This is a genomic window from Granulicella aggregans (genome assembly GCF_025685565.1).
Classification (GTDB): Bacteria; Acidobacteriota; Terriglobia; order Terriglobales; family Acidobacteriaceae; genus Edaphobacter; species Edaphobacter aggregans_B.
Genome location: NZ_JAGSYE010000001.1, coordinates 919,547 through 977,217 on the forward strand (window position 1 = coordinate 919,547; position 57,671 = coordinate 977,217).

Genomic DNA, 57,671 nt, shown 5'->3' on the forward strand with positions numbered 1-57,671 from the left:
GCAGAAGGCCGACCTCGCAAAGGCGAAGCTGCAGCGCGCAGAGGACTACCAGGTACAGCCTTATATCGAAGAGGTTCGTTACCGGGTGGTTGTGCCGGAGGGATTCGTGCCGCGGGCTCTGCCGGAGGACCAGACGGTACATATGGGGCCGGCGGTGATGACTCGCCATTATGCGGAGGAGACCGTCGCGGGTAAGAAGGTGGTGACGGCGGTGATGCGCTTCGATACGGTGAAGCCGCGCTACACCGTGGATGAGGCGTTGGCGCTGAAGAAGGCGGCTGTGGAGCAGAACAAGCTGCAGTACATCCTGTTGCAGTTTGACCAGGTGGGGGCGAAGGCGATTGCCGAGGGTAAGGTACGGGACGGGCTGTCCGCGGACCGGGCATTGATCGCCGCGCATCCGGACGATGCCATGCATCATGTGCAGTTGTCCGCGGCGCTCTTGGGTGTGGGGCTTGGGGATGAGGCGAAGACCGAGGCGCGGCGGGCGACTGAGCTTGATCCGAAGCTGCAGATTGCGTGGCTGCAGCTGGGGGTGTCGCTCGAGCACAACAATATCGGGGTGCGGTTTGCGAAGGGGTTCGATCGCAAGGGAGCGCTGGAGGCGTACCGGAAGGCGGAGACGCTGGACACGGAGAACATTGTGCCGGTGGTGGACCTGGCAGTGTTGTCTGAGTACAACGATGAGGGCGAGCGGTATGCGGCAGGCTCGAATCTTGCGGACGCGGTGAAGGCGTATCGGTCGCTGAAGACGATCGATCCGAACTCTGGCGATGCTTATGAGGACAGCTTGCTGTTTGCGTTACTGTACGACAAGAAGTATCTGGACGTGCTCGCCGAGCTCAAGACGCTGCCGATGAATGCGACGCGGGACGCGATGGCGGTGACGGCGGCGGTGGCTGCTGGCAACAACGGCGAGGGCGATGTGGCGGCGGGGTTGAAGCGGGCTGACCTGGTGGCGGGCGGAGATCAACAGAAGTCGGCTGCGCTAAGGTTGGCGGGGCTGGAGTTGATCCGGCTGGAGCGGTATGCGCTGGCGGCCGAGATGCTGAAGGCGGCGACAGCGGGGCAGACGGATTCGGCGCAGATGGCGCAGCAGATTACGATCTTCGCCACTCTGAAGCATGCGGACACAACACCTCTGCCGGCGACGGACCCGAAGGCCCCGGTGCGGCTGATGTTTGTGTCCGTGATGACGGGAACGATGGAGAAGGAGGAGGCAAACTTCCTAGACCGCAATGCGTATGCGACAGAGAAGGAGTGGCAGGCGAACGTGAAGCACAATAGCGATGCTTCAGGGGTGATGCGAACGATGGCCGCGCAGGCGCAGCTGCCGATGGCGGTGATGCGCGACATCGTGCTGGGCAATGCAAAGCTGACCGCTACGGGCGACGATACGAAGGGATACCGGACGACGATGACCTCGCTGGGGGCGCCGACGCAAAGCTTGTTTGTGACGAAGGACGACGGCAGGTATCGGATTGTGGCAGAGGGAAAGGACGCCGCAGAGGTTGGCAACTATGCGCTGTATCTGCTGGCGCATGGTCGCGAGGCGGAGGCGCGGAACCTGCTGGACTGGAAGCGGGAGCTGGTGCATAAGGGCGGAGGGGATGACCCGCTTGAGGGGATGTTGTTTCCGAGGTTCTGGACGACGGGAAGTGCGAGCACGGCAAATGCGGGAGCGGATGCGATCCGGATTGCGGCCTTGGCACTGACGCTGACCAAACCGTCGAGCCAGACGCCGATTGAGCCGGCGCTGGCGGCGTTGAAGACCGCTAGTGGGGCTGCGGCCACGGATCTGGAGTTGCTCCTGGCGGGCGCGTACATCAACAGGGAGGATTACAAGACGGCGGAGGTGTACTCGGACAAGCTGCTGAAGGAGTATCCGGACTCGGTTACAGCGATCCAGACGGCGGGGAGGATCTACCTGGGGACGGGCGAGTTCAAGGCGTGGAGCGAGATGCTGAAGACGCGGCTGGAGACGAAGCCGGGAGACCGTGATCTGCTGGGACAGGCAGCGGAAGAGGCCGAGGCGGAGCAGGACTTCGGCCGAGCAAGGGCGGACCTGCAGCAGATTGTGGATGCGGGCAAGGCGACGAGCAGCGATTACAACTCTTATGGGTGGCTGGGGCTGTTTGATAACCACCTGGACCAGAAGACTACCGAGGCGGCGCAGCAGGCGAACCAGTTGACGAAGAGTTCGAACTTCAGCGTCATGCATACGCTGGCGTGCGTGTACGCGGCGGAGGGGAAGACGACGGAGGCACGGCAGCTTCTGCTGGCGGCGATGGCGACTCGGAACGAGTCGGAGCCGAGCGAGGAGGTGTGGTTCGGGCTGGGGCTGACTTATGAGCAGTTCGGAGCGAAGGAGGCGGCGATCGCGGCTTACAAGCGGGTGGAGAAGCCGGAGGGGAGATTGGACAGCCCGGTGAGTACTTATCTGCTGGCGCAGAAGCATTTGAAGGGGCTGGGGGCGTAAGGAGTTGGTTGGGGTTTTTGGGTGGGACCCCAGTATTTGCGACTGGTGAGAGTAAAGACGAAATGCGGGGTCTCTCCACTGCGCGACGGACGATGGTGCTGTCCGTCGCTTCGGTCGAGATGACAATTACGTGTTTGCGGGTTTTGGCTCTGCGTCGGCTTCGACGAGGGGCGGTACGGGGGTGTCCGGCGTTAGGGTGGGCTTGCGTTTGTGCCAGTCGGTGGCTTGCTGGAAGGCGTAGGCCAGGGCCAGGACCTTGCCCTCGGAGAAGTGGGGGCCGGCGATCATGAGGCCTACGGGAAGACCGCTCTTCGAGAAGCCGCAGGGGAGCGTCAGGGCAGGGACTCCGTAGACGTCGAAGGGGGCGGTGTTGTAGCAGCCGGAGGTGGGGTCGAAGAAGTCGTAGGCCTTGGTGGGCTTGCGGTCGCTCATCTCGACCTTCAAGGAGTCTCTGAGGGGCTTGGGCAGGCTGGTGGTGGTGGGCATGACGACGAGGTCGATCTCCTTGAAGGCGGCGTCGATGTGGCGACGGATCATGGCGAGCGTGAGGTGCGCGTTGGAGCTGTCGGACGCGGTGGCTGGGGTGAGGATGGACTTCATGTCCTGAAGCGTGGGCGGCATGTAGTCCATGCCGGATTGCTTGATGAGGGGTTCGTGATAGGCGGCGGTGTCGCCGATGGCGTTGAAGAAGTTTTCGCCCTCCGGCATCGCGGGCAGCGGAGCGTGTGAGGTGACCCCACGAGTGAGTTTGGTGAGGACGACGATAGCGGCGGCGACGATCTCAGCGACTTCTGGTTCAAGGTGGTCGTAGTACTCGACGGGTGCGCCTAGCTTGAAGCTGGAGACGGGCTGCTTCATCAGCTTGAAGTAGTCCTGCTTTGGGGCTTCGACGCTGAAGGGGTCCTGGTTGTCGTAGCCGGTTAGTTCGGTAAGCATGAGGGCGACGTCTTCTACGGTGCGGGCCATGGGGCCGCAGTGATCGAGCGAGGCGAGGCAGGGGATGATGCCGCTAACGGAGACCAGGCCGGTGGTGGGCTTGATGCCGACGATGCCGCACCAGGACGAGGGCACGCGGATGCTGCCGCCGGTGTCGGTACCGAGCGCGCCGTAGCAGAGGTCGGCGGCAACGGCCGCGCCTGAGCCGGAGGAGCTGCCGCCGGTGATCAGAGCGAGGTTCCAGGGATTGCGGGCAGGGCCGAAGTAGGAGACATCGCCGGTGCAGCCCAGGGCGAACTCGTGGAGATTGACCTTGCCGAGGATGACTGCGCCGGAGGCGACTAGCTTCGTGACGACTTCGGCATCTTCGGTAGGAACACGCGTCCGGAACATGGGGCTGGCGGCGGTGGTGCGGGTGCCGGCGGTGTCGATGTTGTCCTTGAGGGCGATGGGGATGCCGTGGAGCGGGCTGCGGAACTTCCCGGCTTTGGCTTCTTCGTCCAGCTGCGCGGCTTGCTTCAGGGCCTCGGTGGCCATGAGGGTGACGTAGGCATTCACCTTGGGGTCGTAGATGGCGATGCGGGCGAGAAGCGCTTTGGTGAGCTGCATCGAGGTGACGGTGCGATTGCGGATGCGGGTCGAGGCTTCTAGGAGGGTGAGGCTGGTGAGATCCTCGCTAGGTATGTCGGATGCGGAGAGGGGGCTTGAGGAGAACAGGGCTCCCGCGGCGAGGGTGCTGCCGCATAGGGTGGTGAAGTCGCGTCGAGAGAGCTTTTTCATGGCCGCCTTTGAGTGGGTGATGACTTAGAGTCTCTGCTTTGTGAGGGTTGCGCAAGAGGAAATGCGGGATGGTCGTGCGTTGTACGATCCCACCCATCGCGATGACGCTGCGATGGATGGGGCACCCCGGGCGTTTGTGGCGATGGGAACTGCTAAAGGCAAAAGCAGATCCCCTTCGGGGATGACAAACGAAGGTCGGGCTGGATGGCAAACAAGAGGAGTAGGGGATGACAAACTAATGAGGAGGATTCTTTATGCAGATTGGGATTGATAGTTTTGCGGCGGTGATCTCGGAGCCGGGTGGGGTGGCGATCTCCGCGGAGCAGAGGATTGCGAATCTGCTGGAGGAGATCGAGCTGGCCGACCAGGTGGGGCTGGATACGTTTGGGATTGGGGAGCATCATCGGGAGGAGTTTCTGGACTCGGCGCCGGTGGTGCTGCTGGCGGCGGCGGCGGCGAGGACGAAGCAGATTCGGCTGACAAGTGCGGTGACGGTGCTGAGCGCGGCCGATCCGGTGCGGGTGTTTCAGGAGTTTGCGACGCTTGACCTGGTGTCGAAGGGGCGGGCGGAGATGGTGGTGGGGCGCGGGTCGTTTGGCGAGGCTTATCCGCTTTTTGGCATGAAGTTCGAGGATTATGACTCGCTGTTTGAGGAGAAGCTCGACCTGCTGCTGGAGGTTCGCGACAACGTGCATGTGGAGTGGGCGGGCAAGCATCGGGCGGCGCTGACCGGACAAGGGGTTTATCCCAGGCCGGTGCAGGAGAAGCTGCCGATCTGGGTTGGGGTGGGTGGGACGCCGGCCTCGTTCGCGCGCGCGGGAGCGCTAGGGCTTCCGCTGATGGTGGCGATTATTGGCGGGGAACCGCATCGGTTCGGGCCGTTGATCGAGCTTTATCGCGAGGCGGGGCGGCGGGCTGGGGTTCCGGCGAGTGAGTTGAAGGTGGGGCTGCACCAGTTTGGGTTTGTGGGAGAGACATCGCAGGGAGCTTCGGATGAGTTCTGGCCCGGGCATCAGCGGATGTTCACGCATATCGGGAAGGAGCGTGGGTGGCCGCCCACGACGCGGGAGCAGTTTGAGGCTACGCGGGGTCGCACGGGGGCTTACTTGATTGGGACGGCGGAGGAGATTGTCGAGAAGATTCTGCGGGAGAATGAGGTTTTGGGTGGGTTGGCAAGGATCACGTTCCAGATGACGAATGTGGCTCTGGAGCATAAGCAGATGTTGAAGTCGATTGAGATGCTGGGGACGAAGGTGGCACCGGTGGTGAGGGAGGCGTTGGGGTAGGATCTCTAAGGACCGCAGGGATGAGGTTTACGTCCCACCCATGACGATAAAACCGTCATGGATGGGGCACCCGGCCGGTTCGTGGTGCGTCTCGGAGAAGATGCGGGGATTCTTCCCTTTCGCTTCGCTCGAGGGTCAGAATGACGGCTTTCGGGGTCGTCGGGCGTTGGCTACCAGGTGATGTAGACGCCTTTTTTTATCCATTGCGGGTTGGTTAGCTGGAGCATCATGAAGTCGGCTACGTCGGAGCGGGAGATGCGGGCGCCGTTGCGGGGGAGAGCGTCGGCGTCGATTCGGTAGTGGCCTCGCGCGGGACCGTCGGTGAGCATGGGGGGCATGACCATGGTCCAGTCGAGATTGCTGGCGGAGAGGACGCGGTACTGGTCGATCTGGGAGGCGACCGGATACTTGAGGAAGACGTTGTAGACGATGGTCTGGACGATCCAGCGACGCCAGGCGGGCTGTTTGTCGAGCGAGGTGGGGAGAGCTCCCGCCGAACCCAGCGCGATGAGGCGGCGAGGGCCGTATCGCTCCATCCCGGCGGTGATGAGGGGCATAGCTCGCTCGAGGACGTCTTCTTTCTTGACGGGCGAGTGGGCTCCGAGGGCGGAGAAGACGGCGTCGGTGTGGCGGAGAGTATCGGCGATGGCGGCGGGATCGAAGACGCTGCCTTCGACGACGCGGGTGCGACCGGCGTAGGGGAAGTTCTTTGGCTGACGGACTAGAGCGGTGACCGTGTGGCCGGCGGCGAGGGCGCGTCCGGTTAGAAGAGAGCCAGTACGGCCATTGGCTCCGAAGATGGCGATGTTCATTGGAGGCTCCTCAGAGTGCGCTGTGAGGTTCGATGCTGATTATCCACCGGGCACGCGGTTAGCTGTTCAAAAAAGAGGCGCTGTAAGGCATTCATTCTTCAAAGGGTTGGGGAAAATTCCCACTCTGCGAACGTTTCTTCTACGGGGCTGTGAAAAGCGCGTTGTGCGGAAGTGGGATAAGCGAGAACGGATGGGGGATTGGCGGCCGGGAATTCCAATGTTTGCGATTGCGATCAACCGGATTTGTAAAACGGGGCCGGGGCGGATCTTATTGATTTGGTGGGGCGTGGGATGGGTATCCACATTTCCAGCGTGAACGACTACGGCTACTGGTATTTGTCTTTCTTTTATCTAGTTTCTTAGAAGCAGTCGCCGGGGTGGAGTTTGTGGTGGGGTCAGCTGTCGCCGGGACGAGGTTTACGTCCCACCCATCGCGAAAAACAAAGGCGCGATGGATGGGGCACCCGTGCTTCGGTGCGGCTTCGGGCATGTCGGACGCGGGGTACACAGACGGGCATGGGATTTGCACAAAGTTTGTTGTCGCTTCCGGAGGGTGCTAAACCCTAGAATCAAGAGGATAGGCGCGGGATCAAACGCTGCATCAAAGAGAGTGCACGGTGCGGCCTCTTCGGTGTAGAGTTTTCCCAAGCGGCCATAGCACGAACGAGTTACGCGAGAGATGGAATTGGAGACAGAGACCGTGATAGAAGCTACCGAGGATGTTGCCAAGGATTCTGGTAAGGAGACTGGGATGACGACTGCCGCGGCACCGACCGGCAACCTTGAGATCACTGTTTCGCGGGCGGAACTGCTGCGGGAGTTGACGGCGGCGCAGAGTGTGGTCGAGCGGAAGACGACGATCCCGATCCTGTCGAACTTTTTATTTGAAGCAACAGCCGGCGAAGGGGATTCGGCCGGGCGGCTGACGATTACTGCCACCGATCTCGACCAGAGCCTGAAGACGAGCTGCGCGGCGAAGGTGAAGAAGCCCGGTGCCTGCACGATTCCTGCGCGCAAGCTGTACGACTACATCAAGTTGCTGCCCGAGGGCGATATCTCGATCAAGCTGATGGACAACCACTGGGTGCAGATCCGGGCTGGTCGGTCGAACACAAAGATGGTCGGAATGGCGCGGGCGAACTTCCCGCAGGTTCCGGAGTTTCCGACTTCAGGAGCGTACAAGATCACGGTGCCGTCGCTGAAGAACATGGTGTCGAAGACGATCTTTGCGATCTCGAACGAAGAGAGCCGGTATACGCTGAACGGCGCGCTGCTGGTGCTGAAGGCGGAGTCGATGGCGATGGTGGCGACGGATGGCCACCGGCTGGCGCATATTGAGAAGACGGGCGAGACGCTGGACGGGATCTCGGGTGAGAAGAAGACGCTGATTCCGCGGAAGGCGCTGGCTGAGATCGCTTCCCTGCTGGGTTCAACCGATGCGGAGACGCTGGACTTTGCGGATGACGATCAGACGCTGTTCTTCAAGATCGGCGGCCGGGTGCTGACCAGCCGCAAGTTGACAGGCCAGTTCCCGAACTATGAGGCGGTCCTGCCTCGCGAGAACACGAAGTTCGTGATCGTGCGGTCGGAAGATCTAATGGCGGCGATTCAGCGTGTGGCGCAGTTCGCCGATGAGCGCTCGGGTGCGATCAAGATCCGGCTGGAACAGAACGAGCTGAAGCTGTCCAGTTCTTCTACAGACGCCGGCGAATCAGAAGACACGATTGAGACGCCTTATAACTACGATCCTCTGGTGGTTGGGTTCAACAGCCAGTATCTGATCGACTTTCTGAAGGCGATTGGGACGCAGGGCGAGGTTCGGCTGGAGTTCAAGGACGCTCAAAGTGCGGGGCAGATGCGACCGGAAGATGGGAATGAGGATGTGAAGTATCGGTACATTTTGATGCCGATGCGTATTTGAGTTAGAAGACGTTTTTAGGGGCGGGCCAACACTCAGTGTTGGCCCGCTCTTGTTTTGAGTCCAGATACTGAACACACCTGTAGAGTGTCAAGATGACGACCGAGCTTCTGATGTACATTAGGCAACGATCTGGTGATGGACTCTTCAGCCTCTTCTATTTCGGTGGACTGCTGGCATTGATCGTCGCATGGACGCAATGGGATCGCCGCTATCGCAGAAAGTGGCTTGAGTACCGATCACGGAATTGGACCCGGGTGAAGGGGCAATTCGATGAGGGTGAAGTTGTCATAATGAGAAAGGGAAGATCAAAGGAAATCAGTGGTTATGAAGTGTGGCTGGCCTATGACTATTCCGTGGATGGGGAACAATTTGGGGTATTTCAGCTTTCCGAAAGACCTAGAAGAGATGAGGCGGAGGCAGCCTTGAAAATACTGGCGAATCGAGAGATCACCGTGCGCGTGAACCCTCGTAATTCAAAGAAAAGCTTCGTGTCGGATGAAGATCTCGAGGCGATTGGAGCTGTTATGGGGCGGAAAGAAAGTTGAGGCCAGGTAGACACCGCAGGGCGAGGAAAGAAGGGCGTACCTCAGCGGCTGAAGCCGCTTGGCGGTGGGGAATTTTGGCACGGCTGAAGCCGTGCCCTTAACACGGCGGTTCGCGCTTCGCGCGAATTTCCCACTCATCGCGAAAGACAAGAACGCGATGAGTGGGGCACAGGTTGACGGGTCGTGGATGTGGTGAAACGAGTGCGTTGGATGGAGCACTACGAGAGAATCCTGTTGCGTCATTCAGTTCGGCGTGGGATTATGGCCCACTCCAAGATTAACCGGGCCTGCTGTAGCGGAAGTTGATTCTCTATCGTCCAAATCCAATCCCCTTGAAGGCGCTCGTCATGCTGCATGAACATCCTGAATACGCATTCTGGGTTGCGGGGCTGCTGACCCTCGCGCTTACCGTTGTCCTGCTGCTTCTGGCGAGCACGCTCGACCCGAAGTGCGCGTTCAGCACCACGCATATCGGCCTCTTCAAGGGCATTGCGCGCTGGGTGCGCGAACATCTCGCGTGCTGCTGGAACCAGGTGACGAAGCTGATCATCGAGGGTGACACGCAGAGCTACAGCCTGTCGAAGCTGCAGTTCCTGCTGTGGACGATCGCTACCGTGTACGGGTACACGTACCTGTACATCGCACATACGTGGGTGCAGGGGCTGGCCGGGCTGCCGGATGTGACGGGCAAGTTTCCTTGGGAGACGGTGCTTGCGGGCGGGACGGCGGTGGCGTCGCAGATCTCGAAACAGGCGTTCGGGACCAAGGGTGGTGGGCCGCTGAAGCCGCAGCTTTCGGATCTGATCTCGGCTGGTGGCGTGATTGCTACGGGGAGGATTCAGTTTCTCTCGTGGACGTTGGTGGCGATTGCGGCTTACCTGTCGAGCATCTTTGCGAGCGATCCCTCGACGATTCATCTGCTGCCGGAGATCCCGGTGAGGCTGCTGGAGATCAGCGGCATCAGCGCGGGGACATATCTGGCGGCGCGGAGCGTCTCGCCGGCGGGCCCGCTGCTGACCAGCGCGGTCTTTACCTACGCTGTTCCGGGAGCTACGCCTGTGACGGCGCCGCCTGCTGATCCGTGCGCTTCGACGGGTAAGGTTTATGGGACGTTGTGCATCATTGGCGACCAGCTCTCGAAGAACTCGGTGCTGCAGGCCTTCCAGGCGACTCATGTTGCGGCTGCCGCGGCGGATCTGGTGAAGCAGAAGGCCGAAGCTGCGGCGTCCGGCGTGAGCGTTTCGGGTGTCGACCTGGGGAAGATCGAAGAGGTGACCGGGCTGGCGAGCGACGCGGTGAGCGGCGTCGATGGGGTGCCGATTAAGGGGTTCAAGTACGATCCGGCGAGCTTTGTGGCGTCCGAGAAGTATGCGGTTCCGGGAAGTCCGGGGATGTATACACGCCTGACGGTGACGCTGCTGGGTGGGCCGCTGCCGGATACGTGGACGCTGCGGCTGCAGAATGCGGACGGGAAGTATGCGGAGGTGCAGGTAGCGATGGACTCGCCGCCGCCAACGCCGCCGAACGCGGAGCCGGCGACGCCGCCTGAGGCGGGTACGGATGGGGATGCTCAGGCGGCGGGGTGAGGATCGTGGCTGGAGGCGGCTTACGTCCCACCCATCGCGAAGAACGCGATGGATGGGGCACCCGGAGGTTCGTGGCTGGGAGGCGAGAAGGCTTATCTCGGCGGCTGAAGCCGGTGCTCCCTTTCCCTTGATGTCAGCGTCTACTTGAGTAGAGGTTTTTATGCTCAAGCACCTTGCATTCGTCTCCGTCCTCGTTACTGCCGCTGCATCAGCGTCTGCACAGACTGCTGATGCGACGGGCTCCACGGCCACCCAGGCACCGGCTCCTGTGGTTCGTGCGTACCAGGCCAATCCTGCCCTGCCACCCCCGCCTACGGCTCCGGATGCGAACCAGGGGTCTTACTCACAGTCGGGTCAGGGGGCTAATCAGGGTCCATGGGACAGCCGCGGGCCGATGGCGCGGCGGTGGCGGCAGAACCGTCAGGATGATGGGCAGGAGGCGATGCAGCGTCCGGCTCCGATTGTGGACACGCAGCCGGTTGCGGGAGTTTGGCTGCGTTCGCGGTCGACAGCCGTGGTGAGGACGATCTCGGCTACGCCGCAGGGGACGGAGGTGCGGCTGGAGAAGGGTGTGCTGAATGTGAACGTGCATCATCCGTCGCAGCACATCGAGATCCTGGTCGACCTGCCGGGCGGGCAGACTTCCCTGCTGAAGGATGGGCTGTATACGTTCAACGCGGACACGAACACGGTTCGCGTGCTGCGGGGAGAGGCTGCGGCGTTTCCGAATGGGTTGAAGACGGTCGCCGCGGATGCTAAGGGCCGTGAGAAGGGCATCAAGGTGAAGGAAGACCATCAGCTCTCGTTTGTGGCTTCGACGGTGCCGGGGGCGGACCGGATCAAGGCTGTGGATGCTTATCCGTATGAGCTGGCGACAGACCTGCTGCCGGCAGGTGGAGAGGGGCGGCAGTATGCGGACGTCTCCGGGGAGGATGGGCCTTATGGGTATCCGTACTATGCGGGTGTCTATCCGTATGGCTACTATCCGGGCTTTTATCCGGGGTACTGGGGATATGGGTATCCGTATGGGTATGGGATCGGGATTGCGTACTACGGTGGATTTGGTGGATATCGGGGCGGGTACTACCGGGGTGGGTTCCGGCGGTAAGTAGAACGTTCGTGCTTCGAACGAATGCCCCACCTTCACGACGGCATCATCGTCGCGAAGGTGGGGCATACTTGTTGGCGTTTTACGTCCCACCCATCGCGAGAGACAAAGGCGCGATGGATGGGGCACCCGAACTTGGGCGGGAGCCAATGCGGGGGTCTCTCCACTGCGCTTCGCTTCGGTCGAGATGACGCTTCTTGGGGGTGGCTGTGCGGCGGCGATAGACTGGAGGGATGAATTTTCCAGTTACGCGGTTGAGGCGGTTGAGGAAGACGGAGGCGATGCGGTCGCTGGTGAGGGAGACGCATCTGCGGCCGGAGATGCTGATCTATCCGCTGTTCGTGTGCCCGGGTGAGGGTGTACGGAAGCCGATCTCGTCGATGCCGGGGGTCTTCAATCTCTCGGTGGACGAGGCGGTGAAGGAGGCGGCGGAGTGTGCGGCTCTGGGGATTGGTGGGGTGCTGCTGTTCGGTCTGCCCGACGCTAAGGACGAGCAGGGCTCGGGTGCTTGGGACGCGGATGGAATTACGCAGCGGGCGCTTCGCGCCATGAAGGCGGATCGGCGGCTGGACTCGCTGGTGCTGATTGCGGATGTCTGTCTGTGTGAGTACACGTCGCATGGGCACTGTGGGTTGATTGCCAGAGACGGCGAGCATTATGCGATTGAGAATGATTCGAGTGTGGCGCTGATTGCCAAGGCGGCGGCTTCGCTGGCGGTGGCAGGGGCGGACATTGTTGCTCCTTCGGACATGATGGATGGCCGGGTTGAGGCGATCCGGGCGGCGCTCGATGCGGCGGGCAGGCAGGACACGCCGATCATGAGCTATGCGGCGAAGTTCGCTTCGGCGTTCTATGGGCCATTTCGTGAAGCAGCGGATTCGGCGCCGCAGTTTGGAGACCGCAAGACGTACCAGATGGATGGGGCGAATATCCGCGAGGCGATGCGCGAGATCGACCAGGATGTGGCTGAGGGGGCGGACATGCTGCTGATGAAGCCGGCTATGCCGTATCTGGATGTGGTGAGGGCGGCTAGGGAGCGGTTTGATCTGCCGATGGGGGCCTATCAGGTCTCGGGGGAGTACTCGATGCTGCATGCGGCGTTTGAGCGGGGGTGGCTGGAACGGGAGCGGGCGATGATGGAGTCGCTGCTGAGTATACGGAGGGCTGGAGCGGACTTTATCGTGACCTATTTTGCTACGGATGCGGCGAAGGTGCTGGGGTGAGGTTGCTTTGCAGCCCACCCATGGCGAAAGGCGAGCCATGGGTGGGGCACCCAGATCAGTGGCTGAAAGGTTCGGGCGGTATGGGTGATTTGAAGTCGCTCGGGGTCCTTCGCTTCGCTCAGGATGACGGCAAGAACAAAAGCAATGGCAAAAGCGAAATGCGGGGGTCTCTCCACTCCGCTTCGCTCCGGTCGAGATGACGATCTCTTACAGATTAATTTGCGCAGTGGTGGCGGGCTCGCTCTTCAGTGCGGCGCTGATGCTGGGACAAGGCGCGCAGCGCGGGGCTGCGTCTGATCCTTACGCGGCGAAGCAAATGCATGATGCGATTGCGGCGGCGCAGGGTGGGGATGAGGCTCGGGCGATTGAGATCGTGCGGGGGCTGGTAGCGGCTCGGCCTCGGTTTGGGCCCGGGCTGAAGCTTGAGGGGATGCTGCTTGAGGATTCGGGCCAGGCGGGTGAGGCTGCGGAGGCGTACGAGGCGGCGCTGAAGCTGGCGCCGAATGACGCGGAGTTGCTGCTGAAGGCTGGGTCGATGGAACTGGTCGCGGGTAAGGTGCAGCGGGCGGCGGAGTTGCTGAGGCGTCGGCTAAGGTTGGTGCCGGGCGATGAGGATGGCAGCTACTACCTGGCGCAGGCGCTGCATCTTGAAGGAGACAATGACGGCGCGGTCGCGGTGCTGAAGGCGGCGCTGAAGAAGGGTGCGGGGCATCCTGCGTCGTGGCAGAAGCTGGGGGAGCTGCTGTGCAGCGCGGGGCAGTATACCGAGGCGCTGACGTGGCTTGAGAAGGCGCAGAAGGCTGATGGTTCGCTGGCTCGGTTGCCGTTCGATCTGGCAGTGGCGCATTTTGGCTTGCAGAATCTGAAGGAGGCTGAGGCCGCTGCGGGTGAAGAGGCTCGGGCGCAGCCGGGGGATGTTGAGGACTTGATGCTGCTGGCGACGGTGCGGATCAAGCTGGGGGAGTATGCGGCTGCTGCTGAGGTGCTGCAGGGAGTGGTGAGTGCTCGGCCGAACGATGCGGCGGCGCTGGTGGCGTTGGGGCATTGCCAGGTGGAGCTGAAGGAGTTTCCGGCTGCGATCGATACGCTGGGGCGGGCGTTGCAGGTCGATCCTACGCAGACTTTGAGCCACTTCTTTTTGTCGCGGGCTTATGCGGGGGTGGGTAAGACCGATGAGTCGCAGCATGAGATCGCGGTGTATCGCGAACTGCAGCAGCATCTGGCGTTTGCGCCGGGGGCGGCGGAGGCGAAGCGGAACGATCTGCTGCTGGCGCAGGCTCGGGGACTGATTGAGCAGGGGGATGAGGCCGGGGCGTTTCGGGTGTTCCAAGACGATGCGCGGGGGGTGACGGGGACTGTGGGGAGTCCGTGGGTGCTGGTGGGGTCGGTGTATCTGTCGATGGGGCGGGTTGAGGATGCGCAGCGGGTGTTTTTGAAGGCGCTGCAGGTGGACGCGAAGACGCCGGACGCGAATGCTTATCTGGGGAATATGGCTTTGGAAGCCGGGGATCTCTCGCGGGCTGAGGGGTACTTCAACGCCGAGCGGGAGCGGGATGCCAACCATGTGTTCGCGACGGCGGGGCTGGGTGCGGTGCGGTATCGGCAGGGGAAGTGGCAGGAGGCGGCGGATCTGATCGCTCGGTCGAAGACTACCGATGCGACGCTTTTGTATTTGGAGTGCGATGCTTTGTTCCGACTGGGGTTGCGGGAAAAGGCTGTGTTGGTGGCGGAGGCGGTGGCTACGTATGGGCGTGGGAACGAGGCGGTGGGGCGGGCGCTGGACGGGTTGCTGCGACGGAATGGGGAAGAGACATTGGCGGTGCGGTTGGGGCGGTGAGTTTATGGCAGACCCACGCATCGCGATGAGGCCGCGATGCATGGGGCACGGATTTGTCTACTCCGCGCGGAGGGCCTTTACGGGGTTGATGGAGGCTGCGCGCTGAGCGGGGATAATGCTGGCTAAGAAGGCGCAGAGGCTCAGGGCCAGGATGGAGCCGCAGAGGACTAGCGGGTCCCAGCCTTTGACTTGGTAGAGCTGGGCGGAGATGAGCTTTGCGCAGCCGATCGAGGCGGGGATCCCAATGGCGAGGCCGATGAGAATCTGCAGGAAGACTCCGCGCAGGACGAGGCGAACGATGTTCATGCGGTCCGCCCCGAGGGCCATGCGGACGCCGATCTCGCTGGTGCGGCGTTCGACGGTGTAGGCGGCTACGCCATATAACCCGACGGCGGCGAGGACGAGAGCGAGGATGCCCAGTAGGCCGACCATCTGGGCTACTGCGCGTTGCTGGTCGAAGTTGGAGTCGACCTGCTCTTCGAGCGACTGAACGCTTAGGAGGGTGAAGTTGGGATCGACGTCGGCGAGGACGCGGCGGACCTGGGGTTCGAGGCCTTCCATGCTGCCGTGAATCTTGAGGACTGCGCCTTCGATGAAGTGGGTGCTGTCATCGATGGACTGCATGAGGGGATGGTCGTAGGTGACGCGCTGTGCCAGCGGCACGAAGAACATCGGGCGGACGGGATCGGTGCCGGCTAGGTCCTGGTACTTGGCGTCGCGGACGACGCCGATGATCTGGTAGGTCGCGCTGTACTTCGGCAGGTCGAGGCCGTAGAGAGCGCCTAGCGGCTCTTCGCCGGGCTTGAAGAAGCGCTTCACGAAGGCCTCGTTGACGACGGCGACTTTTTGGGTGGAGGCGGTGTCCTGATCGGTGATGGAGCGGCCGCGAAGGATCTTCTGGCCCAGGGCCTCGAAGTAGCCGGCGTTGACGTGGTCCCATGAAGAGCCGACGGGATCGTTCATGTTGGGCATGCCGTGGCCCTGGCGGATGACGATCTCGCCCCAGTTGTCCTGCGTAGGCGTGTACTGCGCGAGGGCGGCTCGTTCGACGCCGGGAAGATGCGAGAGGCGGTCCTGCAGGTCGCGGTACATGGCGTCGAGTTTGGGTTGCGGGTAGGAGTTGTAGGGGGCGCTGAGGCTGATGGTGACGCGGTGATCGGTCTCGTAGCCGAAGTCCTGATGCTGGAGCTTCTGCAGGCTGCGGGTGAGCAGGCCTGCGCCGGTGAGAAGGACGACGGAGAGCGTGGCTTGCAGGATGACGAGAGACTTCTGCGAGAGCGATGAGGAGTCTTTGGTGCTGCGGTTTGCGCCGCGCAGGGCTTCGGCGGGGTTGACGTGCGTGGCTAGCCACGCTGGAGCTGTGCCGAAGAGGACGCCGGTCAGAAGTGACAGCAGGAAGGCGAAGCCAAGGACGGGCAGCGACGGGGTGGCGTCGATGGGGACGTAGTGGGCTCCGCGGAAGGCGAGGGCTACGATGACTTTCACGCCGAGGAAGGCCACGGCGAGGCCGAGCAGGCCGCCCATGATGGAGAGCACGAGGCTCTCGGTCAAAGACTGGCGGACGAGGCGTTGGCGCGAGCCTCCTAGTGCGAGGCGGACGGAGGTTTGTGTCCGGCGCGAGGCTCCGCGTGCGAGCAGGAGGTTGGCGATGTTGGCGCAGGCGATGAGCAGGACGAGGCTGCAGACGGCGAGAAGGATATTCAGGCTGGCTGCGTAGTTGGCCTTCATCACGCCTACGCCTGCGCCGGCGGGGACGACGTTGATCTTCTGCTTGGGGAGCTGCTGCTTGACGCCTTCCATCCACTCGGCGGGGAAGCCGCTTTCGTTGACGAGCCATCCGCGCAGGAGGTTGGTGAGCTTGTCGGGTAGGGCTGCAGGACTTGCGCCGGGTTTCAACCGGCCGATGACGCGGACCCAGGCCTGGAAGCGGTGGAGGATGGAGTTGCTGCCGGTGATGACGGGCTCCTGGTTGAGGGGGACCCAGAGGGATGGTGGATCGCTGCGGAGGGTCTCGCCGAAGAAGCCGGGTGGGGTGATGCCGACGATGGTGAAGGGGTGGTCGTTGAGGATGAAGGTGGAGCCGAGGATGTGGGGGTCGGAGCCGTACTCCTGCTGCCAGGTGCGGTAGCTGAGCATGGCTACGGGCGCGGAGTTGGGCTGGTCGTCGGTGGCGGTGATGGTGCGACCGGTGAAGGCGCTGACGCCGAAGGTGGAGAAGTAGTTGCCGGAGACGTACTCGCCGCGCAGGGGCTTGGCGATGTGGTCGCTCTCGCCACGGCGGGCGCTGAACTGGGCTCCGCCGGCCTGGAAGGCTGCGAGCTCTTCGAACTCGGGCGTGTTCTGCTGCATGCGGAGATAGAAGGGGTAGGAGAACATGCCCCAGTTGTCCTGTGGGCTGCCTTCGACGCAGCAGTCCTGGCCGTCGCCGACGCGGTAGAGGCGCGCGGGGTCGACGCCGGGCAGGGACTTCAGCATGACGGTGTGGATGAGCGAGAAGATGGCCGTGGTCGCACCGATGCCGAGGGCCAGGGTGAGCATGGCGGTGAGGGTGAAGACGGGAGAGAGACGCATTTGGCGGATCGCGTAGGCGATGTCCTGGCGCAGGGTTTGCATGGGTGGCCCTCTGCGAGGATCTACGGCGGGAGGGCGGGGATTGTTCCCTGGGGAATTAGAAATGTTCTGCTTACTTGAGGAGTGTGCGGATGGGTGTCTTCGTTCCATCGGTGCCGATGGGCGCGCTTCTCAGAACTCAGCCTGCGTGGCAGAGCGTCTTTGGTCGTATTGCGCTATCGAACTCGCCCGAAATCTCCGTCGTTAGTACGTTCTTCAATTCCTGTCAGTAAATTCCATGACTGAGGAAACCGGATCGAGGATCCCGTCTAAAAAGGCATAAGTGGAGCCAATTTCTAATGTAGTGAGCGAATCCGGGTCACCTTGTGACCGAACGGGGCATTACCGATTGACATGGTCTCTCTCAGTTGTCCGGCTAAAATAGCCGGAGCGGTGTGGATTTGCCGCCGCCGCGCATGCAAAGGTATATCATCAGCGAATCGCGAGAGTCTGGAATCACAGCTTTTTGCTTAGCGCAGACATCAGTTCCTTCAACAGGTCGAGTGACTGCTTAGAGGAATCATCCCCCTCACTAGTCGCCGCAGTTGCAGCTACGGGGCTGGCTGTTCCACTCATAAAGGTCGTTAGAACTGCTTTCCGCTGCTCATCATTTACTAGCGAACTCTTGAACGCGACATAGAATTTGCGGACCATGAATTCGTCCGTTTGGGCCACGAGCACCTGTTCATAGCGAGCCTTGTATAGGCTCCCCAGATATCTAAGAAGGGCAAGGAAAAACGTCGAGACGACGATACCTAAGCCTAGCCGCTTAATGAGCTCGGCTGTCCGGTTGGTCGGCTCTTGAATCGATTTCTGCGCTGAATCGATCAACGGTTTCATGTCGCTCAGGATCGCCTTGAGCTGATTTTGTGTCCCAACTTGATTTTCGATAAGGGACGAAAGACTTCTCTGAACGTCAATGAGGTGGTCTCTATAGCTAATTTCCTGCTTCCCCCCGGACTTGATTGCCCTTGAAGCTGTTTCTAGCGCGTCCATTACCGACTGCAGAGGAGCGTCATTCGCCACTGCCGTCGTGAGATCGTTGTCGAGAACCTTCTTGATGTCAGAATTATCAGGACCGGCGTCGGTAGCTTCGAGTTGCTTGATTATGGGCAGAATGTTCTTCTCAAATCGAGGATTGCTGACGCGCATGTCTAGCAGGAAAAGATCCTGTGTGAGTTGGCTCGTGTCTTGACGTATGTCTGCCAGTATCTTAGCGGACCCGGCGGACGACTCATTCACAAGAATGTAGCCGAAATAAACAACTGCTGATGAAAAGAAAAGGGCCGCCACCACCGTTGCACCGAGGAAATAACGTGCTTCCACCTCAACCCGATGCCTGCGCTGATCAATTGCCTGGAGAAGGAAAGGTATGTAGTCCAATCCAAATTTCTCGTCTTCATCTCCCTTAGGCAAAACCGTTGAGAGGCTAGTCAGGAATTTCTCAGAATTAAAGATTGCAAGGACACCCGCTTGAATCTCTTCGTCTTCGATCGGCTTGACTTCCAGAGGATTAAACAAGTTCGGCAGGAAAACACTTGCAAGAACAAGGCCCACGAGGGTCTCGATTATTCCGGAGATAAAGCCGAGGGGAAGAAGTCCCTGACTAAATATGGCAACAGCTTGAATCACCAACATCCAACGCGTGAGTCGAGTTGCCAATCGAATCCGTGAGCTGTCGAAGCGCTTCGGAATCAGCCGAGGGAGAAGCATCGCGATGACAAGGAGAACTATGGCCGAGACGAGATTAACGAGTCTGTAATTCACATAGAACATCTCGTACCACGGCACGAATGCCAGGGCGAAAAAGGACACAGAATTATGAGGCGTCAGCACGTTTATCGCTCCCTCAAAACCAGAAGAATTCGAGCAACATCGCTGCTGCTCAATGGAACCTCTTAGCATCTGGATGTGTTCGATCTTAGCGCACATCACCGTGGTCAGGCAGGCGGTGGAGAAGAAGGGCCCGGAGATCGGCGGCGCGGCTTTAAGCCGAGACCTCGCGCTTCATTGTACGAAAGCACTCGACGGAGAATGCAAAGGTGCGCTGTATGAGCGTGCGAGCCGATTTGCGAGAGTGCCAAGGAGGTCTATTGCAAACATTGGCCCTGGGATGCCCGCGGGGTGTCCGAGACAGCTAAACTTTGGCTATACGAAACGGCGCTGGATAGATTCCCATAGGTCGTTTCACTTTATCTCGAAATTCAACTGGACGAGGCCCAAACACTCGGCGGAGTTAATATGCGAGCTTCTATTCTGGCCCGGTTGTAGCGTGCGCGGGCTTGCCTAGTAGATCGATCTGGCCGGTCATTACGTGGGCGTGGAGGCGATACTCGCCGGCTGTGTCTTGCTTGCGAAACTCGCGGAAGAATCCGCCCTTGCTTGCGCCGTAGACCTGAGCGTTTACCTGGCCGATTGCAACGGAGACATCTACCTTCCTGTAGTTCCAGGTGTGGGTTGAAGAGATCGTGATCTGGCCGGCTTTGAGTTCGATGTTCTTGTCGCCTACGATGTCCTCCACGGTGACTTGTCCGGCGGGCATCTGAAGGTCGAGGTTGACCTTGCGTGGGACCTCGATACGGACCTGCACGCCGTTGTGTTCGAGGCGGAGGCCGGTGATGGTGAGGGTGGCGTGAGAGGGCGTGCCGGAGAGTTGGAGATGGGTGTGCAGGGCGGTTTCGGCGTCTTGATCTTTGGAGGCGGCCTTGCAGGTGATGTGGATGGCCTCCTGATCGGTGGCGACGATCTCGACGCCTGCGGGGCGGGAGTCGATGGTCAGGTCCGCGCCGGAGTGGAGGGCGGCGTCGAGCGGCTGGCCGCAGGGGACGTTCGGCTGGGAGAAGCAGACGCTGGTAGCTGCGAAGAGGGCAACGCCTGCGGCGATCCGGAGAGACTTCATGGCTCTGCTTACGGGGCGGCGCGAGGAAATGTTCCCGGACTGATTTGGAGGGCGGGCGGGTCGTTCTGGATGACAGCAAAGATAACAGCGAAATGCGGGGGTCTCTCCACTCCCGTTGGTCGGTCGAGATGACGGTTCTTTGGGGGAGAAGAACGGTTCGCGCGGGGCGCGAATGATCCCACCCATCGCAAAAGACAACGGCGCGATGGATGGCGCACCCGGCGTGGTGACGAGGATTCTATGTTCGGGGTGGATGGTGACATCGGTTGGGGTTGGGGTGATACTCAAGGAAATCTAACTTGAGGGTGCGGCATGGCGAAGCGGTTTGCGGGATTGCGGTGGGTGGCGGTCTGTCTGTTGGTGGTGATGGGGCGGGTGGGGTTTGGGTTGGAGTCGGTGCCGAAGGCGGAGTATCGCGAGCGGCGGGTGAAGCTGGGGGCGATGCTGAAGGGCGGAGCGGCGGTGGTTTTTGCGGCGCATGAGCCGGCGATGGAGTACCAGGACTACAGGCAGGATGAGGACTTCTACTACTTGACGGGATCGAATGAGCCGGCGGGAGCGTTGGTGGTGATTGGGGCTGGACCGGCTACGGTGACTCGGCTGGGGACGCCGGTGCCGGCGCATGCTTATCGAGAGATTCTGTTTCTGCCGATGCGCAACCCGGTGCTCGAAAAGTACACGGGCGAGAAGCTGGATGCGGCGTCGGCGGGAGCGGCGGAGAAGCTCGGTGTGGATGCGGTGATGCCCCTGTCGCAGCTGCCCGACGTTCTAGGCGCATTCATACAGCAAGATCCGCGGCGGGTGAGGACGGTTTGGACGCAGCCGAATGACGAGGCTCGGGCGGCGATGAAGTTTGTGGCGAATGTGCTCGGGGCGGATGAGCTACAGGTGTCGCCGCAGGATGTGACGGCGCTGACGACTACGTTGCGGATGGTGAAGTCGGCGGCGGAGATTGAGTTGATCCGGAAGGCGACCGATGCGTCGATTGCGTCCCAGCTGGCGGGGATGCGGGCGATCAAGCCTGGGGTGCGGGAGCGGACGATTGCGGGTATCGAAGTCGCGAAGATGATGGAGGGCGGGTGCGAGCGGGTGAGCTATCCGTCGATTGTGGGGTCGGGATTCAATTCGACGGTGCTGCATTACTCGACCAACGAACGGGTGATGGAGAAGGGCGATGTGGTGGTGATCGATGCGGCCGGGGAGTACTCGATGTATGCGAGCGACCTGACGCGGACGATGCCGGTGGGAGGGAAGTTTACGGCGCGGCAGCGGGAGATCTACGACATTGTGCTGGGGGCGCAGAATGCTGCGCGGGCAGCATTCGTGGCGGGTAAGTCGAAGATGGGCGGAGTCGCGATGCGTGGGGCGGATGCTCCTGCGGATTTGTTGGATAAGGTCGCTTACGACTACATCAATACGCATGGCAAGGACCTGCATGGCGAGCCGCTGGGGAAGTACTTCGTGCATGGGCTGGGGCATGGGGTGGGGATCGATGTGCATGACCCGGCGGACTACAACAAGGCGTTCGATGTGGGATCGGTGTTCACGATCGAGCCGGGGATCTATATCCCCGAGGAGAAGATCGGGGTGAGGATTGAGGACACTTTTTATGTGGATGCGAGCGGGAAGCTGATTGATTTTGCGGAGAAGCTGCCGCATACGGCAGATGAGGTTGAGGCGGCTATGCGGTAGGGGGCGGCCGTAATCCCATATCTGGCGATGAAGCCGCCAGATATGGGGCATCCACATTTTGGGTCTAGGGTTGGTCGAAGTTGGTGGAGCGGGTGACGTTCTCCCAGCTTGAGAATTCGGCGCGGAGGGCGTCGAGCTCTTTTGAGACGTAGTCAAAGGCATCGGGGCCTAGCAGAAGATGAGCCGGTGGGTTGGCCGACTCGATGAGTTGCACGATGGCGCGTCCAGCTTTGGCGGGATCGCCGGGTTGGCTTCCGTTGCGTGAGGCTCGCGCGGCGCGGATGGGGTTGAAGATGGCGTCGTAGTCGGGGATGCGTCTTTCGGAGCGGACCAGGGATCGGCCGGCCCAGTCGGTGCGAAACATTCCGGGCTCGACGGCTGTGACAAAGATGCCGAAGCTCTTGACCTCTTTGCCGAGCGATGATGTCAGGCCTTCGAGTGCGAACTTGCTGGCGTGGTAGTAAGAGATGCCGGGCATGGTCATCAGGCCGCCCATGGAGGTGATGTTGAGGATGCGTCCCGCACGGCGCTGCCTCATGTTGGGGAGGACAGCTTTGATCATCGCGACGGCCCCGAAGAAGTTGACTTCGAACTGGTGGCGAAGCTCTTCTATGGGTGACTCTTCGAGCGTACCTTCGTGGCCGTAGCCGGCGTTGTTGATGAGGGCGTAGATCGGGCCGATTTGCGATTCGACTTCGGCGACCGTGCGGGTGATCGTCTTGCCGTCGGTGACGTCGAGAATTCGCGCGAAGGCTGAGCCGGCGGCGAGGGCTTCGAAGGTCTGGGCTGCCTCTTGATTGCGGACGGTGCCTACGACCTTGAATCCGGCGTGGAGCAGGGCCTCGGCGAAGGCGCGGCCTAGTCCGGTGCTGGCGCCAGTGATCAGAACGATTCTCTTTTCCATACCAAGCCTCCAAATACGATAACGTCGGTATCGTTAATTGCTTGGTATACGATACTGCAAGTATCGATTAGGATGCAAACGATCTCTGGAGGTAAGCAAGGATGGCGGTGATGTCCGGGAATACGAAGAAAGGCAGGCCCAGGAGCGAAGCGGCGTACGACGCCATCCTGCGGTCAACGCTGAAGCTTGTGTCGTCGGAAGGGTTTCGCGCGATCACGATGGACCGCATTTCAAATGAGGCCGGGGTTGGCAAGATGACGATCTACCGGCGATGGCCGAACAAGGCATCTGTGGTGATGGAGTCGCTGCTGCAGCTGATTGGCCCGGAGACGGATTTTCCCGTCGCGCCTTCGGCGCTTGAGCGTCTGAGAAAGCAATTGGAGCTGCAAGCCAGGTTCTTTCGTGGACCGTCGGGCAGACTGATTCGCTCGCTGCTTGCGGAGGCGCAATCCGACAAGGACCTTGCGATGGCGTTCCGCGATCTTTGGATCAGGCCGCGAAGAGCGGGGGTGCTCGAAGTGCTGCGGCAGGCGGTGGAAGAAGGCGCACTGAGAAGGGACCTGAATCTTGAGGTGGCGACCGATCAACTTTACGGGCCGATCTATTACCGGATGCTGATTGGTTCAGGGAAGATCGACAGTGCGTTTCTGCGGACGCTGTTTGAGCACTTTCTGGCTGGCTGCGGCACGAAATGAACCTCTTGCCGATTCCTATTGCTTTCCCATAGAGGGTGTGGTTTTATTCCTATGGTTAGGCAATAGGAGGCGCGATGGGCAGCAAGGCGGATGTTTGGCAGGGGACGCTGGCGCTGATGGTGTTGAAGACCATCGAGGCGATGGGGCCGCTGCATGGGTATGGGATCGCTCGACGGATTGAGCAGACGAGCGGCGGCGTGCTGGAGCTGAACTATGGGACGCTTTATCCCGCTCTGCTGAAGCTGGAGCAGGAGGGCGCGATCGCGGCGGAGTGGGGCGTCTCGGAGAACAATCGCAAGGCGAAATTTTATTCGCTGACTCGCGCGGGGCGGAAGCAGTTGGCTCGCGAGGAGAAGAACTGGGAGCAGACTACGGCGATCCTGGCGCGGTTTCTTGCTCCGGATGAGGCGGTATGAGTGGCCCGGGAAAGTTTGTACATCCCACCCATCGCAGAAGGCGCAATGGATGGGGCACCCGGAGTTTGCGGGTGTGGGCGCGAAGGCTCATGGGACTGGTGGCGAGTGGGCGGCGGGAGCGGGAGCTGCGCGCGGAGATAGAGAGCCATCTTGAGATGCACATCGAGGACAACTTGCGGGCGGGGATGGATGCGCGTGAGGCGCGGCGGCAGGCGATCTTGAAGCTCGGAGGAGTTGAGATGACCAAGCAGGCTTATCGCGAACAGAGCACCATTCCGTTCCTTGAGACGCTGATGCAGGACCTGCGGTTGGCGACGCGGCAGTTGCGGAAGAGCCCGGGGTTCGTGGCGACGGCGGTGTTGACGCTGGCGGTTGGGATTGGGGCGACGACGACGATCTTTACCATCCTCGATGCGGCCATGCTGCGGTCGCTGCCGGTGCGCAAGCCCTCGGAGCTGGTGAGCTTCGGGGTGCATAGCCTGATGCCCGGGCCTCCTATGGACGGCCTTCCGATGCGTATGGCGGACTACCTTCACAGCCACGCGCGGAGCTATGCAGATCTCTCCGGCTGGGGCGGCACGATGGTTGCCGTGCGTGACCCCGAAGGCGCGCTGCGATCTGTCTTCGCATGGATGGTGACGGGTAATGCGTTGCCGATGCTGGGAGTGAGGCCCTATCTGGGTCGCCTGATCGAGCCGGCCGACGATGTCCCTGGCGGGCCGGTGGGTGGATGGCCGGTGGTGCTGAACTACGACTACTGGGCTTCGAACTTCAATGGCGATCCGAACGTTATCGGAAGACGGATCGAAGTCTCTGGACATGCGGGCGTGGTCGTTGGCGTCACGCCGCGCGAGTTTCAGGGCATCCTCGTGGGTTCTCCGAACAAGGTCTTTCTGCCGGCGCACTTTGCCAGCGTGGTTGCGGACTCGCCGCAGCAGGACCCTTATCAGCATCCCGAGACTGCCTTCACGATGGCGCTTGCGCGGCTTGCGCCGGGAGTCACGCTGGAGACTGCGAACGCAGAGCTTGCGGCGAACTTTACTTCGGTGTGGCGCGAGATGTTACCTCCGCGCACGAGGGAACTGCCTTCGCTGAAGGGAGCTACGCTGGTGGCGCACTCGGCGAGTCGGGGATTCTCGGCGCTGGAGATGCGCTATCGCCCGGCGCTGTTGATGCTTCAGGGTGTTGTGCTGCTGGTGCTGTTGTTGTGCTGCGTGAACCTTGGCGGACTGCAGATGGCGCGGGTGCAGCGGCATCGGCACGAGTTTGCGATTCGCAATGCGCTGGGTGCGGGATGGGCGAGGATTCTGCGGCAGTGTTTGACGGAGTCGTTGCTGCTGGCGCTGGTGGGGTCGGCGATTGCGGCTGCGGTTGCGTGGTTCAGCGTGCCGGTGCTGGCGGCGTTTCTGACGCCGGCGGGCTCGGGTGAGAGCAGCCTGGTGCGGCCGGACATGCGGGTGTTTGCGTTCACGACGATGATGTCGGTGGTGACGACGATTCTGTTTGGGCTGGTGCCGGCGATGCGGGCGAGCAAGGCGGCTCCGGCGGAAGTGTTGAAGGGGCAAGGGCCGAACCGGCGTGTGGGCGGACTTCGAAGGAATGCCATGATCTCTGGTCAGTTCGCGCTGGCGCTGGTGCTGGTGTTCGGTGCGGGGCTGTTCACGCGGACGCTGGTGAAGCTGCGCAGCAACCATGCGGGGTTTGAGCCGTCGCATGTGCTGGAGGTGTGTGCGCAGTTTCAGACGATGCATAAGACGCCACAGGAGATCGCGTCGATCTATCACCTGATGACGGAGAAGCTGCGGACCTCGCCGGGGATCGAAGCGGCATCGTTTACGTGGGTGACGCCGCTGACCGGGTTTGCGCCGAAGCTAAATGTGCATAGCCTGGCGCGACCTCAGGATGAGTATTCGATGGCGTTCAACGAGGTGGGGGATGGATACTTCGCAACGGTAGGGACGCGGCTGCTGGCGGGGCGAGAGTTCAACCCCGACGATGCGGACCGGTCGGTGTGCGTGCTGAACCAGGCGGCCGGCCGGCAGCTCTTTCCGGGCGGGGCGGCGCTTGGCGAGACGGTGAAGAGCGAGTTCACGCGAGACAAATGGACGGCGGTGTGCCGGGTGGTGGGGATCGTGGCGGATGCGCGGTATTCGAGCCTGCGCGATCCTGCTCCGGCGACGATTTATTTTGCGGCGGGAGCTCCGGCGCTGCGAGATGGCGGGTTCGCGAACAACTTCGTGTTCTTCATTCGGGCGGCGAACGATGCAAATTCGATGAGCGCGTATCGCGCGGCGTTGAACGAGTATGCGGCGGGGACGGCGTATATGGCGTTTCTTCCGTTGAAGGAGCAGGTGGACCAGTCGCTAGGAAGCGAGCGGTTGATCTCGCTGCTGAGTTCGGCGTTTGCGGGCGTGGCGCTGCTGCTCAGCGGGATTGGGATCTTTGCGCTACTTGCGCTGCGGGTGCAGCAACGGAGGCAGGAGATTGGGGTGCGGATGGCGATTGGAGCCGACCGGAGCGATGTGCTGCGGATGATTCTGGGCGAGGCGGTGGGGATCATCGGCGCGGGGACGCTGGTGGGCGTGGCGCTAGCGGCCGCGTGCGGGGCGCTGGTGCGACGGTTTCTGTATGGGGTGACGGCGAGCGATCCGTGGGTCGCGGCGGGATCGGTTGGAGTGCTGCTGATGGTGGGGTTGGTGGCGGCGGGGTTGCCGGCGAGAAGGGCGGCTTCGGTGAATCCGGTGGAGGCTTTGCGGGCGGAGTGAAGGCAGGGTGTAGGGGATAGGGTGGAGGTGTAGAAAGCGATACGGCGCAAGAGTCCTATAGGCCTCTTGCGCCGTATCGCGGATTGCGATATAAATATTGCGATTCGTAATATGAGGTCATGGCGCGTTGAAGTTGGCGGACAAGATTCGGTACTTGAGAGAAGTTGAGGGGTCGTTGCGCGGGTTGGAGCGGGCGATGACGCAGCAGGAGTTGGTCAAGGCGATTGCGGCGGAGACGAAGGGTAAGGGGTTGTCGCAGTCTTATCTTTCGCAACTGGAGTCGGGGGCGCGGCCGCATTTGACCAATACGACTAGGCTGCTGCTGGCGAAGTTCTTCAAGGTGCATCCGGGATATCTAGTCGAGGACCCGGAGGACTTTCAGGCGGAGCTGCGGACGGCGGAGATTCTTGAGGACAAGCTGGATCTGTGGCTGGTCGGCGGGGCGGAGCGGTTTGGGAGAAGAGACCCGGAGCTTTGCAGGGCTCTGCTGGCGGTGTCCCAGCACTCGGATTCGCGAAGGTGCCTGTTGCTGCTGGAGGCGGTGTTGAAGACTCCGGCGCTGGTGGAGAGGCTGGGGGCTGCTTTGGGGCTTGAGGGGGTTGCGGTTGAGACTGCGGATGCTTCGGAGAAGAAAAAGGGCGGGAAGAAGAAGGGGTTGAAGAAGCATCGTTGACGGGCTTGTGATGTATGCGCGGTGAGAGATGAAATGCGTGGGTCTCTCCACTGCGCGACGGACGATGAAGATGTCCATCGCTCCGGTAGAGATGACATTTTTTGGTTGAAAGAGGCTGGGGGACGTTTTACGTCCCACCCATCGCGAGAGACAAAGGCGCGATGGATGGGGCACCCGATGTGGTGGTGTGATGTGGTGGTTGAGGGATTGAGATGACGACGGTCTATCTGGTGTGCTTTGTGTTGGGGCTGGTGATGAGTGTTCTGGCGATGTTTACCGGGCTGGGACGGGTGCATTTCGGGCATATCCACTTTGGGCATGGGCATGTTCATGCGCATACGCACGGGGCTGGAAATGGGTCGGGCAATGTCTCGGTGCTGAATGGGTTTACGCTGCCTGCGTTTCTTTGCTGGTTTGGTGGGGTGGGGTATCTGCTGCGGTCGCATACCGGGTTGTTTGGAGTGCTGGTGATGTTGATTGCGGCTGTGTCTGGGATTGGCGGAGCTGCGGTGATCTATGGCGTGCTGTTCAAGGTGCTGCTGCCTCGGGAGCGGGTGTTGACGGCGGAAGAGACGCGGATGGATGGCGTGGTGGCTCGGGTGTCGGATGAGATACGCGCGGATGGCGGGCTGGGGGAGATTCTGTTCTCGCAGACGGGCGCGCGAAGGAGTGCGGCGGCGCGGAGTGAGACGGGAGAGGCGATCGAGCGGGGGGCCGAGGTGGTGGTGTTGGGGTATGCGAAGGGAGTGGCCACGGTGAGCCGGTTGGATGATGTTTGAGGTTTGTGGATCCCACCCGTGCGATAAGGCCGCACGGATGGGGCACCCGGCAGATTTCCTTCTGGAATGACAAGCAAGAAATATAGATGGAACTAGAAGTACAGGTAGAGAGAGGACTAAGGGAGTTTTATGGAGACGTCGGTGATGACAACGGTGATTGTGGTTGGGTTGGTGGTTGCGCTTTTGGCTTTGTTGATTGCGCTGGCGCGAATGTTTCGTAAGGCGGGGCCGAATCAGGCCATTATCGTTTACGGATTTCGTGCGCCTCGGGTGATCAAGTCGGGCGGTGCAGTGATCTTTCCAGTGGTCGAGACCTATAAGGAGTTGACGCTGGAGCTGATGAGCTTCGACGTGGCTCCGCAGCAGGACCTCTATACGAAGCAGGGTGTGGCGGTCACGGTTGAGGCCGTTGCGCAGATCAAGGTGCGGAGCGATAACGAATCGATTCTTACGGCGGCAGAGCAGTTTCTTTCGAAGTCGCCGGACCAGCGGGAGGGTTTGATTCGGCTGGTGATGGAAGGGCATCTGCGCGGGATCATCGGGCAACTCACGGTCGAGCAGATTGTGAAGGAGCCGGAGATGGTCGCAGAGAGGATGCGGGCGACCTGCATGGATGACATGTCGAAGATGGGGCTTGAGGTGGTGAGCTTCACGATTCGCGAGGTGCGCGACAAGAACGAGTACATCACCAACATGGGACGGCCGGACGTGGCGCGGATCAAGCGTGACGCGGAGATTGCGGCGGCTGAGGCGGAGCGCGATACGGCGATTCGTCGCGCGAATGCTCTGCGCGAGGCGGCGATTGCGAAGGCGGCTTCGGACCAGGATCGCGTGATTGCGGAGACGGCTTCGCTGGGTAAGCAGGCGGAGGCGCAGAGGGACCTTGCGATCCAGAAGGCGCAGTACACCGAGCAGTCGCGGCGGCAGGAGGCGAATGCGGACAAGGCTTATGAGCTGCAGACGAATGTGATGCAGCAGCAGGTTGTGGCCGAGCAGGTGAAGATCCTGCAGATCGAGAAGGAGCAGCAGATCAAGGTGCAGGACGCTGAGATTCTGCGGCACGAGAAGGAGCTGATCTCGACGGTATTGAAGGGGTCGGAGATTGAGTCGCGGCGGATCCAGAATATCGCTGCCGCGGAGAAGGCTCGGTTGACGATTGAGGCGGAGGGACGCGCGGCGGCTGCGAAGGTGCAGGGCGAGACGCAGGCTGCGTTGACCAGGCTGCAGGGCTCGGCAGAGGCGGACATCATCTTCAGCAAGGGCGAGGCCGAGGCCAAGGCGATGAATGTGAAGGCCGAGGCTTACCAGGAGTGGTCGCAGGCTGCTGTGGTGGACAAGATCATCTCGAACATGGCGGAAGTTGTGCGCGCGATGGCCGAGCCGCTGAAGAACGTGGACAAGATCACGATCGTGTCTACGGGCGGCGATGGTGGCGGGACCGGCATGGACAAGGTCACGGGCGATATGACGAAGATCGCGGCGCAGGTGCCGGCTTTGTTTGAGGCGCTGAGCGGGATGAAGATGTCGGAGCTGATGAAGAACGTGAAACCGATGAAGGAGCGGGAGGAGAAGTAGTGGCGGTCCCACCCATGGCCAAGTGCGAGCCATGGGTGGGCACCCGGCGCACTTGGAATAGAAGCAAAATGCGGGGGTCTCTCCACTCCGCCGTGCGATCGAGCCGCACGGCTTCGGTCGAGATGACGATTCTTCTGATTGGCAAGGCTGGAGGTGTTGAGATGGCGCTATTGGAACGGGTTTCGACTTTGATACGGGCAAATCTGAATGATCTGCTGAGTAAGGCGGAGGATCCGGCGAAGCTGGGAAAGCAGTTGGTGCTGGATATGGAGAACCAGTTGATGCAGGTGAAGACGCAGGTGGCGATTGCGATTGCCGATCAGCATCTGCTGAAGAAGAAGCGGGCGGAGCAGGAGGAGCTTGAGGCGACGTGGTCGCGGAAGGCGGAGGCCGCGGTCGCGAAGGGGCAGGATGAGATGGCTCGGGGGGCGCTGGAAAGGGCGATCTCGCACCGGAAGATGGCGGCTGGGTTTGGGCAGCAGTATGACGACCAGGCGGCGGAGGCGGAGACCTTACGGGCGGCTTATGGAAGGCTGGAACGGAAGCTGGTGGAGACTCGGGGACGGGTGGAGCTGCTGGTGGCTCAGCACCGGAGGAATGTGGCGGCGAAGCGGGCTGGGGTGGCGTTGACCAGCGGGGCCGGGACGGCGGTGCGGATGGGGAGGATCTCGGCGGCTGTGGGTGATGCGAGGGTGGACGCCGGGGTGGCTCGAGCGATGGTGGAGGTGGACTCGCTGGACGACCGGTTCGAGGCTTTGGAGAGGAATGATGAGGTGGAGGCGCTGTTGCTGGAGTTGAAGGAGAGGCAGTTGAGGTTGGGGTAGAGCAGGGTTTAGGGGGTAGGTGTAGTTGGTGACCGGCCTGTGTGGATGGGCGCGCAGGATGCGGCTGGTTGAAAGAGGCTGGGATAACTTTTACGTCCCACCCATCGCAAACGACAGAGGCGCGATGGATGGGGCACCCGTTTATCCGGGGCTGAAGACCCTCGTCCTGATGGCGTTTTTCCCGTGGGCTGAGCCCCCTGCTACTCCCGGTCCCTATTCCTATTCCCTACACCCTGCTTCTGGGTGGGCAAGAGCGGGCAGAACGGGACTTTCGGGCGGAGGTTACCAGAATTCAGGCTCGACCCGTGCTATCTCGAAGTATTCTCTGAGGTATACGAACACAACGGGCCGAGGTGGGCATGGAGAGCGCGGTTCTTGAGCACGCGAGCGCGGACAAGATTACACGGGCGATCTTCGAGCACGCGACGCGGATCGGGCGGGAGACGCAGACCGACGAGCTGGTGCGGCTGAATGCGGACTTTGCGCGGGACCTGGTGGGAGCAGACCGGTGCAGTCTTTGGCTGATCGACAAGGTGGCGGGCGAGCTTTGGACGAAGCTGGCCCATGGGGTTGACGAGATACGGATTCCGCTGGGTAAGGGCGTTGTAGGGGCGTGTATCGAAGAAGACGCGCCGATGCTGGTGAACGATACGCGGAACGAGCCTCGGCTGCTGCGGCGGGTGGATGAGTCGAGCGGATACAAGACGGAGTCGATCTTGTGCGTTCCTCTGCGTTCTGAGGGACGGGTGATTGGGGCCTTCCAATTGCTAAACAAGCCGGGTGGCTTCCATGACGGCGATGTTGGGCTGCTGGGGTTGCTGGCGCACTTTGCGGCGGAGGCGATCGAGGGCGAGCGGCTGCGGCGCGAGGCTCTGGGCGCGAAGCTGATGCGGCATGAGCTGAAGCTGGCGCACGATGTGCAGGACCGGCTGCTGCCGGAGAATCCGAAAGGCATTGAAGGTCTGGAGTGCGTGGGGTGCTGCCGGCCGGCGCGCTTGATTGGCGGGGATTACTACGACCTGCTGCCGCTGCGGCAGGGCGGGTTCGCGGTGACGCTGGGGGATGTCTCGGGCAAGGGGATTCCGGCGGCGGTGATGATGGCGAGCATCCAGACGCTGCTGCGGAGCCTGCTGCAGCGGGGTGACGATCTTTCGACGCTGCTAAGCGATTTGAACCGGACACTGTATAGCTGCTCGACGGCGGAACGGTATTCGACGTTGTTTTGCGGGGTGATCTCGGAGGACCGGAGGTCGCTGACGTATGTGAATGCAGGGCATGTGCAGCCGCTGCTGCTTCATGCGGATGGCGAGCTGGAACGGCTGCCGGGGGATGGGCTGCCGATCGCGCTGTTGCCGGAGGCGGTGTACGAGCAGACGACCGTCGCTCTGCGGCCGGGGGACCTGCTGGTGGTGGTGTCGGACGGGATCGTCGAGGCTTGCAATGCGGAGGGTGACTTCTGGGCTGAGGAAGAGGTCGAGCGGGTGGTGCTGGAGCATGTGGAGTGCGCGGTGCATGGAGTTCCCGGGGCGTTGTGTACGGCGGTGGATGAATTCGCGGGTGAGGCGGAGCAGTACGACGATATGACGGTGGTGGCGGTACGAGTTTTGTAGGAGCAGGGAAAAGGGAATAGGGAGAAGAAATGCGGGGGTCTCTCCACTGCGCTGCGCTCCGGTCGAGATGACGTTTTTCTGGACTTCCCGGAGAAGGGGTGTGGGATCCCACATCTGGCGATGGGGCCGCCAGATATAGGGCACCCCGCGGTTTGCGGCGGTCCCACTCATTCACGATGAGACTGCGAATCAATAGGGCACAGCGCTGTGCTCGGCGTGTGTTCGGGTTCCGGCGGCCATCATTTAGAAGCTCGGGGTGAAGCGGGAGCGTCTAAAGAAGATGCCGATCGCAAGACGAACCTGTTTGCGAGCCGGCTCCGATTCCAGAAGGTTGCAGGCCTCATGGCCATTCGCGTCCGGCGGGAAACATCCCCGTCTGATAGCAGCGCCTCAAAAGAGGGGCATTTATACTTGTTTAGCGTGTTTTCCTCCCTCAAAAAAGCCGGGTTTCTGCTTTCGATTCTGCTGCCGATGTCTCTAAGCATCTCGGGTTGTTACAAGACGACCCGTATTGTCGAGAAGAATGTCGCTCCTTCGGTGGTGAAGGATGCGACGGTCGGCGATCTTGTAAAGCAGTTGAACGGCAACTACGACGCGATCAAGAGCTTCAGCGCGTCGGTGACGATTGCGGCGAGCACGGGTGGCGGACGCACGGGCAAGGTGACGGATTACACCTCGTTCAAGGGCTACATCCTGATGCGCAAGCCGCGCGATCTGTATGTGGTACTGCAGATCCCGGTGTTTGGCTCGGTGGCGATGGAGATGGTCTCTGACGGGACTAACTTCAAGCTGTTGATTCCATCACAGAACAAGGCGCGAGTGGGGACGGATGAGGTGAAGACGCCGTCGAAGAACTCGCTGGAGAACTTGAGGCCGGGGATCTTTTTTGATTCGATCCTGCTGCGGAGCGTGGGCGCGGACGAGTTTGTGACGGTGACGGAGAGCGAACGGACACTGCCGGCGGATCCGAAGACGCACACGGTCGTGGTGGAACCGGACTACGACCTGGTGATCCTGGGGCGGCCGAAGGATGCGGCGGCGGACAAGCAGACGATGACGACGCGGAGGGTGATTCACTATAGCCGCGAGACGCTGCTGCCGTACAAGCAGGACATCTACGACGAGGCCGGGCGGGTGGTGACGACGGTGAACTACAGCAAGTATCAGAAGTATGGGGAGATCGAGTTTCCGGGGGAGATCGATATAACGCGGCCGTTCGACGAGTATGCGTTGAAGATCGCGATTGTGAAGCTGACGCCGAATCAGCCGCTGGATGATGAGCAGTTCAAGCTGGAGATTCCGGCGGGGATGACCGTTCAGCGGATGGATTGAAGTGTATCCCTGGGGTACAGTTTGGGCTTGATTTTGCCGCTTCGAAGATCCAATCATTGCCAGGCGTGAATTGATGGCAGCGCATGGTTCTAACGCCTAACTTAGAAGTCCTGTTTATGGTCGCATCAGTCAGCTGGGTGGGCGGCTGGGGATTCCTCATGTACCGCTACCCCGGCGCGTTCGCGAGACTCAACGCCCGACTTGGGCTGACGGTGTTCTCATCTCCCAAGTACATTGCCTTTACAAAGAAACTCGGTGTTGTCGAGATGGTCCTCGCGGCCCTCGCTGTAATCAATGTCTTGATCACGCGGGCGTTTGGAATCAAGTGGTGAGACGGCATCCTGACGCATAACTCGCCTTTGGCCGGTAGCAGGCACTCCGGTGGAATGGTAAAGGCGAAATGCGGGGGTCTCTCCACTTCGCTGCGCTCCGGTCGGGATGACGTGTTCCTGGGCCGACAAAGACAAAAGCAGATTTCCTTCGGGAATGACAAACAAAAACAAGGGCTTGCGCTACAGGCCGGCGCGTTTTGCGTGGGCTTCGATGGCCGTGGTGATTTCGAGGGCGAGGGCGAGGGCTGCGGTGGCGTCCTTTGCGGAGACGATGGGGGTCTCGCGGTTGCGGACGGCTTGGAGGAAGGATTCGATCTCCAGGCGGAGAGGTTCGCCCTTAGGGACGTCGATGTTGCGCAGGCCGAGGCCCGGGGATGGGTGATCGCCGGACTTTGCTGCCGCTAGCAGGGCGGCTAGCTGGGATGGGTCGAGGGCGGCCAGGGCGGAGACGTCGGGAGCGTCGATGATGAGCAGATCCTGGCGGGCGAAGTCGAGCGAGAGGTACTGGCGGGGCTGGAAGAAGCGGAGCTTGCGGACGCGTTCGGTGCTGACGCGGCTGGCGGTGAAGTTGGCGATGCAGCCGTTTTCGAACTCGACGCGGACGTTGGCGATGTCGACCTTTTGCGAGAGGACGGGCAGGCCGACGGCGCGGACCTCGCGGACGGGCGAGGCGACGAGCGAGAGGACGATGTCCAGGTCGTGGATCATCAGGTCCAGGACTACGTCTACGTCCAGGGAACGCGGGGTGAAGATGCTGAGCCGGTGGGACTCGAAGAACATGGGGCGGTTGAGGTGGGCGCGGGCGGCGGCGACGGCGGGGTTGAAGCGCTCGAGATGGCCGACCTGGACGATGCGATTCAGCGTCGCGGCTAGCGAGAGGATGCGGTTGGCTTCGGCTTCGGTGGCGGCGATGGGCTTTTCGATGAGGACATCGACGCCCGCCCGCATGAGCTCTTCGGCGGCGGCGGCGTGGTGGATGGTGGGGACGCAGACGCTGGCGGCGTCGAGCGAGAGGTTCGCCGTGAGGGCTTCGGCGAGGGTGGCGAAGCCGGGGATGGCATAGAGCTCAGCTGCAGCGGCCAGGGTGGCGGGGTCGCGGTCGATGACGGCGGTCAGCTGGATCTGGCCCGCGGCTTCGAGTTCCTTGTAGACGCGCAGGTGGTTCTTGCCGAAGGCTCCTGCCCCGGCTACCGCGACACGGAGTGGGCGGGTGCTCTTCGGCGTCTCATCGGTCAACTTAGGCTTCCTTAGTCTTCGAGGGGGGCTTCTACGGCCTGGCGGCACTTGGCGTAGAGCTCGAGCAGGCTGGTGACCTGGTCTTCGGGCTTGGCCGAGGTGGGGATGCCGAAGCCGGTGGTAGAGCCGGTAGACTTGCCGCCAACATTTGCCGTTGCCGCGACGAACTTGAGGAGGTCGAGGGCGATGTCTTCGGTGCGGCGGGCAGTTTGATTCTGATCCATTGGAGCTTTCCTCGTTTCTTTCTTCCTGTTGATGTTAATGCCTGACGGGGGTGTGCGCCAGTGTGGGCGCTGTGAGGGTATAGTCTGGGCTAAGGCGCGGACGGGTTTGCGGCAGCCCGTCGAAGTGATCCTGCATCGAAAAAGTAGATCAGCTAGCTTCGCCGAAGGCGGAGCGACGGCGGCAGAGAGACGAAGGCTCTGCAAGTGTGTACGACTTTTGGCCCGGTAGTCGATTGCGCGGGTAGTCACTCAAGTTTGGAGTCGTGCCGGTCGAATACTTTTTCAGGGGGCCGCAATGGCAAGTTCAACGACAGTTCAGGCCGAGCTATTGCCGAACGAGGAAGACCTTCCCAAGATGGAGGCGGCAGACCAGCCGGTGGCCGTCGGGATTTTGATTCATGATCCGATGAACTGGCGTCTGATCGAGACGGCGACGACGCAGCTGGAGCTTCGCGCGGTCAAACTGCACGCCGACGAGCTGGACTACGCCGAGTTGGCGGCCTTCGAGATGATCATCGCGGAGGAGCCCTATGCGCGGCAGATCCAGGGGATGCTGGGGGAGCGAGAGCGCCAGGTTGAGGGGATCAACCCGGCGATTATTGCGGTCTACCTTGGCGAGCGGCCGATAGGGCCGGCGGGGTATCAGGTAGACGGCGTGCTGACGCTGCCGGTGGAGCCGGCGCCGCTGGTGGCGCAGTTGAGCCTGATGCTCTACGCGCATCGGGCGTTTGCGCGGAAGTATCACTCGGCGCTGGAGGAGTTGCACCTGAACCGAAGGATCTTCCGGTCGGTGACGAGCGGAATCTCTGTGGCCAACGCCTCTGAGCCTGATCTTCCTCTGGTGTATGTGAATCCGGCGTTTGAGGTGATGACGGGATACCACCTTGAAGAGGTGCTGGGGAAGAACTGCCGTTTTCTGCAACGGCAAGACACGGCCCAGCCGGGGCTGGATGTGATCCGCGAGGCGATTCGCGACGGGCGCGAGGCGGTGGTCGTACTGAAGAACTATCGCAAAGACGGGACGTTCTTCTGGAACGAGCTGTCGCTGTCGCCGATCAGGAACCGGCATGGCGTGGTGACGCATCTCGTGGGTATCCAGACGGACGTGACGGCGCGGATGGAGTTTGAGGCGGCGCTGCGGGAGAGCGAGAAGCTGGCCGCGGTGGGAAGGCTGGCGTCGTCGATCGCGCATGAGATCAACAATCCGCTGGAGTCGGTGATGAACCTGCTTTATCTGGCGCAGCAGACGGATGACCCTGTAGAGGTCCGGCGCTATCTGCAGGCTGCGGATGGGGAGTTGAAGCGGGTGTCACTGATTACGGCGCAGTCGCTGCGTTTCTATAAGCAGTCGACGCGGCCGATGGCGATCTATCCGGCGGAGCTTATGGATTCGGTGAGCAGCATGTACGCAGGGTTGATGGAGAACTCGCATGTATCGCTACAGCGGCGCTACCGGGGTGAACGGATGATTGTCTGCCTGGAGAGCGAGATTCGGCAGGTGCTGAACAATCTGGTGCGGAACGCTATTGACGCGATGCGTATGCGGGGAGGGACGCTGGTGCTTCGGAGCCGGGAGGCGATGGATTGGCGGAGTGGCGCGCGGGGAGTTGCCATTATGGTGGCGGACACGGGCAGCGGCATGAGCGCGGAGACGATCAAGAGCATCTACACGGCGTTTTTTACGACGAAGGGGATCGGCGGGACTGGGCTGGGGCTGTGGATCAGCAGCGAGATTGTGGCTCGGCATAAGGGGCGGCTGCTGGTGAGGAGTAGTCAGCGCGAGGGGAAGCGGGGGACGGTGTTCCTGCTTTGGCTGCCTTTTGAGTCGGGGGTGGTGCGGGGTGGGCATGGTTGAGGGCTCCCGGCTGTGATCTGAAGAGGATGACCCGTACAGCTTGCGTGGATTATGCCCGCGCAGGTTGGTGGCGGAGAGGCGAAATGTGGGGATTCTTCCCCTTCGCTACGCTCAAGGGTCAGAATGACGGTTCTTGGGGTGTGTATGTGCGGGGGCTAGACAGGTCAGTCGGTGGGGCAGGAGGCGCGGATGCCGCAGAGGATCTCGTAAGGGATGGTGTGGACTAGGCGGGCGTGGTCTTCGGCGGTGATGCCCTCGCCGAGGAGGGTGACTTCGTCGCCTTCAGAGACATTGGGAATGGCTGATATGTCGACCGAGGTGAGATTCATCGAGATGCGGCCGATGATGGGGGCTCGGCGGCCGTGGAGGATGACCCAGCCGCCCGGGTGGTCGTTCGTGGAGGAGAGCTCGCGGCGGAGGCCGTCGGCGTATCCGGCGGGGAGCAGAGCCAGGCGCATGGGGTGAGTGGCGCGGTAGGTGCCGTTGTAGCCGACCAGATTGCAGGCGGGGAGCTCGGCGATGGAGAGGACACGGGTCTTCCAGGTAAGGACGGGACGGACGAGCGGTTGGATGGCGGGGCGGGATAAGCCTTCGATGGGGAGCAGGTGGCCGTAGAGAGCGAGGCCGGAGCGGACCATCGGGCGAGCTCCGGCGCGATGAGCGAGGGAGGCTAGCCAGGGGAGCCAGCCGTCGTTTTCGTTCTTGCTTGGGCTGCTCTCGTTGCTCTCGCGGTCGTCGTTGTCGATGTAGGAGGAGTTGCCGACGTGGACCCAGTCGGGGCGCAGGGCGCGGGCGGTGACGGCGGCGACGGCCTGCTCGAAGACGGCGCGCTGGGTGAGGGTCTGGAGGGAGTGGGCGACCTCAGTGTCGGCGAAGTGGGTCATCAGGCCGGAGAGATGGAGCTGCGGGGTGGCGGCCAGGAGTTCCAGGAGGGAGTCGAGGCCGGGGCCGACCGCGACGCCCTGGCGCGACATGCCGGTGTCGATCTCCAGGTGGATGGGGAGCGGGGCGGTTGCTGCTGCGGCGGCTTCGCGGAGGTGGGTTAGCTGATTGAGGGAGGAGACCACCGGGGTGAGGCGGTCGCGGACGATGGCTTCGGCTTCGCCGGGGAGCGCGGCGGTAGCGCTCATGACGAGGATGTCGGGCTGGGTGGCGTCGGGGAGGCCGGAGTCGCGGAGGACCGCGCGGACGCGAGCGCCTTCAGTGGCGTCGGTGACTCCGAGCCATTGCGCGCCAGCGGCGGCGAGGATGGGGGCGCAGGTTTCGATGCCGTGGCCGTAGGCGTTGGCTTTGACGACGGCGAGGAGGGTGGCGCTACCGGTGGCATCGGCCAGAACGGTCTGGATGGCGGCGAGGTTCGCTGCCAGATTTTCTTTCGAGATCTCCGTCCAAATCTTCACTTACACCTGTTTCTTTCTGGGTCTATCGTAAATGGCGAGTTGCCGGGGCTGAAGTCCCTTGTTGAGGTGGTCCTGATACCGCGGGCTAAAGCCCGCTGCTACTCCGCTTGCCCCGTTGAGGACGACGGGTTTCTGGGTTGGGAGGACGACGGTTCGTGCTGCGCACGAATGTCCCACCCATCGCGTAGAACAAAGGCGCGATGGATGGGGCACCCGAACTGCTGGCCGGGAGCGGGGTGGGTTCCCTATGGTGAGGCGCGTGTGGTACAAAGCTACGTTCTTGTATGGAGTCTACGGAAGGGCAAGTATCGGAGCAGGAGTCTGCGATGAAAATGAATGGTTGTTCACTTGTGAGGACGTTTTCTTCTACCAGGCTGCTGCGTGGCGCACTTCCGCTGGGCATGCTTAGCGCTTCGCTTTTTCTACTGGCGAGTTGTTCGAGCGGGAGCTCTTCGTCCGGCTCGTCGGGGAGCAGTACAAGCACGCCCGCAACGCCGGGAAACTTTACGACGACGGTGTTTCTGGGCGATTCGTTGACGGCGGGGTATCAGAGCGGATCGTTGCTGGATACGGCAGAGGTGCATGGGTGGGCTCCGCTGGTGGCGGGGCAGGCAGGGTTTGGGATTACGCAGGCGCTAATCGCCGCGCCGGGAGCGCCGAGTACGCTGGTGTTGAAGTCGGTGAGTCCGCTGACGATTATGACGGCGAGCGGGACGACGACGGGGCGGGACAATCCCTCGTCACAGGTGACGGACCTGGCGGTTCCGGGCGCGCTGCTGAACGATATTTTGAATACGATCCCGGTGGTTTCGCCGACTCCTGGGCAGCAGCAGATTACGCAGTTGGTACTGGGATTCCCGGGGCTTGGGCTTGGGCAGGCTTACTCGCAGACGACGTTTGCGGTGAAGGCGAACCCGACGACGATCTTCATCTGGGCGGGGAACAACGATGCGCTGGACGCGGATATTTCGGGGATGCCTTCGAGCATGACGAGCGTGGCGGACTTCACGACGCAGTACACGGCGCTGATCACGGAGTTGACGACGAAGACGAAGGCGCACCTGGTGATTGCGAATATTCCGGATGTGACGCTGGTGCCTTATCTGCAGCCGGCGGCGACGATTCTGGCGGAGTACTCGGCGGCGACGGGGTATCCGGTTTCGGTGCTGAGTGGACTGTTCGGGATCTCGGCGGGGGACTTGCTGAATCCGGAGGGGCTGGCTGAGGTGGCGGCGATCGTGGCGGGGACGCAGACGACGCCGGTGAGCGATGCGGGCGTGCTGACGGCGGCGGAGGTGGCGACGGTGCAGCAGCGGGTAACGGACTTCAACACGGTGATTGCGGCGCAGGCGAAGGTGGCGGGAGCGACGGTGGTGGACATCCATGCGCTCTTCGCGAATTTGATCGCGAACGGCCTGCCGATCAATGGGTATACGGGGAGCGCGGCGTTCCTTGGCGGGGTGTTTTCGCTGGACGGGATCCATCCTACGAATACGGGGTATGCGGTGATTGCGAACACGTTTATCGACGCGATGAATGCCGGGTTCAGTGCGAAGATTCCGGAGGTGAATGTGGGGACGGTCGCGGCGAGCGATCCTTTGTGGCCGCCGAATTTGGGGGCTACGGTGGCTAGTTCGGTGAGGCTGCCGGTGGGTACGGGGATGGACCTGTTGCGGCGGTAAGGGTCCGGGGCTAAAGCCCCGCTTCTGGTGGCGATGCTTTACCGGGGGCTGAAGCCCGCTGCTACTCCCGATGGGTGTCCACCCAATGGCCATCAGAGGCACCCATTTCGTGGCTGAAAGGTTCGGGCGGTGGTGGTGATGTGAGCGGTGTGGCGGGTCCTTCGACTGCGTCTCTTGCGATGAAGCTGCAAGAGACTTCGCTCAGAATGACGGCAAGAACGAACAACCGCAACGAAACGGCAAAAGCAGATCCTCCGCTTCGCGAAGGATGACAAGGTTGGTGGGGGCTACTGGGGCCTTGCGCTGGTTTCCGGCTTTGCAGTTGGAGCGGGTTTGGAGTTTGGGTCGGGTTGGCCGTTGGCGTAGACGGGGACGTTAGGGGTGATCTCGCGGAGGACGAATTCGCGGATGAGGTTGTTTACGGCGTTGCCCGCGGTGTCGATGAGACCGTTGGTGAGAGTGAGGCCTATGCCACGGTCGGCGTGGGGGTGGTAGGCATTTGAGATAGCGCCGCCTAGGAATGCGCCGCCGATGTGGGAGTAGTTGGGCTGGGGCTTGCCGTCGTCGCCGCGGGTGATGAAGGCGCGCTCTATGGCGTAGAGGGCGCGGGACTTCTTGGTGCCTGAGCCCTTGTAGAAGTAGCGCGGGTCCTGATGCAGGACCGCGGGGAGGATGCCGCTACCGATAACGCGGGCGAAGGCTCCGTCTCCGTAGGCTGCGGCAAAGCGCTTGGAGTACCCGGAGAACCCGTAGCCATAGCCGGCGAACTGGTCGGCGTTGTACTGGGCGGCTGCCTGGAGGGATGCGCCCAGGAATTCGACGGGGTCGGTCGAAGCCTTGAAGGCGAGGTGCATCTTCTGGCTCTTCGTCAGAGGCGCGGCGTTCCAGATGTAGCTGGAGTAGAAGTTCGGCAGGACGCCAAAGGCACGCTGCTTCTCTTCAGCGTGAATCTGCTCCTGGGCGAGTTCGACCTGGGTGACTGTGACCTGGACATCAATGTTGGCGAAGGCTATGGGGAGGTCTACAGGCGGCGCATCGCGGAACTCGCCGGGCTTGAGAGTGATCTCGGAGGAGACGAAGGTTTCGAGGCCAGGGGAGGTGATGGTGAACTTGAAGCGGCCTGCGGGGAGGTGGTCGAAGAGGAAGCGGCCTGCGGTGTCGGAGATTGCGATGATGCCGGGGCCGGGAGGGAGGCTGGATTCGACCAGGGTGACGGTGGCTCCGGCGACGATGCCGCCGTTGATGTCAAGAACAGTGCCGGAGATGCGGCCGGTGCCGGTCTGCTGCGGCTCTTGCGAGGCGGCCAGTACGAAGCTGGGAGCGTCGGGGAGGTTTTCAGGTTGCGTAAGAGCGGCGACGTCCTGCGCGATTGCGGGAGCGCTGACGAGGCACAGGCTCAAAAAGACGCATGAAAATCTGGACATGAAGAGAAGATACGCGGGATGTGTTAAGAAATGCTGAGTGACAGGGCGGGATGACAGGATCGTCATGCGCCGGTGATAAAGCGGTTGGTGCTTTACACGAATGCCCACCTTCGTCGCGATCAGACTGCGACGAAGATGGGGCCACTCTGAATTCGGTCTTCCCTGTCAGCGGCTGAAAGGTTTGGGCGGCTGCGGTGATGTGAGCATCGTCGGGGTCCTTCGCTGCGCTCAGGATGACAGCAAGAACAGACAACAGCAAATGCCAATGCGGAGATTCTTCGCTTCGCTCAGAATGACGGTTGCCGGGGCGAGAGAAGACTCGCTTTGTGCGGACCCATTCATCGCGACACTGCTGCGATGAATGGGGCACAGAGTGTGCGTGTGGCGCTTTGCGAGAACTAGCCTAAGGTCTCCATGAGCTTCGAGAGGGTGCGGGAGAGGTCGGCGTCGGTGCGCTTCTGTTCGTCGATCTTGGCAATCGAGTGCATGACGGTGGTGTGGTGCTTGCCGCCGAACTGACGGCCGATCTCGGGAAGCGAGGCCTCGGTGAGCTGCTTGGCGAGGTACATGGCGATCTGGCGGGGGACGACGATCTGGCGGGAGTTGTTCTTCTGCTTGAGCTCGGCGACGCGCATGCCGAAGTTCTCGGCGACGGTGCGTTGGATGGTCTCGATGGAGATCTTGCGGATCTGGGTGTCGATGAACTGCTTGAGGCACTGCTGGGCGACGGCGAGCGAGATGTCGACGCCGTGCATGGAGGCCCAGGCGATGAGGCGCACGAGGGCGCCTTCGAGTTCACGGACATTCGTCCGCACATTCGATGCGATGAAGAGGGCTACGTCCGTGGGCAGATGGGTGTGCTCGGACTCGGCCTTCTTCTGAAGGATGGCTACCTTGGTTTCGAGGTCCGGCGGCTGGATGTCGGCGGTGAGGCCCCACTCGAAGCGGGAGCGGAGGCGGTCTTCGAAGTCGGCAAGTTCTTTGGGAGGCCGGTCGGAGGCGATGACGATCTGCTTCATGCTCTCGTGGAGAGCATTGAAGGTGTGGAAGAACTCCTCCTGGGTGCGCTCCTTGCCGGCGAGGAACTGGATGTCGTCGATGAGCAGGACGTCCGTGGTGCGGTACTTGTCGCGGAAGGTGGTCATCTTGTCGTAGCGGACGGAGTTGATCATCTCGTTGGTGAACTTTTCACCGGAGAGATAGCTGATCGACGCGTGGGGCTGGCGACGTTTGACGTCGTGACCGATGGCCTGCATGAGGTGGGTCTTGCCCATGCCGGAACCGCCGTAGAGGAAGAGCGGGTTGTAGGCCTTGGAGGGGCGCTCGGCGACGGCCTGGGCTGCGGCCATGGCGAACTGGTTGCCGCTGCCGGTGACGAAGCCATCGAATACGTAGCGGGGGTTGAGCTGGGAGGCGGCGTTCCAGTCGAAGCGGGCCTGCTCGACGCCGGCGGCGGGTGGTGGAGCGGGGTTGCGGCTGAGCTTGCTGGATGTGCCGGCGGTGCCGTTCGGAGCCGGTGCGTTGACGCTATGGCTGGGGAGGGGAGCGAAGCCGCCATCCTCGCGCAGCTTGGGCGCGGCGGGGTCCTGAGCGGGGGTCTGGAAGGTGACGGTCTCGACCTCGAGGTTGAGGTTGTCGATGGCTTCCTGGATGAGGTCGGCGTAGCGATCGCCGATGTGTTCGAACTCTGCCGAGGGGATGCGGACGTAGAGCGTCTTGCCTGTGATGTGCGAGAAGCGCGTGGGCTTCAGCCAGGTGTCGAAGGACTGACGATTGATCTTTTTTTCGAGCGCCGCAAGGATGCGGACCCAGTGGTTCAACGCGGCGGCTGCCGTAGGCGCAAATGACATTCTGTGAACTTCCTTTTGACTTTTTTAGAGACCCAACTCTGGTGGGCACTGGGAAAACGCAGTACAGCGAATTACGTTCACTGCGAAACCGGCAAACAGTGATCCCCTCCCGCCTGTAGGGCAGGTAACTATGGACCAAAGGTGACGGAAAGTCTCCAGCCAGACTGCAGGAAAATCGCCTTACAGACACATGACGTGGAGAAAAAGTTGAGGCAAACGAACAAGGTGCGAAACAGCCAGAGCGCGGTGCGAAACATCTACATGAGCGGGTTCGATAGTAGCACGATGTGAAGGACGATTTTCGCGTGAATGCAGCATTAAAATGAAGTTGCACCATTCCTTGTGAAGGTATCGGGAAAGGCGGCGCATGGGCGAAATCTGCGAGGCGGGGAGAGCAAAAAAAAGGGAAAAATCTACCGGGGATGGGTCCCTTCGGTGTCCCTTTCTTACGCGCCTTGTGATACGCGTGGTGGAGTCAGGATCGCGTTGCCTGGCTGGAGGTGAGAATCGTGGAGGGTGCGATGCTCGATGGGATGGGTCCCTTATTGCGGGCAAGAGGCAAACGCAGATTCCCTTCGGGAATGACAAAGCGAAGAGGGAGTTGGTTGTGAAAGTGGCGGCTCTGGGATATACTTTGAATCTGCGGCTAACGCCCACAGTTTCGAGCAGGTAGCGTCCTTCCGGACAGCCGGTGTCTACCATCACGCCAGCCTCGAACAAGTCCAAAACTCAAGAGTTTTTGATTCCGGCTTGATTCGTTTCCAGGAAGACCCTGCACAGGAGTAGAGAGTTCCATGCCAAAGCGTACTTTTCAGCCTAACCGCCGCCACCGCGCCAAGACCCACGGCTTCCTTACCCGCATGAAGACCAAGGCTGGAGCCGCAGTGCTCAGCCGCCGCCGTGCGAAGGGCCGCCACAAGATCGCCGTCAGCGCCGGCTTCCGCGACTAGTTTTTCCGTTTCAGTAAGGACATCTCCGCATTTGTAGTGCAGCGGCCACCGCTCTTGTTTTAGAGCGGTGGCCTTTCTGCGTTTGGTGACGAACCGCATGCGGTTCGGGCTGAAAAGGCGGAGATAGAAGAACACCATACCTCAGCGGCTGAAGCCGTGCCCTTGAGCGAGACCAGTGCGGATTGCTAGAGAGTAGTTCGCGGCTACCGCCGCGAATGTCCCACCCATCGCTTGAGACAAAGGCGCGATGGATGGGGCACCCGGCTGGGGGAGTTGGGATCCAGACCGCTTGGCTGGGTGGTGGCGCATCTCAGGAGGTGAGGTGCGTTATGAAGGCTGTGGTTTTGCATGAGTACGGTGGACCGTCGAAGCTGAAGTATGAAGACTTTGAAGATCCCAAGCCGGGACCAGGTGAGGTGCTGGTTCGAGTCGCCGCGAGCAGCGTGAATCCGGTGGACTACAAGATGCGCTCGGGTGCGGCGAAGGAACGGTTTCCGGTGGCCTTCCCTGGGATACTGGGCCGCGATGTCTCGGGTCTGGTGCGTGAGGTGGGCGAAGGAGTTACGGGATTCGCTCCGGCGCAGAGGGTGATGGCGCTGGCTCATGCGACCTATGCGGAGTTGACGGTGGTGAAGGCTGACGAGTTGACGCTGGTTCCGGAGGGGCTGGACCTGGTGGAGGCGGCGGCGCTTCCGCTGGTGTCGCTGACGGGGGAGCAGCTGATCTCGCGTGGGACGGGCATCAAGCAGGGTGAGACGGTGCTAATCTCGGGCGCAATGGGAAGCGTGGGCAGGGCGGCGATCTTTACGGCGAAGAAGGCCGGGGCGACGGTGATCGCGGGAGTCAAGAAGTCGCAGTTGGATGCGGCGAAGGAGCTGGGAGCGGACGAGGTGGTCGCGCTCGATGATAAGGAGGCGATGGCGAAGGTGGGATTCATGGATGCGGTCGCCGATACGGTTGGGGGCGAGACGGGAGAGATGCTGCTGGGGAAGGTGAAGCAGGGTGGGGTGTTCGCTTCGGTAGTGGGGCCGCCCCCGGGAGCGAAGCTGCACCCAACGGTGAAGATCGTTCCGGTGATGGCGGTGCCCGATCCGGTAAAGCTGGCGGAGATGGCGGCGGAGGTTGTGGCGGGAAGGTACAAGATCCCGATCGACAGGATGTTGCCGCTGGCCGAGGCTGCCGATGGGCAGGTGGCGGCGGAGAAGGGTGGGATTGGGAAGGTGTTGCTGCTGGCTTGAGGGGTTGGTGGACACGGTTCACGATTGGGCGGTTTACGTCCCACCCATCGCGAGAGACAGAGGCGCGATGGATGGGGCACCCGGAGTGGATTGCGGGGAATGAAGAGCAAAGGCAAAGGCGAAATGCGGGGGTCTCTCTCCACTTCGCTTCGCTCCGGTCGAGATGACGTATCTTTTTGCTATCCGCTATCCGCTATCCGCTATCCGCTATCCGCTATTCAGGACAAGCACCTTGCGTGCCCGGTCGATTACACCGCCATCATGTCGCTGAGCGTGAGGACGGTGCGCCAGTTGCGTTGGGTGCCGGTGGTCTTCAGGGTGGAGTCGAACCAGGTGGCGGTTAGCCTGGTCTTTGCGGCCCCGTTGGGGAGATGGAGATAGAGGTCGCGACCGATGAGGGCGAACTCGTCGGGGGCGGAACGAGTGGGATCGAGTTTGGCGATCTGCCCGGCTGAGGGAACGCCGGCCAGGAACATGACATGGAGCCAGGATGGGTCGATGCCCGATTGCAGATAGGGATTGGTGGTGATGGTGGTTGTGATCTCGGCGGCGGAGCGGATGACTACAGGAACTTTCAGGCTGAACTGCTCGCCGATCTGGGCGCGTACTTTTGCGGCTACTTTGTCTGGATGGGCGGCGCGGAAGACTACGTTGCCGCTCTGGATGTAGGTCTTGATGTCTTCTGCGCCGGACTGGCGGAAGAGCTCCGCGAGGGATTTCATGGGGAGGATGTTCTTGCCTCCGACGTTGATGCCGCGGAGGAGAGCTACGGAGAGTGGATGGCTCATGCGGCCTCCTTGTCCTTGATCCTGGGGCGCTTGATCTTGAGCTTGCCGACCACCAGGTCCATCGATCCGCCCTGCACGACGATCGAGAAGAGGACGACGGAGTAGGTGGCGACGAGGATCCAGCTGCGTCCCTGCTGGAGCGGGACGGCGAGGGCGAGTGCGAGCGAGAGGCCGCCGCGCAGGCCGCCCCAACTTAAGGTGCGGATGGAGCTGAGGTAGCCGGGCTCGATGGTACGCATGATGCCGACGATGAGGGCGACGGTAGCGAAGCGGACGAGGGTGACGACGACGATGGCGAGGCCGCCTGAACGGAGGGCGAGGCCGCTGAAGGGGATGGCCAGGATCATGAGGCCGAGAAGGACGAAGAGGACGGCGTTCTGGACCTCGTCGATGACCTCCCAGAAGCGGTCGAGGCTTTCGTGGGCGATCTCGGCGTGGCGGTGGGTGAGGTTGAAGCGGCGGAGGGCGATGCCGGCGGCGACGGCTTCGAGAGGAGCGGAGATGGAGAGGCGCTCGGCGAGGGCGTAGCCACCGAGGGCAAGGGCGATGGTCATGAGGATCTCGACCTGGTAGGCGTCGACAGCACGCATCAGGCTCGATGCGATGAAGGCGAGGGCGATGCCGAGGAGAAGGCCGCCGCCGGCCTTGAGGATGAGGAAGCCGGCGACATCGACGAAGGTGGGCTGGGTGCCGCGTGAGGCTTCGAGGAGGGCGATGAAGAGGACGGCGCCGACGCCGTCGTTGAAGAGGGACTCGCCGGCGAGCTGGGCCTGGATGTTGCGAGGGACGCCGACGCGGCGGAGGAGTTCGAGGACGGCGATGGGGTCGGTGGGAGAGATGAGGGCGCCGAAGAAGAGGCAGGCGAGCCATGTGGTGTGGAGGCCGATGGCGGGGAGCAGAAGCCACATGAGGCCGGCGCTGGCTGCGGCGGCGAGGAGGGTCCCGGGAAGCGAGAGCAGGGTGACGAGGAGCTTTTCGCGGCCAAGGGCTTCGAGGTCGAGCAGGAACGATCCGGCGAAGAGCAGCAGGGGGAGCATGCCGTGGAGGATGAGGTTTTCGAAGTCGATGGCACCGACGAGGCCCATGGCCCAGGTGTGGACGGCGGGATGGCCTGCGCTGATGGCGAGCAGGATGAGCGAGGCGATGACGGTGAGCAGCATGGTCCCGATGGTGATCGGGAGCTTGAGCCAGCGGCGGCTTACCCAGCCGAAGACGGCTGCGGTGGTGACCATGAGGCTGATGAGTTCGAGCTTCGACATGGGGTGGGTTCAGTGTAGCGGGCGGGTGTGGTGAAGCGCGGTGACTGGTGTTTGAAAGCTGCTAGCGGTCGCGGTGATTCGAGAGGCGTGGCGGGTCCTTCGACTCCGTCTCTCGAGATAAGGCTGCGAGAGACCTCGCTCAGGATGACGGCAAGAGCAAGAGCAAGAACAAGAACAAGAGCAAGGGCAAATACAAATGCGGGGGCTCTCCACTGCGCGACGGACGGTGAAGCTGTCCGCCGCTTCGGTCGAGATGACGATTCTCTTTGGGGAGGGGCCTTTTACGAAGCGCTGTCGGACTCAACGCTTCGGTCGAGATGACGGACTCTTTGAGGAGGCCATTATCGGCGAGTGCTGCTTGTCGGCACGAGGTTCATGGGAAATTTACGCGGATTGGGTTATTCGTAACCTCGAAAGTGCGCGGCGGTGACTGGTCTACACCTGTTGTGTGATTCGCGGAGGCTTGGGTGCGTTTAGCATCGGAGTATGGAAGACGATCTTCGCGAACATCTCGAAAAGCTCGAGCGGACGGTGGCTGAGTTGGAACGCGTGTCGAAGCGCGCGCTGGGCTTTGTCAACACGGTCGAGTACCGGGGTATTGCGTTCAATGTGGGCAAGCGGTTTGTGATTGCGGACCTGACTCCGCTGTCGTTCTTTCATCTCGTCGAGCACATCCAGGAGGATGGGATCGAGGCGGCAGTGGTGCGTCTGTATGAGCGGCTGGGGCCGTTGCTTTCGTGCCGCCACGACTGGACTCCGCTGAAGCGCGAGGAAGATGAGCGGATGCGCGCGATTGTGGGGATCGAGAAGCATCCGGGAGCTCCGGGGCCGTATATCTGCAAGAGCTGCACGGCGTACGCGCTGGGGAATCCGTTGCCGATCGTCGGGCGGACTCGCTATGGGGCGGAAGTGGAGTAGGGCAGGTTTCGATTCGGGGTGCTCGTGAAATGAGTCTCCGTTTATGCTTGCGAGGCGTGGCAGAACAGGCATAGCGTTACGCTGTCGTTTGGCGGAGCCGTCGCCGCTGGGCGCGTGAGGTGCTGCTATGGGCCTTCGCTGTCTTCAAATCATGTTGCAGGCTGTGGGTTTCCTGTTGCTGTTTGCGGGCGGGTTTCCGGTGATGCTGTTTCTTCACTTTGAGGAGCCGTTGCAGACAGCGTTGATCGCTTCGAAGCTGGTGATGCTGCCGGTGGGTGCTATGTGTTTGCTTGCGGGTATGCAGATACGGGTGAAGCACCGGTAGAGACGTATTGCCAGCGATAATCTCTTATGGACGAGTTGGACTGGGACGATCCGACGGTTGAAGAAGATTGGTGCGGCGACCGTCGCCGGGCAGTTACGGAGTACCTTGCCAGAGAAGGCGTCGAATATGGCGAGGTTGGTTTGTGGCCGGCGTGGCATGTTGTACCTTACGTCTCGATCTGGGCCATCGAGAGTCTGAGGGTGCCTGGCTATGTGGGGTGGTGGGCGATCAGCGGCGACCTTCCGACAGACTACCTTTCCGCCGCGACCATCAAGCATCCTCGAGAGGCGATGCTTGCCTTTGCGGATACATGGAAGGATGTCGCGGAGTCCATGAGCAAGGGGGTGCCGCATCCCCACATACGTCTCGGGCCAGCGGAACCTGACCCTGAGCTTGCATCTCTACTGGAGAGGCGTTCGAATGCCCTTCGTCTGTTGGCTGAGGATGATTCGCAGTGGGGCGCTGAGTACGATTAGTCGAAGCCGACGGCGTGGGAGTTTTCATGCGACGGGGGTGTTAGCGGGTGACACTCTTGCCGTATTGTTCCTTGCGCCGATGTAGGGCATTGTCAAAGGAGAACCTGGCACGCGTTTAGGAGGAATCCGTGGACAAGCCTACACACATCGAACGCGCTGAAACGTACGTCATACCCTGGCACTTCAAAGCTCAGGACCCCGAGAATGGACGAGACTGTGTCCTGATCGCCACAATGCTGGGGGACGAGATGCAGACGATCTCGTTGCATGCCGGGCATTTGGAAGATGAGCCGCTTTCGCTCACGTAGCGGTCGGCGGGTAAGGTAGACGCAGATTCCCTTCGGGAATGACAAAGAGATCAGGCGGATGCTGTCCGTTGCCTAAGGCCGCCGGGTATACAGGCGTAGGTCGGGCGCTTTAGGCTTGTGTCATGGCCCATTTGATCTTTCGCCTTCGGAAACATGCCGACTACCAGCGGGTTTATAAGGCGAGCCGCAAGCAGTTCTCCAAGCAGATGAGCTATTTTTTTACGCTGCGGACGGCACTGGAGATTGCTGGCGACCCTGACGGCGCGACGGGGGCGCGGGTGGGGCTGACGGTGGGCAAGGTGATGGGCAAGGCGGTCGACCGGAACCGCATCAAGCGGCGGATGCGGGAGGCGGTGCGGAAGAACCTCGGGGCGCTGACGACGCCGGTGGACGTGGTGCTGCATCCGCGGCGGTCGGTGATCGACCTGGAGTTTGCGCAGTTGGAGCGCGAGGTGGGGACGGTGTTCAAGACGATTCAGAAGCTGGCGGCGCGGATGCCTCCGGCGGCGTGATCGCCTGTGGGTGAATCGGTGGAACGCGATGGGGCGCTGTTGCGGGCGGTCTTCTTTGTGTACAAGCGGGTGCTGTCGCCGGTGGCTCATGCGGTGAGCCCGACGCAGTGTTTGTATCTGCCGACGTGTTCGGAGTATGCGTATGTGGCGCTGCACCGGTTCGGGGTGTGGCGGGGGTCGTGGCTGGCGGTGAAGCGGTTGGGGAGGTGTCATCCGTTTGCTAAGGGTGGGTTCGATCCGGTGCCGGAGCGGGATTGAGCCTGGACGTCGGGCATCAGCGCCAGCCGGATTACTTCGCGACAGCAGGCAGCAGAATCCGTAAGACATGAGCCGTCCCCGCTCCCTGCGCTCCAATGCGGGCCTTCTCGCCGGGGGCAAGCCATCTCACTTCTCCGGTGGCCATGCTCTCGCCGGTGGAGAGCTCAATATCGAGCGGCGACAGAGCGATCAGCAGGGAGCCGGCCGCATTCGCTTTTACCGGGCAGGGGGTTGGGCCGGCGCAGACGATGCGCTCGACGTCTACCGCGGGATTCGAAAACTCGATGACGTCTTCACTCTGCGTAAGGCTGGCGGTAGCTTTGCCGCGAAAGGGCTCGGGCAGATTGAGATTGGCGCGCTTCAGCTCGACACGCAGGAAGTCCGAGTCGGCATCGCCGAGGTTCTCGATGCTGTGACGCTCGGCCAGCCCCGCTGCGACGCGGTATGAGCCCAACACTGTTGGAGGCCGCACTGCCGGGACGACCTTGCCGGTCGCCTCGGCATGATCGATGCGGACCTGCCCTGAGGTGTTCAGGTAGACAAAGACCGTTGCCACGGCAGGATGGTCGTGCACAGGGATCTTCTCGTGGCCGCCGTAGTGGGCGCGAATCGCGGTGACGTTCTCGTTCTCAAAGATCTTCTGATAGTTCTTCGGCAGGGTCGTGAGCGGATCCTGCGCGCCTGCTCCTGAGGCGGCCACGCCGGCCAACGCCGCTAGCACTATCGCCCACTTGCCCTTCAACGCATACGACATTGGAACCCTCTCGCCGGATTTCGGCGATGCTTCGAGGATATGCCATACGTGCTTCCGTCGAGGGAGTGCCGGCTCAGAGACAGAAGCGTACCTCAGCGGCTAAAGCCGCCATGCGAAGAGATTTGGATATGGCACGGCTGAAGCCGTGCCCTTAAGCAGAACAGGGAATTCCGGCAAGTTTCAAGCAAGACCGGGTATTTCGAGAAGTTCCAGCTTTTCAACACTTTCGCATCGCCTCGACCGTATGGCAGGCGGCACCACCCCAGCCGCTCTCGATCTGCTCTCCAGACTGTTCTCCGATCCGCTCTCCGGTCTGTTCTCCAATCCGGGGAGTTGTTCTGTAACGTTTTATGGAAGCAGGGCGTCTGATTGGCTAGCCCTTCGAGGGAGTATCGCAGTACCTTCAATCGGCCGCAGGAGGAGATCATGGCAGCGGAAGATCCGTATCAGAAAGAAGAAACAGGCGTCTGGCCTCGGCGGGCCTTTCTCGGCGCTAGCGCGGCGGCGATCGTTGGCGTCATCCTCCACTCGCGGTACGCGGCCCAGCCTGTGGAGGCGAATGCCGCTACTCCAAAGGACATCCAGATCGTTCAGTTCTCGCCGGCGGGAGAACGCGTGGGGGTCGTGACCGTCCAGACGATCGTCAAGCCGGATGCCGATTGGAAGCAGCAGCTCGACGCTGACGCGTACAACGTGACCCGGCATGCAGGCACGGAGCGCGCCTATAGCGGGAAGTACTGGGACAACCACGCCAAGGGCATCTATCAGTGCATCTGCTGCGGGACGGCGAACTTCAGCTCGGAGACGAAGTTTGAATCCGGAACCGGGTGGCCTAGTTTCTGGCAGGCGATCGCCAAGCAGAATGTGAAGGAGAGCACGGACGGTTCCTTCGGCATGCTGCGCACGGCGGTCTCGTGCCCGCGGTGCGACGCCCACCTCGGGCACGTCTTTGACGACGGCCCGAAGCCGACCGGGCTGCGCTACTGTATGAACTCGGTGGCGCTTGAATTTGTGAAACTGGCTTGAGGGACGGTCTGTCTACGTCGTGTGGGCTTGCGGTGTGCGAAGGGATCGGTTAAGGGCACGACCCTTAACCGATCCCTGGGATTTCGGCACGCTTGTACGGGTTGGCGCGGGGCGACGTCGTTTAGTGGACTGCGCCTTCGGGGGCTCCCTGGCCGGGGCGGTTCTTGCTGAGCAGAAAGGCGCAGAGGACCATGATGCAGGACATCCAGCAGAGCATGCGGTAGACGTCCATGTAGCCCATGGCTGCGGCCTGCTGCTGGAGTTGCTGGTAGATGGTGGCGTGGGCCATATTCATGCCGTCCGCGCCTCCGCCAAAGAAGATACCTAGCGAGTGGGACTGCTGAACATACTGGGGATTGGCGGCCTGCATATGGTTCTGCAGGCGGTTCTGGTGAAACAAAGAGCGATTGGTGACGAGAGCTCCGGTGACGGCGATGAAGATGCTGCCGCCGATGTTGCGGGCGAAGTTGATGAGGCCGGAGACCTGGTTGGAGGCCTCTTTGGGTAGGCCAACGTAGGCGGCGTTGGTGATGGAGATGAAGCAGAAGGGGATGGGAATCATCTGGATGACGCGGAGCAGGGAGGCTTCGCCGAAGCTCATGTCGAGGGTGATGTGGGTGGAGACGTAGTAGTAGGCGACGGCGAAGAAGGCGAAGCCGACAGCGGCCAGGTTGCGGGCGGCGAATTTTCCGGTGGCGATGCCGGCGGCGGGCATGACAATGACCAGGGCGATGCCTCCGGCGGTGAGCGCCATGCCGGCGTTGGTGGCGGTGTACCCGAGGAGCTGTTGCAGGAATTGGGGCTGAAGGACGGTGCCGGCGTTAAGGACTCCGCCGACGAGCATCATGAGGAAGCAGCAGATGGCGAAGTTCTTGAACTTGAAGAGCTTGATGTTCATGATGGGGGCTTTGTGTTTCCACTCCCACCAGATGAGTCCGATCATGCCGAAGACGAAGAGGGCGGCGAAGGTGCGGATGAAGTTGGAGGCGAACCAGTCGTTCTCTTCACCCTTGTCGAGGGAGATCTGAAGGCCGGCCATGGCGAGGGTGAGGAGGCCGAGGCCGATGTAGTCGAGGTTGCGGAGGTTCTTGCGGTCGGGCTTGATCCAGGGCGGGTCCTGTACTAAGCGCTGGGTCAAAACCAGCGCCAAAATCCCCACCGGGATGTTGATGTAGAAGATCCAGCGCCAGGAGTAGTTGTCGGTGATCCAGCCGCCGATGGTGGGGCCGATGGAGGGCGCGAGGACGGCGACGAGGCCATAGAGGGCGAAGGCCTGGCCGCGCTTCTTCTCTTCGAAGGAGTCGGCCATGATGGCCTGGGCCATGGGCTGGAGGCCCCCGCCGCCGATGCCCTGGAAGACGCGGCAGATGAGCAGGATGGGCAGTGTCGGGGCGATTCCGCAGAGAAAGCTCGACACGGTGAAGATGCAGATGCAGATCATGAAGAAGTTGCGGCGGCCGACGACCGAGGAGGCCCAGCCTCCGCAGGGCAGGATGATGGCGTTGGCGACGAGATAGCTGGTGAGGACCCAGGTGCCCTGGTCGGTGCTCGCGCCGAGGTTCCCGGCGATGTGGGGCAGGGCGACGTTGGCGATGGAGGTGTCCAGGACCTCCATGAAGGCAGCGAGGGCAACGGTGGCGGCGATCAGCCAGGGGTTGGCGATCGGCTTCCAGTTGGCGTGGTTCTGGTCGTCCGGCTTGGACTCCGCGGGTTTTTCGGCTACGGCTGTCTCGGCCAAAATTCGCTCCTGAGGATGAATTGCCGGGTGGCTGTCTTGGGTTAGATGCAGGATTTCGGGGTGTGGGGATTCCGGGGTGGAAAGCGTCGAGCGGTTTGGGTGGCCTGAGCTGTATCGGGGTTCTTTGCTTCCCACCCCAGCGAGCAAAGGACGCTCGCCGCGGACTCCGGTGCGGCGAAGGAGGGCAACGGTTTATAGAAGGCTGCGGTGAGGGGGACAAGGCATGGGCGGTTCGATCCCACCCATGGCCAAGTGCGAGCCATGCTTGGGGCACCCGATCTTGAACTGGTCTTATGGCGCTACTGGATGTTGAAGGCTACAGCGTTGTTGTGGGTGATGCCTCCTGAGGTTGCGGTGACGACTACAGTGTAGGCGCCGGTGGGGGCGTTGGTGGTGGTGGTCGTGGGTGGGGGTGGCGTGATGGGATTTCCGCCCGAGGAGCCGCCGCAGGCGACGAGCGTGGAGGCAGCGGCTAGAAGGAGCAGGCTGAACAAGGCTCCGGGCAGGCGCTTGCGGGTTCGCCGCAGAAAGAGGAGGCAGGCGAACGAGAGCGAAAGAACGATCGGGCCGCCTGAGCTCGGAGGTGCGGCTGGATTGGTGGGAGCGGCGAGGGCGCCGGTGGTGGTCGTGATGAACGCGTTGAGGGTGAGGGTCGCGGTCCCTGTGCCAGTGATGGTGGAGGAGCTGGGGGTGACGGAGCAGGTGATCGCGGTGGACGGGCTGGCGCAGGCTAGGGTGATGGGAACGGCGACGGTGAAGGGACTCGAGAGCAGGACTGGGAGGGTGGCGGTCTGGCCCGTCTTGACGGTGAGCGTTGACGCGGCGATAGAGAGGTGGAAGTCGGACGCAGTGACGGTGAGAGGAAGGGCGGCGCTGGTAGACGGCTGGCCGGCGTTGTCGCCGAGGTAGACACCGACGACCTGGAAGGAGCCGATGGGGAATTCGGTAGCAGGGATGTTGACGGACCCGGAGAGGATGCCGGTCGAAGCGTAGTTTGAGGTGGGCGTTACAGAGATACTGCCAAGGAGCGTCCCGTTGGCGAGGATCTGGACAGGGAATACGCCGCTGAAGCCGAGCTGGGGGACGGCATCGGTGACGGTGGCGGTGATGGCGATGTTGCCGGAGCTATCAACCGTAGAGGGAGAGACGGTAAGAACGGTCGTGGTGCTCGTGGCACCGGTGGCGGCGAAGGTCAGCGGGTTCTGATAGGTGTAGGAGGCAGAAGCCCAGTTGGCATCGCCGGCGTAGGTGGTGGTGAGAGCGTACGTTCCGGCAGGAACGGCCGGGAAGGTGACGAAAGCAGTGGCGTTGTTCGAGGTCTGGTAGTCGTTTGCGACGAGAGCTACCGTCTGGGTGCTGGAGCCGAGGGTGACGGTGACGTTGCCGGTGGGTGGGGTGGTGAAGGCAGCGCCGCGAAGGAGTACATGAACGACGAGGTTGGAGCCGGCGGTGTAGGCAAAGCCGGTGCCGGAACTTACCTGCTCGAAGGCTTCGGGTACGCCGGAGAGGGCTGGGGCGCCCTTGACGACGGTGAGGGCCAACGGAGATGAGTTGGAGGCGCTCAAGCTGGGGTCGCCAGAGTACGCGGCGGTAATGGAGTGTGCGCCGACGGCGAGGTTTTGGGGCGCCCAGGTGGCGACGCCGGTGGCGCTCAGGGGGACGGTGGCGGAGGTAGAGGTGCTGGAGTCAGTGAAGGTGATGGTTCCGGTGGCGGTGCCGGCGGTGGGGATCCTGGCAGGCGGGCCGGGGGGTGTTGGGTTAGCGGCGCTGGAGGGGGTGGCCTGGAAGTAGAACTGGCTTCCGTAGGGTTCGGTGGCCAGAGAGACGGTGGGTGGGAGGGTGGTCGATGGTGCCAGCAAGGTGATGATGCCCATGGTGGTGGTGCTGGCTTCGGGGGTGACGGTGAGGGTGACCGGCGAGGAGGTGCTGGGGGCGAAGTTGGCGTCGCCGCTGTAGTCGGCGGTCAGGGTGTAGGTGCCGCCGGGGAGCGTGGTGAGCGAGGTGGTCGCGGTGCCATTGACCAGCGGAAGCGTGCCCGGTGTATTCCGGATGGCGGCGGTGGAGGAGGTGAGGACGGTGTTGCCGGTGGGCGTGGCGGAGCCGGAGGTTGGCGCGACCGTGGTGGTGACCGAGGCGGATGCGCCGTGAACAAACGTGGTGGGCGAGACCTGGAGGCTGGTGGAGGTCGCGGCGGACGGAGCAGAGTTCCAGCTGGCGAAGAGCTTGCCGGCGTCGATGGAGCCGAGGCCGGTGGCGAGGTCGTATCCGGGGCCGGCGGGGTAGAGGCCGAAGGATTCGACAAAGAAGGTAGGTTCCGATGCGACGGGATTGGCGCAGAGCGGACCCGCTTCGCAGAGGACGTCGTTGGTGCCGACGGTGATGTCGTGGAAGAGGGTGGGATCTTTGCGGGCGAGGGCGTAGAGGTTGAAGTTCGCCTGTCCCTGGCGGCCGTACTTCTGATCGATCAGGGCCATGACGCCGGCCATGGCGGGGGACGAGGCGGAGGTGCCGCCGACGAGGAAGACGTGGTAGTTGCCTGTCGAGGACGGAGTGCAGTCGTTGGGGTCGGCGCAGATAGTCCAGGCGGTGTGGTTTGGGCCGTTGGCGGCGAATAGAGAGACGTCGGGGAGGTCGCGGGCCTGGTCGTTGGGGACGCCGGTTGCGGACTGCCAGGCCGGCTTGGGGTAACCGGAGGCGCAAGTGGATGTCGGCGAAGTGGTGGAGTCGGTGACGGTGGTGCAGTTGCTTACTCCGCCACCGCCGGCGGCCGAGGGGACGGTGAACTCGGTGTAGCTGAAGGGGACGACGTTGAGGCCGAAGGCGTTGTCCCAGGGCTGCTCAGGGAGCGGGGCTTTGAGGGAGCCATTGGAGGTGTCGTTGGTGGCGTTCCAAAGGGTGGCGATGCTGGAGCCGCCGGTGGCGTAGTCGGAGTAGTAGAAGTCGGTGCCGCCGACGGCGACGTTCCAGGGGGTGGAGGCGATGCCGTTGACGGAGAGCGTGTTGACGGCGCTCAGTCCGCCGTTGGAGCTGGTTTGGACGAGGGTGCAGGTGGTGGGGCCCGTGTCTCCGCTGGAGACGAAGACGGTCTGGCCCTGGGCGGCAGCCTGCTCCCACAGGGCGTTCCAGAACTGGTTTCCGGCGGTGCCGATCTGCTGTTCGCAGCCCCCGTAGCTGATGCTGAGGACGGATGCCTGATTGTCCTCGACGGCGCGGAGGGCTGCGACTTCGAGCGAGCTTTGCAGCGGCTGGGTGCCGGCGATGTAGAGGTTTACCGTGGCGGCGGGAGCGATGGCACCGCTGACTTCGACGTCGAGGAAGGCTTCGACGTTGGGGGAGAGCGGGTCGCCGGGGTCGGTGCCATCGACGATGACCTGGGTGTGGTCGCCGGGGAGGTTGAAGAGCTTGCGGTAGGCATCGACGAGGGCGAGGTTGATGTTGCTGGTGCCGATGATGCCTATGGTCTGGCCAGCGCCGGTCGTGCCTCCCGCGTAGATGGGAGCGAGGTTGTACTGGGTGGCGAAGTCCTCGGGCGCGAGGGCGTAGAAGGGCTGGTTGTTCGAGGTGAGGGTCTGGTCGGGACTTTCAGTAGAGGCGATAGCGGTGGCGCGGTGGGTCTCGCGTGACCAGGTGGCGGCCCCTACGGGGGCGGCGTAGCTGTCGAGCTGGAGGTTGTTGATGGGAGCGATGCTGGCTACGCGGGAGCGGATGGCGTCGGGGAGGGAGATCGCCTGAGTGTTGGCGTAGAAGGTCTTGGTGGCGCTGTTGGTTGGGACGGCGAAGTTGTGGATGGGGGTGTGGAGGGTTTCGGTGATCTGGGCGGCGGTGCCGGAG

At 61.9% G+C, this 57,671-nt stretch carries 46 protein-coding genes (2 of these 46 running past the window's edge); 30 read left to right on the forward strand and 16 right to left on the reverse strand.

Annotated elements, in window-relative coordinates:
• Positions 1 to 2,479, forward strand: the 3' portion of a protein-coding gene (locus tag OHL18_RS03830) for a DUF3857 domain-containing protein (protein WP_263373504.1). 1,538 nt of this gene lie to the left of the window's left edge; only the last 2,479 of its 4,017 coding nucleotides appear in the window; its start codon lies off the left edge, out of view; the stop codon is at positions 2,477 to 2,479.
• Between the two features lie 126 nt (positions 2,480 to 2,605).
• Here OHL18_RS03830 and OHL18_RS03835 read toward each other — a convergent pair whose 3' ends face one another.
• Positions 2,606 to 4,195: an amidase gene (locus OHL18_RS03835; RefSeq protein WP_263373505.1), complete on the reverse strand. Its 1,590-nt coding sequence runs from the start codon at positions 4,193 to 4,195 to the stop codon at positions 2,606 to 2,608.
• A gap of 254 nt (positions 4,196 to 4,449) precedes the next feature.
• On the opposite strand from OHL18_RS03835, the gene OHL18_RS03840 reads away from it, so the two are divergent.
• The gene (locus tag OHL18_RS03840) at positions 4,450 to 5,481 is read left to right on the forward strand and encodes an LLM class flavin-dependent oxidoreductase (protein ID WP_263373506.1); all 1,032 of its coding nucleotides are present in this window, start codon (positions 4,450 to 4,452) and stop codon (positions 5,479 to 5,481) included.
• Between the two features lie 170 nt (positions 5,482 to 5,651).
• Here OHL18_RS03840 and OHL18_RS03845 read toward each other — a convergent pair whose 3' ends face one another.
• Entirely contained in the window at positions 5,652 to 6,293 is a 642-nt protein-coding gene (locus tag OHL18_RS03845) for an NAD(P)-dependent oxidoreductase (protein WP_263373507.1), read from the reverse strand.
• 751 nt (positions 6,294 to 7,044) lie between these two features.
• On the opposite strand from OHL18_RS03845, the gene dnaN reads away from it, so the two are divergent.
• From dnaN to OHL18_RS03875, 6 genes are all read left to right on the forward strand, one after another.
• Positions 7,045 to 8,214: a DNA polymerase III subunit beta gene (gene dnaN, locus OHL18_RS03850; RefSeq protein ID WP_263373508.1), complete on the forward strand. Its 1,170-nt coding sequence runs from the start codon at positions 7,045 to 7,047 to the stop codon at positions 8,212 to 8,214.
• Positions 8,215 to 8,306: 92 nt separating this feature from the next.
• Positions 8,307 to 8,759, forward strand: coding sequence for a DUF3592 domain-containing protein (locus OHL18_RS03855; RefSeq protein WP_263373509.1), 453 nt, complete (start codon positions 8,307 to 8,309; stop codon positions 8,757 to 8,759).
• Between the two features lie 347 nt (positions 8,760 to 9,106).
• Positions 9,107 to 10,345 carry a hypothetical protein gene (locus OHL18_RS03860; RefSeq protein ID WP_263373510.1) on the forward strand — a complete coding sequence of 413 codons (1,239 nt, stop codon included), beginning with the start codon at positions 9,107 to 9,109 and terminating at the stop codon, positions 10,343 to 10,345.
• A gap of 160 nt (positions 10,346 to 10,505) precedes the next feature.
• Positions 10,506 to 11,453, forward strand: a complete 948-nt coding sequence (locus OHL18_RS03865) for a hypothetical protein (RefSeq protein ID WP_263373511.1) — start codon at positions 10,506 to 10,508, stop codon at positions 11,451 to 11,453.
• Positions 11,454 to 11,686: 233 nt separating this feature from the next.
• The gene (gene hemB, locus OHL18_RS03870; protein ID WP_263373512.1) at positions 11,687 to 12,676 is read left to right on the forward strand and encodes a porphobilinogen synthase; all 990 of its coding nucleotides are present in this window, start codon (positions 11,687 to 11,689) and stop codon (positions 12,674 to 12,676) included.
• A gap of 196 nt (positions 12,677 to 12,872) precedes the next feature.
• Entirely contained in the window at positions 12,873 to 14,513 is a 1,641-nt protein-coding gene (locus OHL18_RS03875) for a tetratricopeptide repeat protein (RefSeq protein WP_263373513.1), read from the forward strand.
• 57 nt (positions 14,514 to 14,570) lie between these two features.
• Here the strand turns inward: OHL18_RS03875 and OHL18_RS03880 are convergent, their stop codons facing one another.
• The 3 genes from OHL18_RS03880 to OHL18_RS03890 all read right to left on the reverse strand — a co-directional run bounded on the left by OHL18_RS03880 (position 14,571) and on the right by OHL18_RS03890 (position 20,022).
• A complete protein-coding gene (locus tag OHL18_RS03880) occupies positions 14,571 to 17,126 on the reverse strand; it encodes an ABC transporter permease (RefSeq protein WP_263373514.1) in 2,556 nt (851 codons plus the stop codon).
• 453 nt (positions 17,127 to 17,579) lie between these two features.
• Positions 17,580 to 18,959, reverse strand: a complete 1,380-nt coding sequence (locus OHL18_RS03885; protein WP_263373515.1) for a hypothetical protein — start codon at positions 18,957 to 18,959, stop codon at positions 17,580 to 17,582.
• Between the two features lie 415 nt (positions 18,960 to 19,374).
• Positions 19,375 to 20,022, reverse strand: a complete 648-nt coding sequence (locus tag OHL18_RS03890) for a DUF4097 domain-containing protein (protein ID WP_263373516.1) — start codon at positions 20,020 to 20,022, stop codon at positions 19,375 to 19,377.
• A gap of 312 nt (positions 20,023 to 20,334) precedes the next feature.
• Here OHL18_RS03890 and OHL18_RS03895 point away from each other — a divergent pair, with 312 nt between their 5' ends.
• Positions 20,335 to 21,714, forward strand: coding sequence for a M24 family metallopeptidase (locus tag OHL18_RS03895; protein ID WP_263373517.1), 1,380 nt, complete (start codon positions 20,335 to 20,337; stop codon positions 21,712 to 21,714).
• A 64-nt stretch (positions 21,715 to 21,778) separates the two neighbouring features.
• Here the strand turns inward: OHL18_RS03895 and OHL18_RS03900 are convergent, their stop codons facing one another.
• On the reverse strand, positions 21,779 to 22,618 hold the full coding sequence (locus OHL18_RS03900) for an oxidoreductase (RefSeq protein ID WP_263373518.1): 840 nt from the start codon (positions 22,616 to 22,618) through the stop codon (positions 21,779 to 21,781).
• 101 nt (positions 22,619 to 22,719) lie between these two features.
• Between OHL18_RS03900 and OHL18_RS03905 the strand changes: the two genes are divergently transcribed.
• The 10 genes from OHL18_RS03905 (at position 22,720) to OHL18_RS03950 (ending at position 33,619) form a co-directional block, all read left to right on the forward strand.
• A complete protein-coding gene (locus OHL18_RS03905; RefSeq protein WP_263373519.1) occupies positions 22,720 to 23,313 on the forward strand; it encodes a TetR/AcrR family transcriptional regulator in 594 nt (197 codons plus the stop codon).
• Between the two features lie 74 nt (positions 23,314 to 23,387).
• Positions 23,388 to 23,729, forward strand: coding sequence for a PadR family transcriptional regulator (locus OHL18_RS03910; protein WP_263373520.1), 342 nt, complete (start codon positions 23,388 to 23,390; stop codon positions 23,727 to 23,729).
• Positions 23,726 to 26,494: an ABC transporter permease gene (locus tag OHL18_RS03915; RefSeq protein ID WP_263373521.1), complete on the forward strand. Its 2,769-nt coding sequence runs from the start codon at positions 23,726 to 23,728 to the stop codon at positions 26,492 to 26,494. The genes OHL18_RS03910 and OHL18_RS03915 overlap by 4 nt, the downstream gene beginning before the upstream one ends.
• 154 nt (positions 26,495 to 26,648) lie before the next feature.
• A complete protein-coding gene (locus OHL18_RS03920) occupies positions 26,649 to 27,167 on the forward strand; it encodes a helix-turn-helix domain-containing protein (protein ID WP_263373522.1) in 519 nt (172 codons plus the stop codon).
• Positions 27,168 to 27,379: 212 nt separating this feature from the next.
• Positions 27,380 to 27,946: a hypothetical protein gene (locus OHL18_RS03925; RefSeq protein WP_263373523.1), complete on the forward strand. Its 567-nt coding sequence runs from the start codon at positions 27,380 to 27,382 to the stop codon at positions 27,944 to 27,946.
• A gap of 144 nt (positions 27,947 to 28,090) precedes the next feature.
• Complete coding sequence (locus tag OHL18_RS03930; RefSeq protein WP_263373524.1) at positions 28,091 to 29,521, forward strand: flotillin family protein; 1,431 nt, start codon at positions 28,091 to 28,093, stop codon at positions 29,519 to 29,521.
• 68 nt (positions 29,522 to 29,589) lie between these two features.
• Positions 29,590 to 30,345: a PspA/IM30 family protein gene (locus OHL18_RS03935; protein WP_263373525.1), complete on the forward strand. Its 756-nt coding sequence runs from the start codon at positions 29,590 to 29,592 to the stop codon at positions 30,343 to 30,345.
• A gap of 359 nt (positions 30,346 to 30,704) precedes the next feature.
• Entirely contained in the window at positions 30,705 to 31,955 is a 1,251-nt protein-coding gene (locus tag OHL18_RS03940) for a PP2C family protein-serine/threonine phosphatase (protein ID WP_263373526.1), read from the forward strand.
• A 471-nt stretch (positions 31,956 to 32,426) separates the two neighbouring features.
• Entirely contained in the window at positions 32,427 to 33,287 is an 861-nt protein-coding gene (locus tag OHL18_RS03945) for a DUF4292 domain-containing protein (protein WP_263373527.1), read from the forward strand.
• A 116-nt stretch (positions 33,288 to 33,403) separates the two neighbouring features.
• Entirely contained in the window at positions 33,404 to 33,619 is a 216-nt protein-coding gene (locus tag OHL18_RS03950; RefSeq protein WP_263373528.1) for a hypothetical protein, read from the forward strand.
• Between the two features lie 180 nt (positions 33,620 to 33,799).
• Here the strand turns inward: OHL18_RS03950 and OHL18_RS03955 are convergent, their stop codons facing one another.
• Together OHL18_RS03955 and OHL18_RS03960 are read right to left on the reverse strand one after the other, a co-directional pair.
• Entirely contained in the window at positions 33,800 to 34,855 is a 1,056-nt protein-coding gene (locus OHL18_RS03955; RefSeq protein WP_263373529.1) for a Gfo/Idh/MocA family protein, read from the reverse strand.
• 11 nt (positions 34,856 to 34,866) lie between these two features.
• Positions 34,867 to 35,079 (reverse strand): hypothetical protein, encoded by a 213-nt coding sequence (locus OHL18_RS03960; protein WP_263373530.1) that lies wholly within the window; start codon positions 35,077 to 35,079, stop codon positions 34,867 to 34,869.
• Between the two features lie 295 nt (positions 35,080 to 35,374).
• Here OHL18_RS03960 and OHL18_RS03965 point away from each other — a divergent pair, with 295 nt between their 5' ends.
• Complete coding sequence (locus OHL18_RS03965) at positions 35,375 to 36,934, forward strand: two-component system sensor histidine kinase NtrB (RefSeq protein ID WP_263373531.1); 1,560 nt, start codon at positions 35,375 to 35,377, stop codon at positions 36,932 to 36,934.
• A 164-nt stretch (positions 36,935 to 37,098) separates the two neighbouring features.
• Here the strand turns inward: OHL18_RS03965 and OHL18_RS03970 are convergent, their stop codons facing one another.
• Positions 37,099 to 38,334, reverse strand: a complete 1,236-nt coding sequence (locus OHL18_RS03970) for an alanine racemase (protein WP_263373532.1) — start codon at positions 38,332 to 38,334, stop codon at positions 37,099 to 37,101.
• Positions 38,335 to 38,660: 326 nt separating this feature from the next.
• On the opposite strand from OHL18_RS03970, the gene OHL18_RS03975 reads away from it, so the two are divergent.
• Positions 38,661 to 40,016 carry an SGNH/GDSL hydrolase family protein gene (locus OHL18_RS03975; protein WP_263373533.1) on the forward strand — a complete coding sequence of 452 codons (1,356 nt, stop codon included), beginning with the start codon at positions 38,661 to 38,663 and terminating at the stop codon, positions 40,014 to 40,016.
• A gap of 287 nt (positions 40,017 to 40,303) precedes the next feature.
• On the opposite strand, the gene OHL18_RS03980 is transcribed toward OHL18_RS03975, so the two are convergent.
• Positions 40,304 to 41,416, reverse strand: coding sequence for a carboxypeptidase-like regulatory domain-containing protein (locus OHL18_RS03980; RefSeq protein ID WP_263373534.1), 1,113 nt, complete (start codon positions 41,414 to 41,416; stop codon positions 40,304 to 40,306).
• A gap of 422 nt (positions 41,417 to 41,838) precedes the next feature.
• Entirely contained in the window at positions 41,839 to 43,290 is a 1,452-nt protein-coding gene (gene dnaA / locus OHL18_RS03985; protein WP_263373535.1) for a chromosomal replication initiator protein DnaA, read from the reverse strand.
• 794 nt (positions 43,291 to 44,084) lie between these two features.
• Here dnaA and rpmH point away from each other — a divergent pair.
• Positions 44,085 to 44,240: a 50S ribosomal protein L34 gene (gene rpmH / locus OHL18_RS03990; protein ID WP_089836647.1), complete on the forward strand. Its 156-nt coding sequence runs from the start codon at positions 44,085 to 44,087 to the stop codon at positions 44,238 to 44,240.
• A 329-nt stretch (positions 44,241 to 44,569) separates the two neighbouring features.
• Complete coding sequence (locus OHL18_RS03995; RefSeq protein WP_263373536.1) at positions 44,570 to 45,478, forward strand: NADP-dependent oxidoreductase; 909 nt, start codon at positions 44,570 to 44,572, stop codon at positions 45,476 to 45,478.
• A gap of 248 nt (positions 45,479 to 45,726) precedes the next feature.
• Here OHL18_RS03995 and OHL18_RS04000 read toward each other — a convergent pair whose 3' ends face one another.
• Together OHL18_RS04000 and OHL18_RS04005 are read right to left on the reverse strand one after the other, a co-directional pair.
• On the reverse strand, positions 45,727 to 46,266 hold the full coding sequence (locus OHL18_RS04000) for a DUF1697 domain-containing protein (RefSeq protein WP_263373537.1): 540 nt from the start codon (positions 46,264 to 46,266) through the stop codon (positions 45,727 to 45,729).
• Positions 46,263 to 47,525, reverse strand: coding sequence for a cation:proton antiporter (locus OHL18_RS04005; RefSeq protein WP_263373538.1), 1,263 nt, complete (start codon positions 47,523 to 47,525; stop codon positions 46,263 to 46,265). The genes OHL18_RS04000 and OHL18_RS04005 overlap by 4 nt, the downstream gene beginning before the upstream one ends.
• 486 nt (positions 47,526 to 48,011) lie before the next feature.
• Between OHL18_RS04005 and OHL18_RS04010 the strand changes: the two genes are divergently transcribed.
• From OHL18_RS04010 to yidD, 6 genes are all read left to right on the forward strand, one after another.
• Entirely contained in the window at positions 48,012 to 48,443 is a 432-nt protein-coding gene (locus tag OHL18_RS04010; RefSeq protein WP_263373539.1) for a hypothetical protein, read from the forward strand.
• Positions 48,444 to 48,570: 127 nt separating this feature from the next.
• Positions 48,571 to 48,768, forward strand: a complete 198-nt coding sequence (locus tag OHL18_RS04015) for a hypothetical protein (protein WP_263373540.1) — start codon at positions 48,571 to 48,573, stop codon at positions 48,766 to 48,768.
• Between the two features lie 26 nt (positions 48,769 to 48,794).
• Positions 48,795 to 49,244, forward strand: a complete 450-nt coding sequence (locus OHL18_RS04020) for a DUF4826 family protein (protein ID WP_263373541.1) — start codon at positions 48,795 to 48,797, stop codon at positions 49,242 to 49,244.
• A 128-nt stretch (positions 49,245 to 49,372) separates the two neighbouring features.
• A complete protein-coding gene (locus tag OHL18_RS04025; protein ID WP_263373542.1) occupies positions 49,373 to 49,552 on the forward strand; it encodes a hypothetical protein in 180 nt (59 codons plus the stop codon).
• A gap of 122 nt (positions 49,553 to 49,674) precedes the next feature.
• Positions 49,675 to 50,064, forward strand: a complete 390-nt coding sequence (gene rnpA / locus OHL18_RS04030) for a ribonuclease P protein component (RefSeq protein WP_263373543.1) — start codon at positions 49,675 to 49,677, stop codon at positions 50,062 to 50,064.
• A gap of 6 nt (positions 50,065 to 50,070) precedes the next feature.
• Positions 50,071 to 50,322, forward strand: coding sequence for a membrane protein insertion efficiency factor YidD (gene yidD / locus OHL18_RS04035; RefSeq protein WP_263373544.1), 252 nt, complete (start codon positions 50,071 to 50,073; stop codon positions 50,320 to 50,322).
• 31 nt (positions 50,323 to 50,353) lie between these two features.
• On the opposite strand, the gene OHL18_RS04040 is transcribed toward yidD, so the two are convergent.
• On the reverse strand, positions 50,354 to 51,076 hold the full coding sequence (locus tag OHL18_RS04040; RefSeq protein ID WP_263373545.1) for a hypothetical protein: 723 nt from the start codon (positions 51,074 to 51,076) through the stop codon (positions 50,354 to 50,356).
• 426 nt (positions 51,077 to 51,502) lie between these two features.
• On the opposite strand from OHL18_RS04040, the gene msrB reads away from it, so the two are divergent.
• Entirely contained in the window at positions 51,503 to 52,102 is a 600-nt protein-coding gene (gene msrB / locus OHL18_RS04045) for a peptide-methionine (R)-S-oxide reductase MsrB (protein WP_263373546.1), read from the forward strand.
• A 121-nt stretch (positions 52,103 to 52,223) separates the two neighbouring features.
• Here msrB and OHL18_RS04050 read toward each other — a convergent pair whose 3' ends face one another.
• On the reverse strand, positions 52,224 to 53,840 hold the full coding sequence (locus OHL18_RS04050; RefSeq protein WP_263373547.1) for a DHA2 family efflux MFS transporter permease subunit: 1,617 nt from the start codon (positions 53,838 to 53,840) through the stop codon (positions 52,224 to 52,226).
• Positions 53,841 to 54,139: 299 nt separating this feature from the next.
• Positions 54,140 to 57,671, reverse strand: partial view of an Ig-like domain repeat protein gene (locus OHL18_RS04055; protein ID WP_263373548.1) — the 3' portion only. It continues 416 nt past the right edge of the window; the window shows 3,532 of its 3,948 coding nt (coding positions 417-3,948); its start codon lies off the right edge, out of view; it ends in the stop codon at positions 54,140 to 54,142.

What these genes read in the sequence shown, in the direction of transcription:
- OHL18_RS03935 (WP_263373525.1), top strand. Translation starts at nt 29,590, where the DNA reads ATGCGGGGGTCTCTCCACTCCGCCGTGCGATCGAGCCGCACGGCTTCG.
- OHL18_RS03950 (WP_263373528.1), top strand. Translation starts at nt 33,404, where the DNA reads ATGGTCGCATCAGTCAGCTGGGTGGGCGGCTGGGGATTCCTCATGTAC.
- OHL18_RS03930 (WP_263373524.1), top strand. Translation starts at nt 28,091, where the DNA reads ATGACAACGGTGATTGTGGTTGGGTTGGTGGTTGCGCTTTTGGCTTTG.
- OHL18_RS03905 (WP_263373519.1), top strand. Translation starts at nt 22,720, where the DNA reads ATGGCGGTGATGTCCGGGAATACGAAGAAAGGCAGGCCCAGGAGCGAA.
- OHL18_RS03960 (WP_263373530.1), bottom strand. Translation starts at nt 35,079, where the DNA reads ATGGATCAGAATCAAACTGCCCGCCGCACCGAAGACATCGCCCTCGAC.
- OHL18_RS03965 (WP_263373531.1), top strand. Translation starts at nt 35,375, where the DNA reads ATGGCAAGTTCAACGACAGTTCAGGCCGAGCTATTGCCGAACGAGGAA.
- OHL18_RS03975 (WP_263373533.1), top strand. Translation starts at nt 38,661, where the DNA reads ATGAAAATGAATGGTTGTTCACTTGTGAGGACGTTTTCTTCTACCAGG.
- OHL18_RS03840 (WP_263373506.1), top strand. Translation starts at nt 4,450, where the DNA reads ATGCAGATTGGGATTGATAGTTTTGCGGCGGTGATCTCGGAGCCGGGT.
- OHL18_RS03910 (WP_263373520.1), top strand. Translation starts at nt 23,388, where the DNA reads ATGGGCAGCAAGGCGGATGTTTGGCAGGGGACGCTGGCGCTGATGGTG.
- OHL18_RS03875 (WP_263373513.1), top strand. Translation starts at nt 12,873, where the DNA reads ATGACGATCTCTTACAGATTAATTTGCGCAGTGGTGGCGGGCTCGCTC.
- dnaN (WP_263373508.1), top strand. Translation starts at nt 7,045, where the DNA reads ATGACGACTGCCGCGGCACCGACCGGCAACCTTGAGATCACTGTTTCG.
- OHL18_RS03940 (WP_263373526.1), top strand. Translation starts at nt 30,705, where the DNA reads ATGGAGAGCGCGGTTCTTGAGCACGCGAGCGCGGACAAGATTACACGG.
- OHL18_RS03900 (WP_263373518.1), bottom strand. Translation starts at nt 22,618, where the DNA reads ATGGAAAAGAGAATCGTTCTGATCACTGGCGCCAGCACCGGACTAGGC.
- OHL18_RS03995 (WP_263373536.1), top strand. Translation starts at nt 44,570, where the DNA reads ATGAAGGCTGTGGTTTTGCATGAGTACGGTGGACCGTCGAAGCTGAAG.
- OHL18_RS03915 (WP_263373521.1), top strand. Translation starts at nt 23,726, where the DNA reads ATGAGTGGCCCGGGAAAGTTTGTACATCCCACCCATCGCAGAAGGCGC.
- msrB (WP_263373546.1), top strand. Translation starts at nt 51,503, where the DNA reads ATGGCAGCGGAAGATCCGTATCAGAAAGAAGAAACAGGCGTCTGGCCT.
- OHL18_RS03895 (WP_263373517.1), top strand. Translation starts at nt 20,335, where the DNA reads ATGGCGAAGCGGTTTGCGGGATTGCGGTGGGTGGCGGTCTGTCTGTTG.
- OHL18_RS04015 (WP_263373540.1), top strand. Translation starts at nt 48,571, where the DNA reads ATGGGCCTTCGCTGTCTTCAAATCATGTTGCAGGCTGTGGGTTTCCTG.
- OHL18_RS04040 (WP_263373545.1), bottom strand. Translation starts at nt 51,076, where the DNA reads ATGTCGTATGCGTTGAAGGGCAAGTGGGCGATAGTGCTAGCGGCGTTG.
- rnpA (WP_263373543.1), top strand. Translation starts at nt 49,675, where the DNA reads ATGGCCCATTTGATCTTTCGCCTTCGGAAACATGCCGACTACCAGCGG.
- OHL18_RS03855 (WP_263373509.1), top strand. Translation starts at nt 8,307, where the DNA reads ATGACGACCGAGCTTCTGATGTACATTAGGCAACGATCTGGTGATGGA.
- OHL18_RS03880 (WP_263373514.1), bottom strand. Translation starts at nt 17,126, where the DNA reads ATGCAAACCCTGCGCCAGGACATCGCCTACGCGATCCGCCAAATGCGT.
- OHL18_RS03865 (WP_263373511.1), top strand. Translation starts at nt 10,506, where the DNA reads ATGCTCAAGCACCTTGCATTCGTCTCCGTCCTCGTTACTGCCGCTGCA.
- hemB (WP_263373512.1), top strand. Translation starts at nt 11,687, where the DNA reads ATGAATTTTCCAGTTACGCGGTTGAGGCGGTTGAGGAAGACGGAGGCG.
- OHL18_RS04000 (WP_263373537.1), bottom strand. Translation starts at nt 46,266, where the DNA reads ATGAGCCATCCACTCTCCGTAGCTCTCCTCCGCGGCATCAACGTCGGA.
- OHL18_RS03860 (WP_263373510.1), top strand. Translation starts at nt 9,107, where the DNA reads ATGCTGCATGAACATCCTGAATACGCATTCTGGGTTGCGGGGCTGCTG.
- rpmH (WP_089836647.1), top strand. Translation starts at nt 44,085, where the DNA reads ATGCCAAAGCGTACTTTTCAGCCTAACCGCCGCCACCGCGCCAAGACC.
- OHL18_RS03835 (WP_263373505.1), bottom strand. Translation starts at nt 4,195, where the DNA reads ATGAAAAAGCTCTCTCGACGCGACTTCACCACCCTATGCGGCAGCACC.
- OHL18_RS04020 (WP_263373541.1), top strand. Translation starts at nt 48,795, where the DNA reads ATGGACGAGTTGGACTGGGACGATCCGACGGTTGAAGAAGATTGGTGC.
- dnaA (WP_263373535.1), bottom strand. Translation starts at nt 43,290, where the DNA reads ATGTCATTTGCGCCTACGGCAGCCGCCGCGTTGAACCACTGGGTCCGC.
- OHL18_RS03845 (WP_263373507.1), bottom strand. Translation starts at nt 6,293, where the DNA reads ATGAACATCGCCATCTTCGGAGCCAATGGCCGTACTGGCTCTCTTCTA.
- OHL18_RS03925 (WP_263373523.1), top strand. Translation starts at nt 27,380, where the DNA reads ATGACGACGGTCTATCTGGTGTGCTTTGTGTTGGGGCTGGTGATGAGT.
- OHL18_RS04010 (WP_263373539.1), top strand. Translation starts at nt 48,012, where the DNA reads ATGGAAGACGATCTTCGCGAACATCTCGAAAAGCTCGAGCGGACGGTG.
- OHL18_RS03890 (WP_263373516.1), bottom strand. Translation starts at nt 20,022, where the DNA reads ATGAAGTCTCTCCGGATCGCCGCAGGCGTTGCCCTCTTCGCAGCTACC.
- OHL18_RS03945 (WP_263373527.1), top strand. Translation starts at nt 32,427, where the DNA reads ATGTCTCTAAGCATCTCGGGTTGTTACAAGACGACCCGTATTGTCGAG.
- OHL18_RS04005 (WP_263373538.1), bottom strand. Translation starts at nt 47,525, where the DNA reads ATGTCGAAGCTCGAACTCATCAGCCTCATGGTCACCACCGCAGCCGTC.